67 protein-coding genes and 1 other annotated feature (1 of these 68 cut by a window edge) are annotated in these 56,293 nt (G+C 43.4%); of the genes, 62 read left to right on the top strand and 5 right to left on the bottom strand.

All coding sequences use genetic code 11. The features are described 5' to 3' along the window. The 4 genes from BM377_RS09570 to BM377_RS09555 form a co-directional block, all read left to right on the top strand. Positions 1–173 carry the 3' portion of a hypothetical protein gene (locus tag BM377_RS09570; protein WP_092247290.1) on the top strand. 1,891 nt of this gene lie to the left of the window's left edge, so the window shows 173 of its 2,064 coding nt (coding positions 1,892–2,064); its start codon lies beyond the left edge, outside the window; it ends in the stop codon at positions 171–173. A gap of 75 nt (positions 174–248) precedes the next feature. Continuing rightward, positions 249–1,601: a hypothetical protein gene (locus BM377_RS09565; RefSeq protein WP_092247287.1), complete on the top strand. Its 1,353-nt coding sequence runs from the start codon at positions 249–251 to the stop codon at positions 1,599–1,601. 47 nt (positions 1,602–1,648) lie between these two features. Beyond that, on the top strand, positions 1,649–2,389 hold the full coding sequence (locus tag BM377_RS09560; RefSeq protein WP_092247285.1) for a hypothetical protein: 741 nt from the start codon (positions 1,649–1,651) through the stop codon (positions 2,387–2,389). Positions 2,390–2,403: 14 nt separating this feature from the next. After that, the gene (locus BM377_RS09555) at positions 2,404–3,198 is read left to right on the top strand and encodes a biotin--[acetyl-CoA-carboxylase] ligase (RefSeq protein ID WP_092247361.1); all 795 of its coding nucleotides are present in this window, start codon (positions 2,404–2,406) and stop codon (positions 3,196–3,198) included. A gap of 42 nt (positions 3,199–3,240) precedes the next feature. Here BM377_RS09555 and bioB read toward each other — a convergent pair whose 3' ends face one another. Then, positions 3,241–4,197: a biotin synthase BioB gene (gene bioB, locus BM377_RS09550; RefSeq protein ID WP_092247282.1), complete on the bottom strand. Its 957-nt coding sequence runs from the start codon at positions 4,195–4,197 to the stop codon at positions 3,241–3,243. 160 nt (positions 4,198–4,357) lie between these two features. On the opposite strand from bioB, the gene BM377_RS09545 reads away from it, so the two are divergent. The 17 genes from BM377_RS09545 (at position 4,358) to BM377_RS09465 (ending at position 24,756) form a co-directional block, all read left to right on the top strand. Then, positions 4,358–4,879, top strand: a complete 522-nt coding sequence (locus BM377_RS09545) for a biotin transporter BioY (RefSeq protein WP_242948137.1) — start codon at positions 4,358–4,360, stop codon at positions 4,877–4,879. A 173-nt stretch (positions 4,880–5,052) separates the two neighbouring features. Next, on the top strand, positions 5,053–5,202 hold the full coding sequence (gene rpmG, locus BM377_RS09540) for a 50S ribosomal protein L33 (RefSeq protein WP_013281689.1): 150 nt from the start codon (positions 5,053–5,055) through the stop codon (positions 5,200–5,202). Between the two features lie 31 nt (positions 5,203–5,233). Further along, entirely contained in the window at positions 5,234–5,494 is a 261-nt protein-coding gene (secE, locus tag BM377_RS09535) for a preprotein translocase subunit SecE (protein ID WP_092247276.1), read from the top strand. A 12-nt stretch (positions 5,495–5,506) separates the two neighbouring features. After that, the gene (nusG, locus tag BM377_RS09530) at positions 5,507–6,139 is read left to right on the top strand and encodes a transcription termination/antitermination protein NusG (RefSeq protein ID WP_092247274.1); all 633 of its coding nucleotides are present in this window, start codon (positions 5,507–5,509) and stop codon (positions 6,137–6,139) included. Positions 6,140–6,282: 143 nt separating this feature from the next. After that, positions 6,283–6,708 carry a 50S ribosomal protein L11 gene (rplK, locus tag BM377_RS09525; RefSeq protein ID WP_022765113.1) on the top strand — a complete coding sequence of 142 codons (426 nt, stop codon included), beginning with the start codon at positions 6,283–6,285 and terminating at the stop codon, positions 6,706–6,708. A 13-nt stretch (positions 6,709–6,721) separates the two neighbouring features. Further along, positions 6,722–7,411, top strand: a complete 690-nt coding sequence (rplA, locus tag BM377_RS09520; RefSeq protein ID WP_092247271.1) for a 50S ribosomal protein L1 — start codon at positions 6,722–6,724, stop codon at positions 7,409–7,411. Between the two features lie 96 nt (positions 7,412–7,507). Beyond that, entirely contained in the window at positions 7,508–8,758 is a 1,251-nt protein-coding gene (locus BM377_RS09515; protein ID WP_092247268.1) for a CapA family protein, read from the top strand. Between the two features lie 42 nt (positions 8,759–8,800). Further along, positions 8,801–8,930 (top strand) — a sequence feature (ribosomal protein L10 leader region). A gap of 24 nt (positions 8,931–8,954) precedes the next feature. After that, a complete protein-coding gene (gene rplJ, locus BM377_RS09510) occupies positions 8,955–9,572 on the top strand; it encodes a 50S ribosomal protein L10 (RefSeq protein ID WP_092247265.1) in 618 nt (205 codons plus the stop codon). Positions 9,573–9,636: 64 nt separating this feature from the next. Next, positions 9,637–10,014: a 50S ribosomal protein L7/L12 gene (gene rplL, locus BM377_RS09505; protein WP_092247262.1), complete on the top strand. Its 378-nt coding sequence runs from the start codon at positions 9,637–9,639 to the stop codon at positions 10,012–10,014. A gap of 375 nt (positions 10,015–10,389) precedes the next feature. Continuing rightward, a complete protein-coding gene (rpoB, locus tag BM377_RS09500) occupies positions 10,390–14,262 on the top strand; it encodes a DNA-directed RNA polymerase subunit beta (RefSeq protein ID WP_092247358.1) in 3,873 nt (1,290 codons plus the stop codon). 53 nt (positions 14,263–14,315) lie between these two features. Beyond that, entirely contained in the window at positions 14,316–18,041 is a 3,726-nt protein-coding gene (rpoC, locus tag BM377_RS09495) for a DNA-directed RNA polymerase subunit beta' (RefSeq protein WP_092247355.1), read from the top strand. 215 nt (positions 18,042–18,256) lie between these two features. Beyond that, a complete protein-coding gene (gene rpsL, locus BM377_RS09490; protein WP_092247259.1) occupies positions 18,257–18,676 on the top strand; it encodes a 30S ribosomal protein S12 in 420 nt (139 codons plus the stop codon). 129 nt (positions 18,677–18,805) lie between these two features. After that, positions 18,806–19,276 (top strand): 30S ribosomal protein S7, encoded by a 471-nt coding sequence (gene rpsG / locus BM377_RS09485; RefSeq protein WP_026515646.1) that lies wholly within the window; start codon positions 18,806–18,808, stop codon positions 19,274–19,276. 36 nt (positions 19,277–19,312) lie between these two features. Then, on the top strand, positions 19,313–21,430 hold the full coding sequence (gene fusA, locus BM377_RS09480; RefSeq protein ID WP_092247256.1) for an elongation factor G: 2,118 nt from the start codon (positions 19,313–19,315) through the stop codon (positions 21,428–21,430). Positions 21,431–21,529: 99 nt separating this feature from the next. Beyond that, positions 21,530–22,720, top strand: coding sequence for an elongation factor Tu (gene tuf, locus BM377_RS09475; RefSeq protein ID WP_092247253.1), 1,191 nt, complete (start codon positions 21,530–21,532; stop codon positions 22,718–22,720). A gap of 163 nt (positions 22,721–22,883) precedes the next feature. After that, positions 22,884–23,924 (top strand): hypothetical protein, encoded by a 1,041-nt coding sequence (locus tag BM377_RS09470; protein WP_092247249.1) that lies wholly within the window; start codon positions 22,884–22,886, stop codon positions 23,922–23,924. 121 nt (positions 23,925–24,045) lie between these two features. After that, positions 24,046–24,756, top strand: coding sequence for a GTP pyrophosphokinase (locus BM377_RS09465; RefSeq protein ID WP_092247244.1), 711 nt, complete (start codon positions 24,046–24,048; stop codon positions 24,754–24,756). Here BM377_RS09465 and BM377_RS09460 read toward each other — a convergent pair whose 3' ends face one another. Further along, the gene (locus BM377_RS09460) at positions 24,757–25,620 is read right to left on the bottom strand and encodes a class I SAM-dependent methyltransferase (RefSeq protein ID WP_092247241.1); all 864 of its coding nucleotides are present in this window, start codon (positions 25,618–25,620) and stop codon (positions 24,757–24,759) included. A gap of 510 nt (positions 25,621–26,130) precedes the next feature. Between BM377_RS09460 and rpsJ the strand changes: the two genes are divergently transcribed. From rpsJ to BM377_RS09290, 34 genes are all read left to right on the top strand, one after another. Beyond that, positions 26,131–26,442 (top strand): 30S ribosomal protein S10, encoded by a 312-nt coding sequence (rpsJ, locus tag BM377_RS09455; RefSeq protein ID WP_013279995.1) that lies wholly within the window; start codon positions 26,131–26,133, stop codon positions 26,440–26,442. A gap of 181 nt (positions 26,443–26,623) precedes the next feature. Beyond that, positions 26,624–27,307, top strand: a complete 684-nt coding sequence (gene rplC / locus BM377_RS09450) for a 50S ribosomal protein L3 (RefSeq protein WP_092247238.1) — start codon at positions 26,624–26,626, stop codon at positions 27,305–27,307. 26 nt (positions 27,308–27,333) lie between these two features. Next, positions 27,334–27,957 carry a 50S ribosomal protein L4 gene (gene rplD / locus BM377_RS09445; RefSeq protein ID WP_092247235.1) on the top strand — a complete coding sequence of 208 codons (624 nt, stop codon included), beginning with the start codon at positions 27,334–27,336 and terminating at the stop codon, positions 27,955–27,957. Next, positions 27,957–28,256 (top strand): 50S ribosomal protein L23, encoded by a 300-nt coding sequence (gene rplW, locus BM377_RS09440; protein ID WP_092247233.1) that lies wholly within the window; start codon positions 27,957–27,959, stop codon positions 28,254–28,256. The genes rplD and rplW overlap by 1 nt, the downstream gene beginning before the upstream one ends. Before the next feature lie 185 nt (positions 28,257–28,441). Continuing rightward, positions 28,442–29,284: a 50S ribosomal protein L2 gene (gene rplB, locus BM377_RS09435; protein WP_092247230.1), complete on the top strand. Its 843-nt coding sequence runs from the start codon at positions 28,442–28,444 to the stop codon at positions 29,282–29,284. 11 nt (positions 29,285–29,295) lie between these two features. Further along, positions 29,296–29,586 carry a 30S ribosomal protein S19 gene (gene rpsS / locus BM377_RS09430; protein WP_092247228.1) on the top strand — a complete coding sequence of 97 codons (291 nt, stop codon included), beginning with the start codon at positions 29,296–29,298 and terminating at the stop codon, positions 29,584–29,586. 28 nt (positions 29,587–29,614) lie between these two features. Then, positions 29,615–30,010 (top strand): 50S ribosomal protein L22, encoded by a 396-nt coding sequence (gene rplV / locus BM377_RS09425; RefSeq protein WP_442857313.1) that lies wholly within the window; start codon positions 29,615–29,617, stop codon positions 30,008–30,010. A gap of 19 nt (positions 30,011–30,029) precedes the next feature. Beyond that, positions 30,030–30,701 (top strand): 30S ribosomal protein S3, encoded by a 672-nt coding sequence (gene rpsC / locus BM377_RS09420; protein ID WP_022778093.1) that lies wholly within the window; start codon positions 30,030–30,032, stop codon positions 30,699–30,701. Then, the gene (rplP, locus tag BM377_RS09415) at positions 30,701–31,132 is read left to right on the top strand and encodes a 50S ribosomal protein L16 (protein ID WP_092247225.1); all 432 of its coding nucleotides are present in this window, start codon (positions 30,701–30,703) and stop codon (positions 31,130–31,132) included. Before rpsC ends, rplP begins: the two co-directional genes overlap by 1 nt. After that, on the top strand, positions 31,129–31,338 hold the full coding sequence (gene rpmC, locus BM377_RS09410) for a 50S ribosomal protein L29 (RefSeq protein WP_092247222.1): 210 nt from the start codon (positions 31,129–31,131) through the stop codon (positions 31,336–31,338). Before rplP ends, rpmC begins: the two co-directional genes overlap by 4 nt. A gap of 31 nt (positions 31,339–31,369) precedes the next feature. After that, a complete protein-coding gene (rpsQ, locus tag BM377_RS09405; RefSeq protein WP_013280005.1) occupies positions 31,370–31,624 on the top strand; it encodes a 30S ribosomal protein S17 in 255 nt (84 codons plus the stop codon). Positions 31,625–31,645: 21 nt separating this feature from the next. Continuing rightward, the gene (rplN, locus tag BM377_RS09400; RefSeq protein ID WP_013280006.1) at positions 31,646–32,014 is read left to right on the top strand and encodes a 50S ribosomal protein L14; all 369 of its coding nucleotides are present in this window, start codon (positions 31,646–31,648) and stop codon (positions 32,012–32,014) included. A gap of 13 nt (positions 32,015–32,027) precedes the next feature. Continuing rightward, on the top strand, positions 32,028–32,357 hold the full coding sequence (gene rplX, locus BM377_RS09395; protein WP_092247219.1) for a 50S ribosomal protein L24: 330 nt from the start codon (positions 32,028–32,030) through the stop codon (positions 32,355–32,357). A 22-nt stretch (positions 32,358–32,379) separates the two neighbouring features. Continuing rightward, positions 32,380–32,919, top strand: a complete 540-nt coding sequence (gene rplE / locus BM377_RS09390) for a 50S ribosomal protein L5 (protein ID WP_092247217.1) — start codon at positions 32,380–32,382, stop codon at positions 32,917–32,919. A gap of 20 nt (positions 32,920–32,939) precedes the next feature. Further along, entirely contained in the window at positions 32,940–33,125 is a 186-nt protein-coding gene (locus tag BM377_RS09385; RefSeq protein WP_022764364.1) for a type Z 30S ribosomal protein S14, read from the top strand. 179 nt (positions 33,126–33,304) lie between these two features. After that, a complete protein-coding gene (gene rpsH, locus BM377_RS09380) occupies positions 33,305–33,706 on the top strand; it encodes a 30S ribosomal protein S8 (RefSeq protein WP_092247214.1) in 402 nt (133 codons plus the stop codon). A 15-nt stretch (positions 33,707–33,721) separates the two neighbouring features. Further along, positions 33,722–34,261, top strand: a complete 540-nt coding sequence (rplF, locus tag BM377_RS09375) for a 50S ribosomal protein L6 (RefSeq protein WP_092247211.1) — start codon at positions 33,722–33,724, stop codon at positions 34,259–34,261. A 21-nt stretch (positions 34,262–34,282) separates the two neighbouring features. After that, on the top strand, positions 34,283–34,651 hold the full coding sequence (gene rplR / locus BM377_RS09370) for a 50S ribosomal protein L18 (RefSeq protein WP_092247208.1): 369 nt from the start codon (positions 34,283–34,285) through the stop codon (positions 34,649–34,651). Between the two features lie 18 nt (positions 34,652–34,669). Continuing rightward, positions 34,670–35,179: a 30S ribosomal protein S5 gene (gene rpsE, locus BM377_RS09365; protein ID WP_092247205.1), complete on the top strand. Its 510-nt coding sequence runs from the start codon at positions 34,670–34,672 to the stop codon at positions 35,177–35,179. Between the two features lie 15 nt (positions 35,180–35,194). Further along, positions 35,195–35,389: a 50S ribosomal protein L30 gene (rpmD, locus tag BM377_RS09360; protein WP_092247202.1), complete on the top strand. Its 195-nt coding sequence runs from the start codon at positions 35,195–35,197 to the stop codon at positions 35,387–35,389. A 127-nt stretch (positions 35,390–35,516) separates the two neighbouring features. After that, the gene (gene rplO / locus BM377_RS09355; RefSeq protein WP_026655616.1) at positions 35,517–35,957 is read left to right on the top strand and encodes a 50S ribosomal protein L15; all 441 of its coding nucleotides are present in this window, start codon (positions 35,517–35,519) and stop codon (positions 35,955–35,957) included. Beyond that, positions 35,957–37,276 (top strand): preprotein translocase subunit SecY, encoded by a 1,320-nt coding sequence (gene secY, locus BM377_RS09350; protein WP_092247199.1) that lies wholly within the window; start codon positions 35,957–35,959, stop codon positions 37,274–37,276. The genes rplO and secY overlap by 1 nt, the downstream gene beginning before the upstream one ends. 85 nt (positions 37,277–37,361) lie before the next feature. Then, positions 37,362–38,006: an adenylate kinase gene (locus BM377_RS09345; protein ID WP_092247196.1), complete on the top strand. Its 645-nt coding sequence runs from the start codon at positions 37,362–37,364 to the stop codon at positions 38,004–38,006. A 17-nt stretch (positions 38,007–38,023) separates the two neighbouring features. After that, positions 38,024–38,776, top strand: coding sequence for a type I methionyl aminopeptidase (gene map / locus BM377_RS09340; protein WP_092247193.1), 753 nt, complete (start codon positions 38,024–38,026; stop codon positions 38,774–38,776). Between the two features lie 31 nt (positions 38,777–38,807). Further along, a complete protein-coding gene (gene infA, locus BM377_RS09335; protein ID WP_013280019.1) occupies positions 38,808–39,026 on the top strand; it encodes a translation initiation factor IF-1 in 219 nt (72 codons plus the stop codon). 74 nt (positions 39,027–39,100) lie between these two features. Next, positions 39,101–40,192: a GGDEF domain-containing protein gene (locus BM377_RS09330; RefSeq protein ID WP_092247190.1), complete on the top strand. Its 1,092-nt coding sequence runs from the start codon at positions 39,101–39,103 to the stop codon at positions 40,190–40,192. 108 nt (positions 40,193–40,300) lie between these two features. Beyond that, positions 40,301–41,386, top strand: a complete 1,086-nt coding sequence (locus BM377_RS09325) for a GGDEF domain-containing protein (RefSeq protein ID WP_177223845.1) — start codon at positions 40,301–40,303, stop codon at positions 41,384–41,386. A 111-nt stretch (positions 41,387–41,497) separates the two neighbouring features. Beyond that, entirely contained in the window at positions 41,498–42,886 is a 1,389-nt protein-coding gene (locus tag BM377_RS09320; RefSeq protein ID WP_092247185.1) for a uracil-xanthine permease family protein, read from the top strand. A gap of 133 nt (positions 42,887–43,019) precedes the next feature. Then, the gene (gene rpmJ, locus BM377_RS09315) at positions 43,020–43,133 is read left to right on the top strand and encodes a 50S ribosomal protein L36 (protein WP_013280022.1); all 114 of its coding nucleotides are present in this window, start codon (positions 43,020–43,022) and stop codon (positions 43,131–43,133) included. 204 nt (positions 43,134–43,337) lie between these two features. Further along, positions 43,338–43,706 (top strand): 30S ribosomal protein S13, encoded by a 369-nt coding sequence (gene rpsM, locus BM377_RS09310; RefSeq protein ID WP_092247182.1) that lies wholly within the window; start codon positions 43,338–43,340, stop codon positions 43,704–43,706. 85 nt (positions 43,707–43,791) lie between these two features. Next, a complete protein-coding gene (rpsK, locus tag BM377_RS09305; protein WP_092247179.1) occupies positions 43,792–44,199 on the top strand; it encodes a 30S ribosomal protein S11 in 408 nt (135 codons plus the stop codon). A 150-nt stretch (positions 44,200–44,349) separates the two neighbouring features. Next, on the top strand, positions 44,350–44,940 hold the full coding sequence (gene rpsD / locus BM377_RS09300; RefSeq protein WP_092247176.1) for a 30S ribosomal protein S4: 591 nt from the start codon (positions 44,350–44,352) through the stop codon (positions 44,938–44,940). Positions 44,941–44,998: 58 nt separating this feature from the next. Continuing rightward, positions 44,999–45,958 (top strand): DNA-directed RNA polymerase subunit alpha, encoded by a 960-nt coding sequence (locus BM377_RS09295; protein WP_092247173.1) that lies wholly within the window; start codon positions 44,999–45,001, stop codon positions 45,956–45,958. A gap of 166 nt (positions 45,959–46,124) precedes the next feature. After that, positions 46,125–46,661 carry a bL17 family ribosomal protein gene (locus BM377_RS09290; protein WP_092247171.1) on the top strand — a complete coding sequence of 179 codons (537 nt, stop codon included), beginning with the start codon at positions 46,125–46,127 and terminating at the stop codon, positions 46,659–46,661. Between the two features lie 111 nt (positions 46,662–46,772). Here the strand turns inward: BM377_RS09290 and BM377_RS09285 are convergent, their stop codons facing one another. Continuing rightward, the gene (locus BM377_RS09285) at positions 46,773–47,771 is read right to left on the bottom strand and encodes a substrate-binding domain-containing protein (RefSeq protein ID WP_092247169.1); all 999 of its coding nucleotides are present in this window, start codon (positions 47,769–47,771) and stop codon (positions 46,773–46,775) included. Between the two features lie 14 nt (positions 47,772–47,785). Further along, entirely contained in the window at positions 47,786–49,777 is a 1,992-nt protein-coding gene (locus BM377_RS09280) for a methyl-accepting chemotaxis protein (protein WP_092247166.1), read from the bottom strand. A gap of 187 nt (positions 49,778–49,964) precedes the next feature. Here BM377_RS09280 and BM377_RS09275 point away from each other — a divergent pair, with 187 nt between their 5' ends. Next, entirely contained in the window at positions 49,965–50,342 is a 378-nt protein-coding gene (locus BM377_RS09275; RefSeq protein WP_092247163.1) for a DUF1622 domain-containing protein, read from the top strand. On the opposite strand, the gene BM377_RS09270 is transcribed toward BM377_RS09275, so the two are convergent. Next, positions 50,343–51,278 (bottom strand): M15 family metallopeptidase, encoded by a 936-nt coding sequence (locus BM377_RS09270; RefSeq protein WP_092247159.1) that lies wholly within the window; start codon positions 51,276–51,278, stop codon positions 50,343–50,345. A 265-nt stretch (positions 51,279–51,543) separates the two neighbouring features. Here BM377_RS09270 and BM377_RS09265 point away from each other — a divergent pair, with 265 nt between their 5' ends. From BM377_RS09265 to rpsI, 6 genes are all read left to right on the top strand, one after another. After that, entirely contained in the window at positions 51,544–52,404 is an 861-nt protein-coding gene (locus BM377_RS09265) for an energy-coupling factor transporter ATPase (protein WP_092247156.1), read from the top strand. Continuing rightward, positions 52,388–53,239 (top strand): energy-coupling factor transporter ATPase, encoded by an 852-nt coding sequence (locus BM377_RS09260; protein WP_092247153.1) that lies wholly within the window; start codon positions 52,388–52,390, stop codon positions 53,237–53,239. The genes BM377_RS09265 and BM377_RS09260 overlap by 17 nt, the downstream gene beginning before the upstream one ends. Continuing rightward, positions 53,233–54,039: an energy-coupling factor transporter transmembrane component T family protein gene (locus BM377_RS09255; protein ID WP_092247150.1), complete on the top strand. Its 807-nt coding sequence runs from the start codon at positions 53,233–53,235 to the stop codon at positions 54,037–54,039. Before BM377_RS09260 ends, BM377_RS09255 begins: the two co-directional genes overlap by 7 nt. A 5-nt stretch (positions 54,040–54,044) precedes the next feature. Further along, the gene (gene truA / locus BM377_RS09250) at positions 54,045–54,815 is read left to right on the top strand and encodes a tRNA pseudouridine(38-40) synthase TruA (protein WP_092247349.1); all 771 of its coding nucleotides are present in this window, start codon (positions 54,045–54,047) and stop codon (positions 54,813–54,815) included. A 239-nt stretch (positions 54,816–55,054) separates the two neighbouring features. After that, positions 55,055–55,483 carry a 50S ribosomal protein L13 gene (rplM, locus tag BM377_RS09245; RefSeq protein ID WP_026515581.1) on the top strand — a complete coding sequence of 143 codons (429 nt, stop codon included), beginning with the start codon at positions 55,055–55,057 and terminating at the stop codon, positions 55,481–55,483. Between the two features lie 21 nt (positions 55,484–55,504). Further along, positions 55,505–55,903, top strand: coding sequence for a 30S ribosomal protein S9 (gene rpsI / locus BM377_RS09240; protein ID WP_092247147.1), 399 nt, complete (start codon positions 55,505–55,507; stop codon positions 55,901–55,903). Positions 55,904–56,293: the final 390 nt, after the last annotated feature.

Raw genomic sequence — 56,293 nt, 5'->3', positions numbered from 1 at the left:
CGGATGTAATGGTGAGGAAGATTTCTGAAAGTCATGCTTCGTATTTATATATAGAAGATGATGAGATGCTTTCGAAAGATCTTTTTACTCCTTTATTAAAAGAGGGGGCAGAATTAGAGAGCAGGAAAGTGTATAGTATTATTTATGATAACGGCGGCGTCTTCCTGGAATGATCCGGTGCGCCGATGTTATATAAATGTCCTTGGTTTGCGAGGATAAAACGACTTATAAAGGAAAGGTAATAAAAAATGAGGAAGAGAATTTTTATCGGAGTTGCAAGTGCTGCAATGCTGCTTTTGTCGGCATGCGGCGAAACGAACATAGGGGAAAATGTAAGCGAAGCGAGGGCGCCTAAGGAAGCATCAAATACAGCTTCGGCGGAGATTTTGCAGGCTGCTTCGACGGAAGCTTCTGTAGAGCCTGTATCAAATGAAGCATCTACACAGGCCGGCACGGAGCTTTCCAATGATGCTACGGCCATGCCGGAAGATTTGATGGATGAGGCATCCAAGAAGCTATACCAAGATTTTTTTGACGGAAAAGAAAAGGCTGTATTCGATGCATCGGAAGAGTTCCACAAGTGTTTTCCGTATTATTATGATCTTTTGAAAGATAAAGAGTCCTATACGCTTGATGATCTTATTGATCTGGTTAAGGATAACGCTCATTTGGAGCGCGGCACCAAGAAATACATTGATTGTGCTCTTGATGGCAAATTGGAGCTTCTGGTATCTCTTGGGTTTGAAGACTCTAGAGGTTATGACTTTATCGTCAAAGATAAGGGTGGAGAATTAAAAATATGCTATCTTTCCGATTCCGCAGAAAGAGATTATTCTATTGTCAATTATTGCGGAGAGACGGAACGGTTTATGAATTCGGGAGATATGCATGGTTCTGAACATGGATTTATTGACGGCGAAGGTGATTATCATTTCTGGTATGTAGACTGCGAATCCGAAGCAGGTTACGGTAACGCTCGGATCGGCAATTTGCCTGAGCTTGACGGGGTAGCTTATGTTTCCGAAGAAATGCTTTCTTTTAAGAAGGAACATGAAAAGGCGGATGAATACTACTATTTCATTATGGATGACAAGGATTATAACACTATTGAAGAAGATCCTTCTTCCGACAACAATCCTTATGAAACTGTAAGGAAGGCGTATAAGGATGCGGGATACAATATTATCTCCAAGGATGAATTCGACAAAATGGTTGCGGATGTCCGCAAAAAGATCGGATATACCGATGAAGTCTACAACTTGAATTGTGAGGGATCAAGAGAGCTGTACGAGGCATTTCTTGATGATAAAGAAAAAGCCGAATTCGACGTAAGTTCCGATACCGGAGAACACGTGAAGTTTTCCGAGTTTTTGACTGACAAAGAATCATACACGCTTCGAGAAATTTTTGAGAAATTCGATGATTGGAATAAGAAGCACGATGATTGGGAACGTGAAGGCTATATAAAGAACTATACGGATGTCGGCCTTGACGGAAAAGCAGAGCTTATCATAACCATGAATGTTTATTGTGAGTATAAACCGTATATTGTTGTGAAGAATGTAGACGGTAAGCTTAAGATCTATGCTGTCGGAGATTGAGGATGCCGGAAATCCGGATAAATAATAATTAAAAGGATAGGTGAACAATGAAAAAAGTATTTGCAGTTATGGCAATCAGTTGTTTAATGCTGAGCGCATGTGGTAATTTCGGGGAGGAGCAGGTCGCAGGTGATACTTCATCGACTGAAGATGTTTCTGCACAGGCAAGTGCAGATATTAGCGATATAAACTTGATCTCAGATGAGGGATGGCGAGGCTGCTATTCCAGATTTCTAAAAGAACTTGACGGTGACGGGCAGTTTTCTCTTTTTGACCTGGATAACGATGGCATTCCCGAGCTCTTTTTGGATACTGATAAAAGCGGAACCAAAGAGATCTATGCGTATGACGAATCATCTAATACCGTTAAAACCACAGATGTTTACTGCGGATATTATACATCGGGATCTATCATGTTAAGGCAGATCAAGGATACAAATTATTTCATTACGGGACCTGCGTTTAGCGAGGATACGGTTCTGTATAAATTTGAAAACGGAGAAGCTAAGCAGATTATAGGCTGCGGAGTGGGAACTGATGATAAGCCGTACTATTATTCCGACAGCTTTGAAAAAGAAATTTCCAAAGAAGAGTTTGAAAAGACTTTTAAAGACAACACCGGAATCGAGTGGACGGCAGCTTTGCCCGGACTTAAAGGAGATCTTGGTTTGACGGGGGATCTTTCCGAGGATCTTTCTGAGGACAGTTTATATCATTCCTTTAGCGAAACAAGTGGAGTTTTTTCAGATGAGAATGTTGGTGAGATTCCTTATGATATCAGCGGATGAGATTGGAGTGCGCTATGACTTCAAAAGAAAAGGTGCTTGAATTTCTTGAATCAAATAAAGGAAAGTATATCTCGGGCGAAGCCGTTGCGGAGTCGCTTGAGCTTTCGAGGACAGCGGTCTGGAAAGCGGTAAACGAGCTTCGAAAGAGTGGCTACGAGATTGAGGCGGTGAGCAACAAGGGCTATATGCTTAAGGAGTCCAGCGACATTCTCTCGGCAGCAGGCATAATCTCTTTTCTTCCGCACGAGTATCAAAAGGCTTACAAGGATGAGGAGCTTATCTGCGTCTACGACACGGTCGGTTCTACGAACCGCTTGGCAAAAGAGCTTGCTATCGCAGGAGGCGACCATGGCTCCGTTATCATAGCGAACGTGCAGACGGATGGGCATGGAAGAAGTGACCACAGCTTCTTTTCTCCAAAGGGCGGTCTGTACATGAGCATTTTGCTAAGACCCGAATATATGGATATAGGCGAGCTTAAGCCGGATGCTGTCACAATGGCGGTCGGTAACAGTGTTATTGACGCTATTGAGGAACTGACCGGTATCACTCCTACGTTGAAACCTGTGAACGACCTTTATATAGGAGATAAGAAAGTCTGTGGAATCCTCACCGAAGCAGGTACCGAGTTTGAGACGGGGCTTGTTCAGTGGATAGTTGTCGGCATCGGCATTAACTTTGATTCCGACATAAGCTCTTTTCCCTCGGAGGTAAAAGATATTGCTACAAGCCTGTTCCTTCCGGGTAAAGCCGCGGTATCCAAAAATAAACTTGCGGCTGAGATAATAGGAAGAATTGCTGATCTGTAATATGTAAAACGCGTCGAATGTAAAATGATTCGACGCGTCTTTTTATGCGAGTTTATAACCGAGTGATTTGATGGTTTTTAGATCCTCTTCGACCGATATACCCTTTACCGTGAGCATGTTTCCTGTGATCGTAGAATTGGAACCACCCTTGAAACAGCAGATTCCCGTATCGTCAAGGATGTCTCGTCCTGCGGCAAACCTGATAGAGGACTTCGGAAGAATGAATTTGAATATAGCAACAATCCTTCTGACCTCGTCCTTTGTAAGGGTCTCTCTGTAATCCATGGGAGTTCCTTTTATGGGTTTCAGCATATTTATCGGGATCGATTCGGGCTTAATATCCGTAAGCGCAAATGCCATGTCTATGCGATCTTCCCAAGTCTCGCCAATTCCGAATATACCTCCGCTGCACAATTCAAGCCCAAGCTCATGAACGGTTTTCATGACTGCAAGTTTTTCGTCTGTCGTGTGTGTTGTGCAGATCTTTTTAAAATACTCCGGGCTTGTTTCTATATTATTATGAACTCTTTTTACACCGGCTTCTTTTAGCATCTTGAGATCTTCTTTATCCAGAAGTCCGAGTGATACGCATGGCGCGAAGCCTGTTTCTTCGACAATTCCCCTCACATTATCGCAGATCTTTTCGATTTCTTTTTTGCTTAGCTTTCTTCCCGATGAAACCTGACAGTAGTGAGTTATGCCGAGTCCGTCCAGTTTCTTGGCGTCGGCTACCACATAATCTCTGTCTCTTATTTCAAATGAAGGAATGTCTGCCTTTGAGAAGCTTGACTGCGCACAGAATTTGCAGTTTTCGCTGCAGCGACCGCCCTTTACGCTTAGGATGGCGCACATGTCGAATTTATTTCCGTTGTAGTGTTGTCTTATCTTATCCGCGGCCTCGCACAATTCTTCGAGGGGCGCGTCAACGAGGCGTAGGGCCTCTTCTTTCGTTATCTCTTTTCCGTTGATTATCTTGCCGGTAAGTTCATTAATAGTCATTTCCGTTCCTGCCTTAGTATGATAGTAAGCTGTATGATATGTGCGAAAAGCAGCTTCTGAAAAGTAGGATAGTATAGGATATGCAGATTGTCAACCAATTAATAATATAAGGTTGACAATCAGCGTTCATTCAATTACTATGTCTTTTGGAGGTGGAAACATGAAAACCAAAAGACTAGTTATTTGTGCACTGTTTGCAGCGCTTTTGTGCATATCTGCGTATTTGAGCATACCCACTATGCTGCCCATGGCGCCCAAGATTACAATGATGAATTTTGTAGTGTTTCTGATTGCGCTTCTTTTCCCGGTGAATGAATCTGTTCTTATTGGAATAGTTTGGTTCCTTCTGGGAACTGTAGGACTTCCGGTGTTTATCGGGGGCGGCGCGGGAGTCGGATATCTTGTAGCACCTTATGGCGCATATACCTGGGCATTTCTGATCGTGTTCCTTGTTCTTCCTATTATAAGAGGAAAAAAATACAACAGAATTTGGTACAGCGTATGTGGCATAATTGGAGTGCTTATAATTGATTTAGTCGGGATGCTGTGGCTTATGCATTCTATGGGCTACGATCTTAAAACGGGATTGCTTATGGGATTCGTCCCTTTTATCCCGCTTGATCTGTTAAAAGCCGTTGTGGCGGCGCAGGTAATTCCCGCATTCAGAAAGGTGCTTAATTAAGGTACCTGCGCGGAATCTGTAAGTTGTTTGGATATTTGGGAAAAAGACGCAAATTTTCGTTGACGAAGATAAAACAGTATGATATATTAGACAAGCGACATGAGATTTACGTCTTTTTTTTATGCAAAAAATTATTGTGGCGATTTAGAAGAGTACACGCCGGAGGTGAGATAATGCGTACAAGAATTACACTTGCTTGCACAGACTGCAAGAACCGTAACTATGACACAACCAAGGATAAGAAGACACATCCTGATCGTGTTGAGATGAAGAAGTATTGCCCTTTCTGCAAGAAGCACACTTTACATAAAGAAACAAAGTAATTTCATCCTTTATAGGAGGGAGACTACGGGTATGGAAGAGACCAAGGTAGTAGAAAACAAGTCCGCTACTTCTAAAAAGAAAAATTCAGGCGAAAAATTTGGCTCCGGAATTGCAGCTTTTTTCACAGGAGTTAAGGCTGAGTTTGGCAAGATCATTTGGCCGACCAAGAACGATATGATCAAGCAGACAACAGCGGTTATTGTTGTTTCTGTTATTTGCTGCGCTTTGATAGCTGTATTGGACTATGCGTTTAGTGAAGGTATTAGTTTCTTAATATCTATTGCTAAATAATAAGGAGATAATATGTCAGAAGAAATGGAAAAGTCTTTTGAATCTGATGAGGTATTATCAGATGTAGCCGTTCCCGCTGAAGGCGAAGTTGCGGCTGATACACAGAGCACTGATACAAATACAAACGAGAATGCGCACTGGTACGTTGTTCATACATATTCAGGTTATGAGAAGAAGGTTAAGGACAACCTTGAGAGCGCTATCATCAACAGACATCTTGAGGATCAGATCTTTGAAGTAAGAATTCCTCTTCAGGATGTGGTTGAGGTTAAGAACGGCGTTCGCAAGAATGTTCAGAGGAAGATGTTCCCCGGATACGTTCTTGTCAACATGGATATGAACGACGAGACTTGGTATGTTGTTCGTAATACACGTGGCGTAACAGGTTTCGTAGGACCCGGAAGCAAGCCGGTTCCGCTTACCGATGCAGAGATCAAGCCTCTCGGAATCAAAACGGATACAGTTTCCGTTGATTTCGGTGTCGGTGATGAGATCGCTGTTGTGGCAGGCGTTTGGAAAGATACTGCCGGAGTTGTTCAGAGAATGGATTTTGGTAAGCAGACTGCTACTATCAATGTAGATCTCTTTGGACGTGAGACACCGGTTGAGATCAGCTTTGCTGAGGTCAGAAAGATCGACCGCTGATAGTTTATATTTTATTTGATATTTAGGCGCATTTGTGCTTGAATATATATTGCTCGTTTTAATACGGGCATGTAACCGCTGGAGTGGGAGCATTGTCCCCCCGGGGATAATGCGCCGACCACATATTTTCAGGAGGTGCCATAATGGCAAAGAAAGTCGAAGGATATATTAAGTTACAGATCCAGGCTGGTAAAGCAACACCAGCACCACCGGTTGGACCCGCACTTGGTCAGCACGGTGTAAACATCGTTGAATTCACAAAGCAGTTCAACGCACAGACAGCAGATAAGGGTGACGTTATCATCCCTGTTGTTATCACAGTTTATGCAGACAGAAGTTTCACATTCATCACAAAGACTCCACCTGCTGCAGTTCTTCTTAAGAAGGCAGCTAAGATTCAGAAGGGTTCAGGAGTTCCTAACAAGACTAAGGTTGCAACCGTTTCTAAGGAAGATGTTAGAAAGATTGCAGAGACAAAGATGCCTGACCTTAATGCTGTAGACATCGAGGGTGCTATGAGCATGATCGCTGGAACAGCACGTAGCATGGGAATCGTAGTAGAAGACTGATGGAGGATGAGAGATGAAACACGGAAAGAAATACTTAGAAGCTGCTAAGCTTATTGATAAGACTCAGCAGTATGAAGCCGCTGATGCAATAGCTCTTGTTAAGAAGTCTGCTACTGCAAAGTTTGATGAGACTGTAGAGCTTCACATCAGAACAGGTTGTGACAGCCGTCACGCTGATCAGCAGATCAGAGGCGCTGTTGTTCTTCCTAACGGAACAGGTAAGACAGTTAAGGTTCTTGTATTCGCTAAGGGTACAAAGCTTGATGAGGCACAGGCTGCCGGCGCAGATTACGTTGGTGGTGAGGAGCTTATTCCTAAGATCCAGAATGATGGATGGCTTGATTTCGACGTTGTAGTTGCAACACCTGACATGATGGGTGTAGTTGGACGTCTTGGTAAGGTTCTCGGACCTAAGGGACTTATGCCCAACCCTAAGGCAGGCACAGTTACTATGGATGTAACTAAGGCTGTTAACGATATCAAGGCCGGTAAGATCGAGTACAGACTTGATAAGGCTAACATCATCCACGTTCCTGTTGGAAAGGCATCTTTCACAGAGGAGCAGCTTGAGCAGAACTTCAACGCTCTTATGGATGCTATCACAAAGGCTAAGCCTTCATCAGTTAAGGGTCAGTACCTCAAGAGCATTACTCTTGCAACAACAATGGGCCCCGGCGTTAAGGTTGTAGCTAACAAGTATTGATTACTTGCATAAGAATTTTTAAAGAGACGCAGAAATGCGTCTCTTTTTTGTGGTTGTAACAGACAAAACCACAAAATATGGTATAATAACCACGATATGAGCAGATATTATGACGACAAAAGACGGAGCATCAAGGTTTCTCCGGCTATAAAGATTTTTTTGGCAACACTTGCGATCATGCTAGTGGTGGGACTTCCGACTCTTTTTATCATGAAGAATATAAAGAACAACCACGCATCGAATCATGGTTTTCTGACTGATGCCTGGGAGGATATTCCTGAGGCGGGCTATGCAATGAACGCTGCGGTAACGGATGAAGAATCCGCCAAGAAGGCGATGGAAGTTGCTGAAGAAGATAAGGACTATACGCATAAGATCGGAACGTACGATGATGAGTGCGTTACTATCGGCTTTGCGGGAGATATTCTTTTTGACGAAAACTATGCCGTGGGAGATAAGTTTAAAAGGAACGGTGACACTGCGGAAGGCATCGTCGGAAGTAGTCTTTTAGAGAAAATGCGCGGCGTTGATATCATGATGATCAACAACGAGTTTCCTTATTCGGACAGAGGAACTCCGACGGAAGGCAAGACCTACACGTTCAGGGCGCGTCCCGAGACTGCCGGAATACTTAAGACCATGGGCGCTGATATCGTATCTCTTGCCAATAACCATGCTTATGATTACGGAGAAGATGCACTCGTAGATTCTTTTGACCATATAAGAGATCAGGACATTGTTTATGCCGGCGCGGGCCATAATATAGAAGAAGCGTCTCACCCTGTTTATTACATCACTGAAAGCGGCATGAAGATTGCTTTTATCTGCGCAACTCAGATCGAGAGGCTTGATCATCCCGATACGAAGGGCGCGACCGAGGATTCGCCGGGCGTCTTCAGATGCTTTAACGGTGAGCTTTTGGTTGATAAGATCAAGGAAGCCAGAGAGAAGAATGCGTATGTGATCGTGTTTGTTCATTGGGGAACCGAGAGTGCTACGGAGATCGATTATCTTCAGAGGGATCAGGCAAAAGAGATAGCGGATGCCGGAGCCAATCTTATAATAGGCGATCATCCTCATGTTCTTCAGAAGATTGATTATGTGGACGATGTTCCTGTTGTTTATAGTCTTGGTAATTTTATTTTTAACTCCAAGACACTTGATACGGGAATGGTTATCACGACACTTCATAAGAACGGAGCGGTAAACCTTCAGTTCGTGCCTGCGATTCAGAGTGGCTGCTGTGTCAATGAAGCAGAGGGCGAGGAAAAGAGCAGGATACTTAATTGGATGGCCGGTATTTCACCCGGAGTTCATATAGATGAAAAAGGATATATTAGTCCTTGACAACATATATTTATTATGATAAATTATCTAAGGTTGTCGTAAGAATAGATGACAACCGTGCCGAAGACAGCAGGTGTTCCGAGAGGAACGTAATGTGAAAACGCCTGCCGAGGAAAAGTTATGATTAGACTTTTAGCCTCTCGATGTCTTCGAGAGGTTTTTTTTCGGCGGTAAATTCTATAAGGAGGTAAAAAGAATGGCAAAGGTTGAACTTAAAAAGCCTGTAGTTGAAGAGATTTCTGAGAAGATTAAAGACGCACAGGCGCTCGTACTTGTAGATCACCGCGGACTTACTGTTGCACAGGATACTGAGCTTCGTAAGAAACTTCGTGAAGAAGGCGTTACATATAAGGTTTACAAGAATACGATGATGAACTTCGCATTCAAGGGAACAGATTTCGAGCAGCTTAAGGATCTTCTTAACGGACCCAGCGCAATGGCTGTATCTACTAACGATCCTGCAGCTCCCGCTCGTGTGCTTTATGACTTCGCTAAGAAGGCTAAGGCTCTTGAGATTAAGGGTGGTGTTATAGAAGGAAAGTTCTATGACGCTCAGGCAATGTCTGAGATCGCTGCTATCCCTTCAAAGGAAGTTCTTCTTTCCAAGTTGCTTGGCTCTATGCAGTCACCTATCGCAAACTTCGCTCGCGTTATCAATCAGATCGCAGAGAAAGGCGGTGCAGGTGAGGCAGAGGCACCCGCAGCTGAGGAGGCAGCTCCTGCAGCAGAAGAGGCACCTGTTGAGACAGCAGAAGCTCCCGCTGAGACAGCTGAGGCTCCCGCAGCAGAGGCAGAAGCACCTGCAGCAGAGTAATCTGTGCGTTGCTTCATAATTTTAACAACACTAATTTATTGATTATTATACGGAGGTATATAAAATGGCAAAGTTATCTACAGCAGAAATCATTGATGCTATCAAAGAGTTAACAGTTCTTGAGTTAAACGAGCTTGTAAAGGCTTGTGAGGAAGAGTTCGGCGTATCTGCAGCAGCAGGCGTTGTAGTTGCAGCAGCTGGTGCTGGCGCAGGTGCAGGCGGAGAAGAGAAGTCTGAGTTCAACGTTGAGCTTACAGAGGTTGGACCTAACAAGGTTAAGGTTATCAAGGTTGTTCGTGAGATCACAGGTCTTGGACTTAAGGAAGCAAAGGATCTCGTAGACGGAGCTCCTAAGATGATCAAGGAGAACGCTTCTAAGGCTGAGGCTGATGATATCAAGGCTAAGGTTGAGGCTGAGGGCGCTAAGGTTACTCTTAAGTAATTGATATTCGTGTCAAAAGCAAAAGGTCTATCGCATGCTTGCGTGCGATAGACCTTTTATTTTTGACCGTAACAGTTATGAGGAAGAAGCATGTTAATGCGTATTCCGAATATCTGTAGAATTGCGAGAGCACTATGTGCGGAGCAATTCGTATATCAATTACAGCACAAGTACGAAGCAATCCGTATATCGCTTAGTTGTGATATTTATTTTTTTGTAAAAAAACTCATAAATTTCTTATTGACATGAAGATTTTTTAGAAGTACAATGGAAAATGCACTATTGTGGTGTAATGGGTCTTTTTGCGCGCTTTTTTAAAGTGCCCGGACAGACTCTGCAATATATATCAATACTAAAAGAACGGGGTGAATGTCAATGGAAAAAAACAGATTACATCCTACCGGCTCTGGTAAGAACATACGAATGAGCTTCCAGCGCCAGAAGGAAGTCCTGGAGATGCCGAACCTGATTGAAGTTCAGAAGAATTCATATCAGTGGTTTCTTGACGAAGGCTTGAAGGAAGTCTTTGACGATATCTCTCCTATTGAGGACTACAGTGGCAAACTCAGTCTGGAATTTGTTGATTTCAAGCTTTGCGAGGATGAGATCGACAAGAATAAGAATACGATTGAGAAGTGCAAGGAGAGAGATGCAACATTTGCTGCACCTTTAAAGGTAAAGGTTCGTCTTCATAATAAGGAGAAGAACGAGTTTACCGAGCATGAGATCTTTATGGGTGACCTCCCTCTCATGACTGCAACAGGTACCTTTGTAATCAACGGAGCTGAGCGTGTTATCGTCAGCCAGTTGGTACGTTCACCCGGTATCTATTACGATATTACATACGATAAGATCGGTAAGGAGCTTATTGCATGTACCGTTATTCCTAACAGAGGTGCATGGCTTGAGTACGAGACCGATTCTAATGACGTATTCTACGCAAGAGTAGACAGAACGAGAAAGGTTCCCGTTACTGTTCTTATTAGAGCGCTCGGAATCGGAACAAATGAAGAGATTCTTGAACTCTTCGGCGATGAGCCCAAGATTCAGGGAAGTTTTTCTAAAGACCCTTCTACAGATTATCAGAGTGGTCTTCTTGAGCTGTACAGAAAAATACGTCCCGGTGAGCCTCTTTCTGTTGAGAGTGCAGAGAGCCTTATCAACGCTATGTTCTTTGATGCAAGAAGATATGATCTTGCCAAGGTTGGTAGATATAAGTTCAATAAGAAGCTTCACTTCAAGAACCGTATCAACGGACACGTTCTCGCTGAGGATGTAGTTGATGAGTTCACAGGTGAGATGATCGCTTCAGCAGGAACCAAGGTTGATCGTGCACTTGCTACAGAGATCCAGAACTGTGCTATTCCTTATGTATTCCTTCAGGAGGAAGAGCGCAACGTTAAGGTTCTTTCCAATATGATGGTAGACATCACACACTTCATTGACTGTGATCCTGCCGAGCTTGGAATCAACGAGGATGTTTACTATCCCGTACTTAAAGAGATCCTTGATGAGTACACAGCCAAGAACGACCCCGAAGGACTTGCTGAGACCATCAAGAAGCGTGTACATGATCTTATTCCAAAGCACATTACAAGAGAAGATATCATTGCTTCTATTAACTATAATATTCATCTTGAGTACGGCATCGGTAACGATGATGATATCGACCACCTCGGAAACAGACGTATCCGTTGCGTAGGCGAGCTTCTTCAGAACCAGTACCGTATCGGACTTTCAAGACTTGAGAGAGTAGTTCGTGAGAGAATGACAACTCATGACACTGAGGAAGTTTCTCCTCAGATCCTTATCAACATCAAGCCTGTACAGGCTGCTGTTAAGGAGTTCTTCGGTTCATCACAGCTTTCACAGTTCATGGACCAGAACAACCCTCTCGGTGAGCTTACTCACAAGAGACGTCTTTCAGCACTTGGTCCCGGTGGTCTTTCAAGAGACAGAGCCGGATTCGAGGTTCGAGACGTTCACTATACACACTATGGTCGTATGTGTCCTATCGAGACACCTGAAGGACCTAACATCGGTCTTATCAACTCACTTGCAAGTTATGCAAGAGTTAACGACTATGGTTTCGTTGAGGCGCCTTATCGTAAGGTTGACCAGTCAGACCCTGAGAATCCAAGAGTAACTGACGAGGTTGAATACCTTACAGCCGACGAAGAAGATAATTACCATGTAGCTCAGGCTAATACTCCTCTTGATGAGAACGGTTTCTTCAAGAGAAATACAGTATCAGGCCGTTACAGAGAAGAGACATCAGCATATCCCAAGACAGCTTTTGAGTATATGGACGTGTCTCCCAGAATGGTATTCTCAGTTGCTACAGCACTTATTCCTTTCCTTGAGAACGACGATGCTAACCGTGCCCTCATGGGATCAAACATGCAGCGTCAGGCAGTGCCGCTTCTTACAACAGAAGCACCTGCAGTAGGAACAGGTATGGAGCGCAAGGCAGCCGTTGACTCAGGTGTCTGCGTTGTCGCAAGAAAAGCCGGAACTGTTGACTTTGTTGACAGCAAGCTTATCCAGATGACATACGATGACGGTGAGAAGGAAGAGTTCCACCTCATTAAGTTCCAGAGATCCAACCAGAGTAACTGCTACAACCAGAGACCCATTGTATTCAAGGGCGACCACGTTGAGGCAGGACAGGTTATCGCAGACGGTCCTTCAACTTCACAGGGAGAACTCGGTCTTGGTAAGAACCCTCTTATCGGTTTCATGACATGGGAAGGTTACAACTACGAGGACGCTGTTCTTCTTTCAGAAAGACTTGTTCGTGATGATGTATTTACATCTGTACATATAGAAGAGTACGAGGCAGAGGCTCGTGAGACCAAGCTCGGACCCGAAGAGATTACACGTGACGTTCCCGGTGTCGGTGACGATGCACTCAAGGATCTCGACGATCGCGGAATTATCCGTATCGGTGCAGAGGTTCGTGCGGGTGATATCCTTGTAGGTAAGGTTACTCCTAAGGGAGAGACAGAGCTTACAGCTGAGGAGAGACTCCTTCGTGCTATCTTCGGTGAGAAGGCAAGAGAAGTCAGAGATACATCTCTTAAGGTTCCTCACGGAGAATACGGTATCGTTGTTGATGCCAAAGTATTTACAAGAGAAAACGGTGATGAGCTTTCACCCGGTGTTAACCAGGCTGTTCGAATCTACATCGCTCAGAAGAGAAAGATCTCTGTAGGTGATAAGATGGCCGGACGTCACGGTAACAAGGGTGTCGTTTCAAGAGTACTTCCTATAGAAGATATGCCTTATCTTCCTAACGGCAGACCTCTTGATATCGTGCTTAACCCCCTCGGCGTTCCTTCCCGTATGAATATCGGACAGGTTCTCGAGATTCACCTTTCACTTGCTGCAAAAGCACTTGGATTTAATATCGCAACACCTATCTTTGACGGTGCTAACGAGATAGACATTCAGGATACTCTTGAGATGGCTAACGATTACGTTAACGACTCATGGGAAGATTTCGAAAAGAAATATAAGGATCTTGTACATCCCGAGATAATGGATTATCTCTATGAGAACAGAGATCACAGAGAGCTCTGGAAGGGCGTTCCGATCAGATCAGACGGAAAGGTACAGCTCCGTGACGGTAGAACAGGACAGAAGTTTGACAGCCCGACAACTATCGGACACATGCATTACCTCAAGCTCCATCACCTTGTAGACGATAAGATCCACGCACGTTCAACCGGCCCTTACTCACTTGTTACACAGCAGCCTCTCGGCGGTAAGGCACAGTTCGGTGGACAGCGTTTCGGAGAGATGGAGGTTTGGGCTCTCGAGGCTTATGGTGCTGCATATACTCTTCAGGAGATTCTTACAGTTAAGTCTGATGACGTTGTAGGACGTGTTAAGACATACGAGGCTATCATTAAGGGCGATAACATCCCTGAACCCGGTGTACCTGAGTCATTCAAGGTCCTTTTGAAAGAGCTTCAGTCACTCGGTCTTGATATCAAGGTTCTCCGTGAGGACAACACAGAAGTTGAAATCAAAGAGAGCGTAGATTATACGGATTCTGATTATCGCTATGAGATCGAAGGTGATACTTCGGGACGTGATTACGGCCAGGAATCATTTGAGGCAAACGGATATACTCAGCAGCGCTTTGATGAGAGCGGCGAGCTTGTATCAGAGGTTGAGAATTCCGGAAGCTTCGATTCAGATGAAGATTTCGATGATTTTGGCGATGCATCTGATGACGAGTAATTTGCAGTAACTAATAAAGCAAAGAAAAGAGGTTACGAATGTCTGATTCAACTATGAATAAAGCAATAAATGAAGCTTCCAGCGGCAGATCAACACAGCAGCAGACTTATCAGCCGATGACTTTCGACTCCATCAAGATCGGTCTTGCTTCTCCTGAGAAGATCAGAAGCTGGGTACACAGAATAGATAACGATCCACTCAGTGGACAGGTTACCAAGCCTGAGACAATCAACTACAGAACACTTAAGCCTGAAAGAGACGGTTTGTTCTGCGAAAGAATTTTTGGACCTACCAAGGACTGGGAATGTCACTGCGGTAAGTACAAGAAGATCAGATATAAGGGTGTTGTCTGCGACCGTTGCGGCGTAGAGATCACCAAATCAAGCGTACGTCGTGAGAGAATGGGATACATCGAGCTTGCAGCTCCCGTATCACATATCTGGTACTTCAAGGGTATCCCCAGCAGAATGGGACTTATCCTTGACCTTTCACCCCGTGTTCTTGAAAAAGTATTGTATTTTGCTTCTTATATAGTACTTGATCCCGGTGAGACAACACTTGAGTACAAGCAGGTTCTCTCCGAGAAAGAATATCAGGACGCAAGAGAAGAGTGGGGCGGCAAGTTCCGCGCAGGAATGGGTGCTGAGTCCATAAAAGAGCTCCTTCTCGATATCGATCTTGAGAAAGAGTATCAGGAGTTAAAAGAGGGTCTTGATACTTCAAGCGGACAGAAGAGAGCAAGAATTATCAAGAGACTTGAGGTTGTAGAGGCATTCAGAGAGTCAGGAAACCTTCCTGCATGGATGATCATGGACTGCATCCCGGTTATTCCTCCGGATCTTCGTCCTATGGTTCAGCTTGATGGCGGACGTTTCGCTACATCTGACCTTAACGATCTTTACAGAAGAATCATTAACAGAAACAACAGACTTAAGAGACTTATGGATCTCGGAGCTCCCGACATCATCGTTCGTAACGAGAAGAGAATGCTCCAGGAGGCTGTTGATGCACTTATCGATAACGGTAGAAGAGGAAGACCTGTAACAGGACCCGGTAACAGAGCACTTAAGTCACTTTCAGACATGCTTAAGGGTAAGTCGGGACGTTTCCGTCAGAACCTTCTCGGTAAGCGTGTAGACTATTCAGGACGTTCGGTTATCGTCGTTGGACCCGAACTTAAGATTTATCAGTGCGGACTTCCTAAGGAAATGGCCATCGAGCTCTTCAAGCCTTTCGTTATGAAAGAGCTTGTTTCCAGAGGAATCTCACAGAACATAAAGAACGCCAAGAAGCTCGTTGAGAGACTTGATGAGCAGGTTTGGGACGTTCTTGAGGATGTAATCAAAGAGCACCCTGTTATGCTTAACCGTGCTCCCACACTTCACAGACTTGGTATTCAGGCATTTGAGCCTATCCTTGTAGAAGGTAAAGCTATTAAGCTTCATCCTCTTGTATGTACACCCTTCAACGCCGACTTCGACGGTGACCAGATGGCTGTACACCTTCCATTGTCAGTAGAGGCACAGGCTGAGTGCAGATTCCTTATGCTCTCACCCAACAACCTTCTTAAGCCTTCTGACGGTGGCCCTGTAAACGTTCCTACACAGGATATGGTACTTGGTATTTACTACCTCACACAGGAAAGACCCGGAGCCCTTGGCGAAGGAAAAGTCTTCAAGAGCGTAGACGAGGCTATTCTTGCATACGAGAACGGTTACATTACACTTCAGTCAAGAATTAAGATCAGAATTGAAAAGAAGAATGCCGAAGGTGAGGTTTCTACAGGATTTGCAGAATCAACACTCGGAAGATTCCTCTTCAACGAGATCATCCCTCAGGATCTTGGTTTTGTAGACAGAACCAATCCCGAGAATACATTCAAGCTTGAAGTTGACTTCATGGTTGGTAAGAAACAGCTTAAGCAGATCGTTACCGCTATGATCAACACACACGGAACATTCGCAACTGCAGAGGTTCTTGATAATATCAAGGCAACAGGTTACCACTACTCAACAAGAGCAGCTATGACCGTTTCCATCGCCGATATGACAGTGCCTCCTCAGAAGCAGCAGATGCTTGATGAAGCTCAGGCAACTGTTGATAAGATTGCAGCTAACTATCGTCGTGGTCTCATCACAGACGAAGAGCGTTATCGTGCGGTAGTTGATACTTGGATGGAGACCGATAAAGAGCTCACAGAAGTGCTTCTTGCAGGTCTTGATAAGTACAACAACATCTACATGATGGCTGACTCAGGTGCCCGTGGTAGTAACCAGCAGATCAAACAGCTTGCAGGTATGCGTGGACTTATGGCCGATACAACAGGTCGTACCATCGAGCTTCCTATCAAGTCTAACTTCCGTGAAGGACTTGACGTTCTGGAATACTTCATGTCAGCACACGGTGCTCGTAAGGGACTTTCAGATACGGCTCTTCGTACAGCCGATTCCGGATACCTTACACGTCGAATGGTAGACGTATCTCAGGAGCTTATCATTCGTGACATCGATTGCTGCGAAGGCAAGGAAGTTATCCCCGGAATGACCGTTAAGGCATTCATGGACGGAAAAGAGACAATCGAGCCTCTTAAGGACAGAATCACAGGAAGATATTCCTGCGAGACTATAAAAGATAAGGACGGCAACGTTCTTGTTAAGAAGAATCACATGATCACTCCTTCAAGAGCTGAGAAGATTCTTACAATAGGTGTCAATGCTAAGGGACAGCCTGTTGATGCAGTTAAGATCCGTACAATCCTTACTTGCCGTTCACACAACGGAATCTGTGCTAAGTGCTACGGCGCTAACATGGCAACAGGTGAGGCAGTTCAGGTCGGTGAGGCAGTTGGTATCATCGCTGCACAGTCAATCGGTGAGCCCGGTACACAGCTTACCATGAGAACATTCCACACAGGTGGTGTTGCCGGTGGCGATATCACACAGGGTCTTCCCCGTGTCGAGGAGTTGTTCGAGGCAAGAAAGCCTAAGGGACTTGCGATCATCTCAGAGCTTGACGGTCAGGTTGAGATCAGAGACACCAAGAAGAAACGTGAAGTTATCGTAACCAACGATGAGACAGGCGAGTCAAAAGCTTATCTTATCCCTTACGGATCACGTATCAAGGTTCAGGACGGAACAACAATCGAAGCCGGTGACGAGCTTACAGAAGGTTCAGTTAACCCTCACGATCTTCTTAAGATCAAGGGAATCCGTGCAGTACAGGATTACCTCTTAAGAGAAGTTCAGAGAGTTTACCGCTTACAGGGTGTTGATATCTGCGATAAGCACATCGAGGTTATCGTTCGCCAGATGCTTAAGAAAGTAAGAATCGACGAGAGCGGAGATACAGATTTCCTTCCCGGAACACTTGTTGATGTTCTTGATTTCGAGGATAAGAACGAGGCACTCATCTCTGAGGAGAAGAGACCTGCGGAAGGTAAGCAGGTAATCCTTGGTATCACCAAGGCAGCACTTGCAACCAACTCATTCCTTTCAGCAGCATCATTCCAGGAGACAACCAAGGTTCTTACTGATGCAGCTATCAAGGGTAAGGTTGATCCTCTTATCGGACTTAAAGAGAACGTTATTATCGGTAAGCTTATCCCTGCCGGAACAGGTATGAAGAGATACAGAAACACAGCTCTTAATACCGACGCCAACTTCGAAGATGCAGAGAAGCTTATCCTTAAGAAGAAAAAGAAGGACATCGAAAAAGAAGAGATCATCGAAGATGAGATCGAGATTGACGATGAAGTTTCTGTTTCTGACGACGAAGAGTAATCATAAATGTAATATCGTTCCTGCGAATCTTAACCGGTTCGCAGGAACTTCCATGAAAAATATTTGTTGACAATGAAAAAAATTGTCTATATAATTCATAATTGCGTGTATAGACAAGAGGGTGAAACTATGCCCTTTTGTTTTATGCTATAAATCGCGGGTTATGAATCCGCTTTTTATATTAGTTTTTCTTATCAAAATAGGAGGTAAAAGGAATGCCAACATTTAACCAGTTAGTTAGAAAGGGTCGTCAGACATCTGTAAAGAAGTCTACAGCACCTGCGTTGCAGAAGGGTTTTAACTCTCTTCACAAGAAGGCAACTGCAACAGCTTCTCCTCAGAAGCGTGGTGTTTGCACAGCTGTTAAGACAGCAACCCCTAAGAAGCCTAACTCTGCTCTGAGAAAAATCGCCAGAGTACGTCTTTCTAACGGTATTGAGGTAACAAGCTACATTCCCGGAGAAGGTCACAACCTTCAGGAGCATAGCGTTGTTCTTATCCGTGGCGGAAGAGTTAAGGATCTCCCTGGTACAAGGTATCACATTATCAGAGGTACTCTTGATACTGCAGGTGTAGCCGACAGAAAACAGGCTCGTTCTAAGTATGGCGCTAAGAAGCCTAAGGCTGCCAAGTAATTTATTTTAAGTAACAGATCTAATTTTAAAAGTGTTGGTGTTCTATTCTATATAAGTAGTAAAGAAACCGCACGTACACTAAATTAGTGAGTACCGTTGATTTTAGCAATTCTAAAGGAGGGAAGAACCGTGCCGCGTAAAGGACATATTGTAAAACGTGACGTATTAGCAGATCCTTTATACGATAACAAGGTTGTAACCAAGCTTGTTAATCAGGTAATGCTCGATGGTAAGAAGGGCGTTGCTCAGAAGATCGTATATGGTGCATTTGCACAGGTAGAAGAGAAGGGTGGAAAGCCCGCTCTTGAAATTTTCGAGGGAGCTATGAATAACATCATGCCCGCTCTCGAAGTAAAAGCAAGACGTATTGGTGGTGCTACATACCAGGTTCCTATTGAGGTTAGACCAGACAGACGTCAGGCTCTTGCACTTCGTTGGCTTGTAACTTTCTCACGTGCAAGAGGCGAGAAGACTATGGTAGACAGACTCGCTTCAGAGATTATGGATGCATACAATAACACTGGTGCAGCTGTAAAGAGAAAAGAAGACATGCACAAGATGGCAGAAGCAAACAAGGCATTCTCACACTACAGATTCTAATCTGGTGAGATTTCAGATTTTTAGGAGGAAGAACCTTTGGCTGATAGACAATACCCATTGGAGAGAACCAGGAACATCGGTATCATGGCTCATATCGACGCAGGTAAGACTACTCTTACAGAGCGTATTCTTTACTATACCGGTGTAAACTATAAGATTGGTGAGACCTATGAAGGTACTGCTACCATGGACTGGATGGAACAGGAGCAGGAAAGAGGTATCACAATCACATCCGCAGCTACAACATGCCACTGGACACTTCAGGAAAACGGTAAGACTAAGCCCGGCGCTCTTGAGCACCGTATCAACATCATTGATACACCCGGCCACGTAGACTTCACCGTTGAGGTTGAGCGTTCACTTAGAGTACTTGATGGCGCCGTAGGCGTATTCAGTGCTAAGGAAGGTGTTGAGCCTCAGTCTGAGAACGTTTGGCGTCAGGCTGACGGATTTAATGTTCCTCGTATGGCATTCATCAACAAGATGGATATCATCGGAGCAAACTACTACGGAGCAGTTGAGCAGATCCGTAACAGACTTAAGAAAAATGCTATTATGATCGAGATCCCTATCGGAGCTGAGGATCAGTTCCAGGGTGTTATCGACCTTTTCGAGATGCAGGCATACATCTACAACGATGATAAGGGTGAGGATGTTACTATTGGTGAGATCCCCGCTGACCTTAAGGATGACGCTGAGCTTTATCATGGCGAACTCGTTGAGAAGATCTGCGATCTTGATGAAGATCTTATGATGGAGTACCTTGAGGGTAATGAGCCTTCTAAGGAAGAGCTCAAGGCAGCACTTCGTAAGGCTACTTGCGAGTGTAGAGCATTCCCTGTTTGCTGTGGATCTGCCCACAAGAACAGAGGTATCCAGAAACTTATCGACGCAGTTATTGAATTCATGCCTTCACCTGTTGATATCCCTGCATGTAAGGGTACTGACATGGATGGTAATGAGATCGAGATTGAGTCAACAGATGATGGCCCGTTTGCAGCACTTGCATTCAAGATTGTCAGCGATCCTTTCGTTGGAAAGCTTGCATTCTTCCGTGTATATCGTGGTACAGCAAACTCAGGTTCATACGTACTTAACAGCTCAAAAGATAATAAGGAACGTCTTGGACGTATTCTTCAGATGCACGCTAACAAGAGATCAGACCTTGATAAGGTTTACTCAGGTGATATCGCTGCTGCAGTTGGACTTAAGAACACTGTAACAGGTGACACACTTTGCGATGAGAAGAATCCTGTTATCCTTGAGTCTATGGAATTCCCTGATCCTGTTATCGAGCTTGCTATCGAGCCTAAGACTAAGGCCGGTCAGCAGAAGCTTGACGAGGCTCTTCAGAAGCTTGCTGAAGAAGATCCTACATTCAGAGCTCACACTAACTCTGAGACAGGTCAGACAATCATTGCCGGAATGGGTGAGCTTCACCTTGACATTATCGTAGACAGACTTCTTCGTGAGTACAAGGTTGAGGCTAACGTTGGTGCTCCTCAGGTTGCATATAGAGAGGCACTTACAAAGGCAGTTGATATTGAGTCTAAATATGCTAAGCAGTCCGGTGGACGTGGACAGTACGGACATTGTAAAGTTCGTTTCGAGCCCATGGATGCCAACGGAGACAATCTTTACCAGTTCGATAGCGAAGTTGTCGGCGGTGCTATTCCTAAGGAATTCATCCAGCCTATCAGCGAAGGTATCGAAGAGGCTATGAAGGCCGGAACACTTGGTGGATATCCTGTTGTAGGTGTACACGCTACTGTATACGACGGATCATATCATGAAGTCGACTCTTCAGAAATGGCATTCCACATCGCAGGATCTATGGCGTTCAAGGATGCTATGCAGAAGGGTGCACCTGTTCTTCTTGAGCCTATCATGAAGGTTGAGGTAACAATGCCCGAGGAATACATGGGTGATGTTATCGGTGATGTAAACTCACGTCGTGGACGTGTAGAAGGTATGGACGATCTCGGCGGCGGTAAGATCGTAAGAGCTTATGTTCCTCTTGCTGAGATGTTCGGATACGCTACAGACCTTCGTTCAAGAACTCAGGGTCGTGGTAACTACTCAATGTTCTTTGAGAAGTATGAGCCCGTTCCTAAGAACGTTCAGGAGAAAGTTCTTACAAATAAGGCGAAATAATTATTGATAAAACGCCGAAGTTTTAATATAATCGATGTAGTCGGTTAAATTATGTATGTAAATGTTGATTAACATTTAACCTAAGGAGGATATTTAGAAATGGCAAAAGCTAAGTTTGACAGAAGCAAACCACACGTTAACATTGGTACAATCGGACACGTTGACCATGGTAAAACAACTCTTACAGCAGCTATCACAACTGTTCTTGCAGACAGAGGATTTTCACCTGCTGTTGCATTCGATCAGATCGATAAGGCTCCCGAAGAGAAAGAGCGTGGAATCACAATTAACTCTGCTCACATCGAGTATGAGACAGCTAGCAGACACTACGCACACGTTGACTGCCCTGGCCACGCTGACTATGTAAAGAACATGATCACTGGTGCAGCTCAGATGGATGGTTCTATCCTCGTTGTTGCTGCTACAGACGGTGTTATGGCACAGACTAAGGAGCACGTTCTTCTTGCTCGTCAGGTTGGTGTTCCTTACATCATCGTATTCATGAACAAGTGTGATATGGTTGATGATCCTGAGCTTCTCGACCTCGTTGAGATGGAGATCAGAGACCTTCTTACAGAGTATGAGTTCCCTGGAGATGACACACCTATCATCCGTGGTTCAGCTCTTAAGGCTCTTGAGGATCCTAAGTCTGAGTGGGGCGATAAGGTTATGGAGCTTATGGACACAGTTGATTCTTACATCCCTGAGCCTACTCGTGAGACAGATAAGCCTTTCCTTATGCCTGTTGAGGACGTATTCACAATCACAGGACGTGGAACAGTTGCTACTGGTAGAGTAGAGAGAGGTTCACTTAACCTCAACGACGAAATCGAAATCGTTGGTATCAAGGAAGAGACATCTAAGTCTGTTGTAACAGGTATCGAGATGTTCCGTAAGACAATGGATTACTGCGAGGCTGGTGACAACGTAGGTCTTCTTCTTCGTGGTGTTGACCGTGAAGGTATCCAGAGAGGTCAGGTTATCACAAAGCCCGGCACAGTAACTTGCCATACAAAGTTCACTGCTGAGGTTTACGTTCTTACTAAGGACGAGGGTGGCCGTCATACACCTTTCTTCACAAACTACAGACCTCAGTTCTACTTCAGAACAACTGACGTTACAGGTGTCTGCAACCTTCCCGATGGTGTTGAGATGTGCATGCCTGGTGACCACGTAACAATGTCTATCGAGCTTATTCACCCCATCGCTATGGAGCAGGGTCTTAAGTTCGCTATCCGTGAGGGTGGACGTACAGTTGGATCAGGTAAGGTTGCTACAATCGTAGAGTGATCTACCTTCTAGCTTTTAGCTAAATGCAAATATAAAGAGCTTCGAGCCTTGTGCTCGGAGCTCTTTTTTATTTGCTTTTTCTATAAACATTCACCGAGTTTAAACCGATATATACGATATAAGGATAACTATACATATTTATCACTAACACAGGAGGAGCCTTATGCGTATACAAGAGAACATGGATGTTCAGAATAATCTTTATCCCACACAGGAGCCGATCGATCCCGATAAAGTCAAAACAAGTGACAAAGGAAAGAATGTTTCTGTGTCAGGAGCCAATCTCAAAATTCAGAGCTTGCTTGAGCAGCGTCAGGACTTTGCTAAGAAGAATGCGCTTAAGATCGTAGCGGATGCATTTGGCGGAGAGAAGAAGCTTGATGCTCAAATGCAGTCAATAAAGGATCAGATAAAATCCCTTTCTGAAGAATTAAATGAAATGAAAGAGCAGAACAAAGCGGACAATGCCATGCTAAAAGAGCTCATGTCTGAATATGGGGTTGAACCTACAAGTAGAGAGTATATTGAACTTGAGGGGTACGCCGAGAGAGCACGGAGTACTGATCCCGATACTCAGCTTTCTTTAGATGAATATAACAATCTAACTGAGTTTCAGAAGAAAGCGTTGTACTATGTCTCTTCGGACCAAGATAAAACAAAAGAAATGAGGGATATAGAGAATAAGATGGCATCACTCGTATGCGGCTATGCGGACATCAAGAGGGAACGCCTTAAATCCAACGATATGCTCGATGCACAAAAGGAAGCTGATAATATTATGGACGCATCCACTAAGGAGGCGATAGCTCTTTTGACAAGCGACGCAGTCGAGAATATCGATGAAGAGCAGAAAGAGCGCGAAGAGGAAGCCAAGGAAGCTGCAGAAGAGAAGAAAGAGGAAAAGAAGAAAGAAGCCAAGAAGCTGGAAAAAGAGGCTCAGTTGCAGGAACTTATCGAGAATATAAAAGATAGAACAGAACTCGGACATGCAACCGGCGCAGATGCTAAGAGAGCAATAGCCAGAAGAGAACGTGCGGAGGCAGAGGAGAATAATCCCGATAATTATAAGAAGGTGGTTATCACAGAGGAAAGGTCGCTTGAAGACGTGCAGGAAGATGTCAACATTGAGATAACCAACATCCTCAATAAGCTAAGTCTTTTATCAAATGATGTAAAAGGAGCTTCCATAGATAATCAAGTGTAAAATGTGTTCAAACGCCTAAAAATACGCAAGATTAGCAGTATTTTTATAATTAGTTCATAGAATGTTTAAGCCTTGCTGTTATACTGAACTTACGAGAACTACAAGAAAAGGAGTGAAGTCTATGGCAGTAAAACACGTCGACTATTCCGAGATAGATTTTGCTAAGCAGGGGGGAGATGGGAGTATCACACACAGTGATCTTGAGAACCTTCTTAAAATGAAAGATCAGTATAAAGATTTTCAGCTTCTGATGATGAAGTATGATTGTGCGTTGTCGGAAGTCAGGACCAAGCTGGATGTACTCAACAAAGAGCTTTCGCTTCGAAACAACAGAAATCCTTTTGAGGCGATCAAGATGAGAATAAAGACTCCAATGAGTATCTACAACAAGTTGGAGGCAAAAGGACTTGATTTTTCACTGGATAATATAAAAAAGAACATATCGGACATCGCAGGTATAAGAGTCATTTGCTCGTTTGTCGATGACATTTACATGCTCGCCGATTGCCTTGCCAAGCAGGATGACATTGAGGTAATACAGAAAAAAGATTACATTGAAAAGCCCAAGAAGAGCGGTTACAGGAGCTTACACCTTATTATCGAGGTTCCTATATTCTTAACTCAGGAAAAAGAGTTTATGAAGGTGGAAGTTCAGTTCAGAACGATCGCGATGGACTTCTGGGCAAGTCTTGAACACAAGATGAAATATAAAAAGAACATCGAAAACCAGGATGTGATTTCCGATGATCTTAAGTTTAGCGCAGATCTTATAAATCAGCTCGATCTTAGAATGCAGCAGATACGGGAAAAGATCGATGCAAGCGAAGAATAATTATTTGGCTGTCCATCTTCCGCTGGCGCCGCAGGGAAGAACGAGACCGTTGTTTTTAACCGGAAGACCGATCTCATTTGCTTCAATTGTTCCGGGATGAATAGGATCAAGAACAGTATGAAGCATGTATGAAAGAACTGCGGGCTGTAAACCGGTTGTATACGAATTTATAAGGAAGAAAAGAGGATTATCCGAAAGGAGCTTACTCGTAAGCTGAATAAAAGGAAAAACAGATTCCTCAATCTTCCAGATCTCACCTTTGGGTCCTCTTCCGTAAGAAGGAGGATCCATTATTACGCCGTCGTATTTATTTCCTCTTCTTATTTCTCTTTCTACGAATTTAACGCAGTCATCTACGAGATATCTGATGGGTGCATCGGCAAGCCCTGAGGAAGCCGCATTTTCTTTTGCCCAAGCTACCATGCCTTTGGCGGCGTCAACGTGTGTGACACTGGCACCTGCCTTAGCGGCCGAGACAGTGGCACCTCCCGTATATGCAAAGAGGTTGAGAACCTTGATCTGGCGATCGGCCTTCTTTATTAAAGAAGAAAACCAATCCCAGTTGGCAGCCTGCTCGGGGAAAAGACCCGTATGCTTGAAGCTGAAGGGCTTAAGATTAAAAGTGAGTTCCTTATAATTAATAGTCCATTCCTCCGGAAGCTTGTGGAACTCCCACTCGCCGCCGCCTTTATTGCTTCTGTGATAATGTCCGTTGGGCTTCTTCCATCCGAAGTGTTTCTTTTCAGTGTTCCATATTACCTGAGGATCCGGTCTTACAAGCAGGTAGTCGCCCCATCTTTCGAGCTTCTCGCCGCTCGAGGTATCGATGACCTCATAATCTTTCCATCCGTCTGCAATCCACATATCTAAGTGCCTTTCTGTTTATATTATGAACAATGTCTTTTTTCTTATATAATATGATTCTAACTCATGTCCATCGTGAATGATATCACGATAATTACCGTCATTCCAATGAAATGGTAAAAGAGATTAAAATAGATCAAGCAAAATGGGCAAAAAACATTGATTTTGCGATTAAAGTGATTAATTTATAAAAAGAGGTTGCATATATCGGAAAAATGTTTTATAGTATAAGACGCTGTGACATGATAGCTATGAAGCGTGAGGTTGCTGCTTTATCCAGTTAAGCAGGTTTTCCGTGGAGCGAATGTCTAGAGGCTGCCGAGCAGCCAAACAAACTGACGACAAGTCACTGTACAGTAATTTAAGTCTGCCGACTAACCCAAGGCAGAAACGACGTGTAGAAGTTTTACAGCTTTAATTTGGTTTATTGCTTAGGACACACACGGGAGAGTGTACAGTCACCGCTTGTCGTACTTAATTCAAAAGTGCGAAAAGGAGGCGACTTTTTTTATGGCAAATCAGGTAATGAGAATTACACTTAAGGCATATGATCATCAGCTTGTTGATGCATCTGCCAAGAAGATCATCGAGACAGTCAAGAAGAACGGTTCTCAGGTAAGCGGACCTGTTCCCCTTCCTACAAAGAAGGAAGTTGTTACTATCTTAAGAGCTGTTCATAAGTATAAGGATTCAAGAGAGCAGTTCGAGCAGAGAACACACAAGAGACTTATCGATATCATTACACCTACTTCCAAGACAGTAGAGGCTCTTCAGAGACTCGAGATGCCTGCAGGTGTAAACATTAACATCAAGATGAAGTAATACATATAAGAAGTATTACATTATCTAATAAAGTAACTATTTATTTTAAACCTCTACTAGTATGATGCGAGACGCATGATGCCGTGATAACTGGAGAATTGTTCAAAACGTTGCGGAACAATTGAAGCGACATTGCGAATGAAGTAAGCATCCGCTGTAGACGTAATAAGGAGGTAAAAACATGAAGAAGGCTATTTTAGCTACTAAAGTCGGAATGACTCAGATCTTCAAAGAGGACGGTTCACTCGTTCCTGTAACTGTTCTTCAGGCAGGACCTTGTGTTGTTACACAGATCAAGACTGTTGAGAACGACGGTTACAGCGCTGTCCAGGTTGGCTTTGTTGACAAGAAGGAAAAGGTTGTTAACAAGGACAAGAACGGAAACAAGACAATTTATCATCGCCACGGTGCAACCAAGGCTGAGCAGGGTCACTTCAAGAAGGCCGGAGTTTCTTGCAAGAGATATGTAAGAGAGTTCAAGCTTGAGAACGCTGCAGAGTATGAGCTTGGTGCAGAGATCAAGGCTGATGTATTTGCTGAGGGCGACAAGATCGACGCTACAGCAATTTCAAAGGGAAAAGGATTCCAGGGCGCCATCAAGAAGAATGGTCAGCACAGAGGACCCATGGCTCACGGTTCCAAATTCCACCGTCATCAGGGTTCTAATGGTTCATCTTCAGATCCCAGCCGCGTATTTAAGGGTAAGGGAATGCCCGGTCACATGGGTAGTGTGAAAGTAACAGTTCAGAATCTTGAGGTTGTTAGAGTAGACGCAGACAAGAACCTTATTCTTGTAAAGGGCGCTATTCCCGGACCTAAGAAGGGACTTGTTACCATCAAGGAAACCGTTAAGGTTATCGGATAATAGAACACGAAAGGAGGACCATACAGATGGCTAATGTATCTGTTTACAATATGGAAGGCAAAGAAGTTGGTAAGCTTGATTTAAGCGATGCTATCTTCGGAGTTGAAGTAAATGAACATCTCGTACACATGGCAGTTCTTCAGCAGCTCGCTGACAAGCGCCAGGGTACACAGAAAGCAAAGACACGTTCTGAAGTTTCAGGAGGCGGAAGAAAGCCTTGGAGACAGAAGGGAACAGGTCATGCTAGACAGGGATCTATCAGAGCTCCTCAGTGGAAGGGCGGCGGAGTTGTATTTGCTCCCGTTCCGAGAGATTACTCTTTCAAGATGAACAAGAAAGAGAAGAGAGCTGCTCTTAAGTCTGCTCTTACAGACAAGGCTCAGAACAACAACATCATCGTAGTTGACGAGCTTAAGTTCGATGAGATCAAGACTAAGAAGTTCGCAGAGGTTATGAATAACCTCAAGGCTACACGTAAGGCTCTTGTAGTTCTTGCAGACAATGACAAGAACGTAGTTCTTTCAGCAAGAAACCTTGCAGAGGCTAACACAACACTTACAAACACACTTAATGTGTATGATATCGTAAACGCTAGGACACTCGTTCTTACAAAGGACGCAGTTGCTAAGATAGAGGAGGTGTATTGCTAATGGCAGCATTACAGTATTATGACGTAATCCTTAAGCCTGTAATTACTGAGAAGAGCATGGCAGGCATGAGCGAGAAGAAGTACACTTTCCTTGTAAATCCTGAAGCAAACAAGACACAGATCAAGGAAGCTGTAGAGAAGATGTTCGAAGGAACAAAGGTTGCTAAGGTTAACACACTCAATGCCAACGGCAAGAAGAAGAGACGTGGAATGACAATCGGCTTCACAGCTAAGACTAAGAAAGCTATTGTTCAGTTAACTGAGGACAGCAAGGACATCGAAATCTTCCAGGGACTTTGAGTAGAGCACTTAGCGAGGTAATATCGAGCTTAGTGCGAACCATGCAAGTTCACTTAACGAGGTTCTATCGAGTTTAGTGAAGCTTGCGATACCGCAAACTAACTATACGTGCGAATCCAACTTAAGTCCGGGATTCAAGTGCTACAAGCACCATGCACGTGATAAACAAAAAAGGAGAAAATATCATGGGAATTAAGAAATACGGCCCATATACCCCATCCAGAAGAAATATGACCGGTTCAGATTTCTCAGAGATCACAAAGAAGACTCCCGAGAGATCACTCGTTGTTTCTAAGAACAGCAAGGCCGGACGTAACAACCAGGGTAAGATCACTGTTAGACATCGTGGATGCGGCGGCAGAGTTAAGTACAGAATTATAGATTTCAAGAGAAATAAGGACGATATGACTGCAACAGTTATCGGTATCGAGTACGATCCTAACAGATCTGCTAATATCGCACTTATTCAGTACGAGGATGGAATAAAAGCATACATCCTTGCACCTAACGGTCTTACAGACGGAATGAAAGTTATGAACGGCGCTAACGCTGAGATCAGAGTTGGTAACTGCCTTCCTCTTTCAGCAATTCCTGTCGGTGAAAACGTACACAACATTGAGCTTTATCCCGGAAAGGGCGGCCAGATGGTTCGTTCAGCCGGAAACGCTGCACAGCTCATGGCTAAAGAAGGTAAGTACGCAACACTTCGTCTTCCTTCAGGCGAGATGAGAATGGTTCCTATCGAGTGCAGAGCAACAATCGGTGTTGTAGGAAACGGTGATCACAACCTTATTAACTATGGTAAAGCCGGAAGAATCCGTCACATGGGTATCAGACCTACAGTTCGTGGTTCTGTTATGAACCCTAACGACCATCCTCACGGAGGTGGTGAAGGTAGAGCACCTATTGGACGTTCTGGCCCTTGCACACCTTGGGGCAAGCCTGCTCTTGGTTACAAGACACGTAAGGCTAAGAAGGCTTCAAACAAGCTGATCGTAAGAAGAAGAAACGGTAAAGCCATCAAATAAGGAGGAATAAAATGTCTAGATCACTTAAAAAGGGACCTTTTGCAGACGCAAGCCTGCTCAAGAAGATAGATGCTATGAACGCAGAGGGCCAGAAGCAGATAGTTAAGACTTGGTCACGTCGTTCTACAATTTTCCCGTCTTTTGTTGGACACACAATAGCTGTTCATGACGGAAGAAAGCATATTCCTGTATATGTTACTGAAGATATGGTTGGACACAAGCTTGGTGAGTTTGTTCCCACAAGAACATTCAGAGGACATGCCGGAAGTTCTCCCGTTGAGAGAAAGAGCAGCATTAACTAAGAAGTGTCAATGAAAGGAGGTCAAATCCATGGAAATGGAAATCAAGCATAGATCTAAAATTAAAAGAGAAAGAAATCGTGACAATAAAGAGACAAGACCTTTTGCAAAGTTATCTTACGCAAGAATACCTGTTCAGAAGGCATGCTTTGTCATGGATGCTATCAGAGGTAAGGATGTTGAGACTGCACTTGCAATCCTTCAGTACAACCCCAGATATGCTTCAAGCGTAATCTACAAGCTCCTTAACAGCGCTGTAGCTAACGCAGAGAACAATAAGGGAATGAACAGAGCAAACCTCTTTGTTGCTGAGTGCACTGCAAGCAACGGCCCTATCATGAAGAGAATTCAGCCTAGAGCTCAGGGCAGAGCATACAGAATCAACAAGAGAATGAGCCATCTGACTGTTATTTTGGACGAGAGATAATTGAAAGGAGAAGCGAAAAATGGGACAGAAAGTTAATCCTCATGGCCTCAGAGTCGGTGTTATCGCTGACTGGGATTCCAAGTGGTATGCTGAATCTGGCGATTTCGCCAATAATCTTGTAGAAGATTACAATATCAGAAAATTTCTGAAGAAGAAGTTATATGCAGCTGGTGTTTCTAAGATCGAGATCGAGAGAGCATCAGATAGAGTTAAGGTTATCGTTTACACAGCTAAGCCCGGTGTTGTTATCGGTAAGGGCGGTGCTGAGATCGAAGTAACCAAGAAAGAGCTTTCAAAGCTCACAGACAAGAAGGTTCTTGTTGATATCAAAGAGATCAAGAAGCCCGATAAGGATGCACAGCTTGTTGCAGAGAACATCGCTCAGCAGCTTGAGAACCGTGTATCATTCAGAAGAGCAATGAAGTCTTGCATGAGCAGAACAATGAAGACAGATGCACTTGGTATCAAGGCATGCTGCTCAGGCCGTCTCGGCGGTGCAGATATCGCTCGTTCAGAGTTCTACAGCGAGGGAACTATTCCTCTTCAGACACTCAGAGCAGATATCGATTATGGTTTTGCTGAAGCAGATACAACTTACGGCAAGGTTGGTGTTAAGGTATGGATCTACAAGGGTGAAGTACTTCCGACCAAGGCTGGTGAGAATTCAGATAAGGAAGGGAGCGATAAATAATGTTAATGCCTAAGAGAGTTAAGCACCGCAAGCAGTTCCGCGGTTCAATGGCTCATAAAATTACTCGTGGTACTACAATCACTTATGGTGAGTACGGAATTGTTGCGCTTGAGCCTTGCTGGATCAATTCAAACCAGATTGAGGCAGCTCGTATAGCTATGACACGTTTCATCAAGCGTGGTGGTAATGTTTGGATCAAGATTTTCCCTGACAAACCTATCACATTAAAGCCTCTTGGAACACGTATGGGTTCCGGTAAAGGTGCAGTAGATAGATGGGTAGCTGTTGTTAAGCCCGGTCGTGTAATGTTCGAAATCGGTGGAGTTGCCGAGGCCGATGCTAGAGAAGCTCTTCGTCTTGCGACACATAAGCTTCCTTGCAAATGCAAGATCGTTTCAAAGGCTGATTTGGAAGGCGGTGTATCTAAATGAAAATAAATAAGTATGTAGACGAGCTTAAGGCTAAGTCTGTTGATGAGCTTCAGACAGAGCTTGTATCAGCTAAGAAGGAACTTTTTAATTTAAAATTCCAGAACGCTACAAACCAGTTGGATAATACAGCAAGAATCAAAGAAGTAAGAAGAAATATTGCAAGAATCCAGACTGTAATCACACAGAATGCTAAGGCTGCTAACTAAGCCTTTTGCCTAATCTAAAAGGAGAATAATCGTGGAAAGAAATTTAAGAAAAACGCGTGTTGGAAAAGTAACAAGCGATAAGATGGACAAGACCATCACAGTTTCCATTGAGGACCATGTTAAGCATCCTCTTTACAAGAAAATCGTGAAGAGAACATATAAGCTTAAGGCTCATGACGAGAACAATGAGTGCCGTATCGGTGACACAGTTAAAGTCATGGAAACAAAGCCTATCTCCAAAGATAAGAGATGGAGACTTGTATCCATTATTGAACGTGCAAAGTAATACGAAAAAAGGAGAAATATCATGATTCAGCAGGAAAGTAGACTGAAGGTCGCTGATAACACCGGTGCGAAAGAGCTTCTCACTATCCGTGTTATGGGTGGATCTACAAGAAGATATGCGAGAATCGGCGACACTATCGTTGCTTCCGTTAAAGAAGCAACACCCGGCGGAGTTGTAAAGAAGGGTGATGTTGTAAAGGCTGTTGTCGTTCGTACTGTTAAAGAGACACGTCGTAAGGACGGTTCCTACATCAGATTTGATGAGAACGCTGCTGTTGTTATCAATGAAGATGGTACGCCTAAGGGAACACGTATTTTTGGACCCGTAGCCAGAGAGCTTCGTGAGAAGAAATTCATGAAGATCCTTTCTCTTGCTCCGGAAGTATTATAAGGAGGCGCCCATAATGTCAACATGTAAGATTAAGAAGGGCGATACAGTTAAGGTTATCGCCGGCAGAGAAATCGACAAGGAAGGCAAGGTTCTTTCTGTTGATGCTAAGAACGGTAAGGTTGTTGTAGAGGGTATCAATAAGGTTACAAAGCATGAGAAGCCTTCTGCTAAGAACCCTAACGGCGGAATTGTAGAGAGCGAAGCTGCTCTTGATATCTCAAACGTTGTGTATCTTCACAAGGGCAAGCCTACCAGAATCGGCTTCAAGGTTGAGAAGGACGAGAACGGTAAGGTTGTAAAGAAGAACCGCATCGCTAAAAAGACCGGTGAGGTTATTGACTAATTTTGGAAGGAGGTATTAAGCGTTGAGTAGATATAAAGATTTATACAAGAACGAGATCGTTGATGCTATGACCAAAAAGTTCGGTTATAAGAACGTTATGCAGGTACCTAAGCTCGACAAGATCGTTGTAAATATGGCAGTTGGAGAAGCTAAGGAGAATGCTAAGCTTCTTGAGAACGCTGCAAACGATATGGCTATCATCACAGGCCAGAAGCCTATCTATACAAAGGCTAAGAAGTCAATCGCTAACTTCAAGTTGAGAGAGGGCATGCCTATCGGATGTAAGGTTACACTCCGTGGCGAGAAGATGTACGATTTCCTTGATCGTCTCGTAAACCTTGCTCTTCCCAGAGTTCGTGACTTCAGAGGAGTTAATCCTAACTCTTTTGACGGAAGAGGAAACTATGCACTTGGACTTAAAGAGCAGCTCATCTTCCCTGAGATCGAGTACGATAAGATCGATAAGACAAGAGGTATGGATGTAATTTTCACAACAACAGCTAAGACAGACGAAGAGGCTCGTGAGCTTCTCAGACTGTTCAATATGCCTTTTGCAAAGTAATTATAGGAGGGAAATAACACATGGCTAAATTATCCATGAAGTTGAAACAGCAGATGAAACCTAAGTTCTCTACACGTGCATACAACCGTTGTAAGATCTGTGGTCGTCCTCATGCTTATCTTAGAAAGTACGGAATCTGCAGAATTTGCTTCCGTGAGCTTGCATATAAGGGCGAGATTCCTGGTGTTCGTAAGGCATCTTGGTAATTCTGTAGTTTTATAGTTAAGTTTTTACTTGTTAGGGTCATTAAAACAAAATGCATACACGCTTGCGTGTTAAGCATTTTGCGTATGACACCTAGATATTTAAACATTGCGGCTTCGTGTCTCTGCTCAATTCGGGGAGTAGTAAGGCGAAGCAAGAATAATTAAGGAGGCAATTTAAAATGGCAATGAACGATCCTATTGCAGATATGCTTACAAGAATTCGTAACGCAAATACTGCAAAGCATGACACTGTTGATGTTCCTTCTTCAAAGATGAAGCTTGCGATTGCAAACATTCTTCTTGATGAGGGTTATATTAAGAAGGTTGATGTTGTTGAAGATGGCGCTTTCAAGAATCTTCACATCACACTTAAGTACGGTGCAGACAGAAACGATAAGGTTATTACAGGCCTTAAGAGAATCTCAAAACCCGGTCTTCGTGTATACGCAGGCAAGGATGAGCTTCCCAGAGTATTAGGCGGTCTTGGTATTGCAATCATTTCAACAAACCAGGGCGTTGTAACTGATAAAAAAGCAAGAGAGCTCCAGGTTGGTGGCGAAGTTCTTGCATTCATTTGGTAAATTGGAGGTACGGGCATGTCACGAATCGGAAAAATGCCAATCGCAGTTCCTGCTGGAGTTACAGTAGAAGTTGCAGAAAATAATAAGGTGACTGTTAAGGGACCTAAGGGTACCCTTACAAGAGTATTCCCTGCTGAGATTTCTTTCTCACAGGCAGATGGTCAGATCGAAGTTAAGAGACCTGACGATCAGAAGAAGACAAGAGCTTTACACGGTCTTTCAAGAAGCCTTCTCAACAACATGGTTGTTGGTGTAACAGATGGTTTCGAGAAGAAGCTCGAGGTTAACGGTGTAGGTTACAGAGCTGCTAAGAATGGTAAGACACTCTCTCTTACACTTGGTTATTCACATCCCGTTGAACTTACTGATCCTGAAGGAGTTGAGACAGTAGTTGAGGGACAGATAATCACTGTTAAGGGAATCGACAAAGAGGCTGTTGGCCAGCACGCTGCTATCATCAGAGAGAAGAGAGCTCCCGAACCTTATAAGGGCAAAGGAATCAAGTACATTGATGAGGTTATCAAGCGTAAGGTTGGTAAGACAGGTAAGAAGTAATTAAGATAAGGAGAGTGCAAAATGGTTAGTAAAGAATCAAGACAGAAAGTTCGTGCTAAGAAGCACATGAAGATTCGTAATCGTTTCAGCGGAACAGCTGAGAGACCACGTTTAGCAGTATTTAGAAGCAATAATCATGTTTATGCACAGGTTATTGATGATGTTGCCGGCAAGACAATTGTTTCTGCTTCAACTCTTGAAAAAGATATCAAGGCAGAGCTCAAGAATACAGACGACATTGAGGCTGCTACAAAGATCGGTAATGTTGTAGCAAAGAGAGCATTAGATAAGGGCATCAAGGCCGTTGTATTTGACAGAGGTGGATATATCTACCACGGAAAAGTAAAAGCTTTAGCTGATGCTGCCAGAGAAGCTGGCCTTGAATTCTAAGAAGGGAGAAAACACAATATGAAGCGTACAATAGTTGATGCTAGTCAGCTTGAATTGACAGATAAAGTTGTAACCATCAAGCGTGTTACTAAGGTTGTTAAAGGTGGACGTAACATGAAGTTCACTGCTCTTGTTGTTGTAGGTGATAACAACGGACACGTTGGTGTTGGTCTGGGCAAATCTACTGAAGTCCCGGACGCTATCCGTAAGGGTAAGGAAGATGCTACAAAGAATCTCATCACAGTTCCTCTTGATGAGAACAACAGTATCACACATGATTTCGTAGGTAAGTTCGGCTCTGCTGAAGTATTACTTAAGAGATCACCCGAAGGTACCGGTATCATCGCCGGAGGTCCCGCTCGTTCAGTATGTGAGCTTGCAGGAATCAGAAACATCAGAACAAAGTCACTTGGTTCTAACAATAAGCAGAATGTTGTTTATGCTACAATCAATGGCCTTGCTCAGCTTAAGACACCTGAAGAAGTAGCAGCTAAGCGCGGTAAATCCGTAGCAGATGTAACTGCTTGATAGGAGGAAAAATCAATGGCAAAGAGTAGTGATAAGAAGCTTAAGATCACATTGGTTAAGTCCACAATAGGTGCTATTCCCAAGCAGGTGGCAACAGTTAAATCAATGGGATTTAAGAAGCTTAACAGTTCTGTTGAACTTCCCGATAACTCAGCTACAAGAGGACAGATTCAGCAGATCAGACATCTTGTAAAAGTTGAAGAAATCTAATTTTTAGATTATTCTATATTACATGTAAATAGTATCCGGGGCTGCTTTACGTATACGCGAGTGGAAGATAGCGATATCGGCTGCGTTGAGCGGTATAAGCCTCGGAGTTAAATGAAGGAGGAATATCATGGAATTATCAAACTTAAGACCTGCTGAAGGTTCTGTACAGAGTGATAATTTTAGAAGAGGCCGTGGTCATGCTTCAGGAAACGGTAAGACAGCCGGTAAGGGTCACAAGGGTCAGAAGGCTCGTTCAGGAGCTCCCAGACTTGGCTTTGAAGGTGGTCAGATGCCCCTTTTCAGAAGACTTCCCAAGAGAGGCTTCAAGAATATCAATCATAAGAATATCGTAGGCATCAACGTAAGTGCACTTGAAGTATTTGATAACGGAGCAGTTGTTGATGTTCAGGCACTCAAGGATCAGGGTATCATCAAGAAAGAGCTTGATGGTGTTAAGATTCTTGGCAACGGAGAATTTACTAAGAAGCTTACGGTTAAGGCTAACGCTTTCAGCGCAGCTGCTAAAGAAAAAATCGAGGCACTTGGTGGAACAACAGAGGTGATCTAATGTTTAAGTCCCTAATGAATGCATTAAAGGTCAAAGAGATAAGAATGAAAATTCTTTTCACACTCTTTATGCTTGCTGTAATCAGATTTGGTTCTGCTATCGCGGTACCCGGTATGAATATTGAGGAGTTTAAAGCATGGCTGGCAAGCATCAAAGAAGGTGACACATTTGGCTTCTTGGATAGATTCACAGGTGGTTCATTTGAGAGTATGTCAATTCTTGCTCTCAACATCACACCTTACATCACATCATCCATTATAGTTCAGCTTCTTACCATCGCTATTCCCAAGTTTGAGGAGTGGCAGAGAGACGGAGAAGACGGAAGAAAGAAGCTTACAAAGCTTACAAGGTTCTTTACCATTGCCTTGGCACTTGTTGAATCTATTGCTATGACAATCGCATTTAGCAGAGCAGATTATCTTGCAGAAGGCAATAAGGTATTCCTTGCAATTCAGATTATAGCCGCCTTTACAGCCGGTAGTGCATTCCTAATGTGGATTGGCGAAAGAATCACAGACAATGGGGTTGGAAACGGTATTTCAATAGTTCTGACCATAAACATTCTTTCCAGAATGCCCAATGATATCGCGGCATTGTTTGGACAGTTTGTGATCGGTAAGCCTATTGCAAGGGGAGTGGTTTCTGCAATAATTATTTTTGCGGTAATTATTGCCATGGTTGTATTGGTAGTTATTTTTAATGGCGCTGAGCGCAGGATTCCTGTTCAGTATGCCAAGAAGATACAGGGCAGAAAGACATACGGTGGTAACCGCATGGAAATGCCCCTTAAAGTTAATACAGCAGGCGTTATGCCTATTATCTTTGCAATGTCACTTTTCCAGTTCCCTGTTCTTATAACTCAGTTAACGGGTTATAAATCAGACGGAATTTGGGCTGAGATCTCAAAGTATCTCAGTCAGGGTGAGTGGTGTAATCCCAATCACTGGAATTATTCGATTGGATTACTTGTATATATCCTTTTGCTTATCTTCTTTGCGTATTTCTATACGTCAATTTCTTTCAATCCTATTGAGATTGCAGAGAATATGAAGAAGCAGGGCGGATTTATACCCGGAATAAGACCCGGAAAGCCTACAAGTGAATATCTTACAAGCATCCTGAACTATATCATCTTTATCGGAGCTTGCGGACTCATCATTATCGGTGTGCTACCCATCTTCTTTAACGGTATGTTCGGAGCTAAGGTTTCATTCGGTGGAACCAGCCTTATCATCGTGGTAAGTGTTATCCTTGAGACTATCAAGCAGATTGAGTCTCAGATGCTTGTTCGTAATTACAAAGGTTTTTTGGAAGACTGATTTTGTAACTTAAAAAGAGGTACAAGGCTCGTATTATGCGAGTCTTGCAACCTCTTATTCTACTTTTAGAGAAGGATAGTGATTTATGAAAATTATTATGTTAGGCGCACCCGGCGCGGGTAAAGGAACACAGGCTCAGATGATCGCGGAGAAGTACAATGTTCCCCACATCTCAACAGGAGACATCTTCAGAGCCAATATCAAGAACGGAACAGAGCTTGGCAAGAAGGCTAAGGAATATATGGATAAGGGACAGCTTGTTCCCGATGAACTTACAGTACAGCTTTTGCTCGACAGAGTAGCAAACAAGGATTGTGAGAACGGTTATGTTCTTGATGGATTCCCTCGTACCATACCTCAGGCAGACGTTCTTGACGCAGAGCTTACAAAGCTCGGTGACAAGGTTGATTTTGCTATCAACGTTGACGTTCCCGATGAGAATATCGTTCGCAGAATGTCAGGAAGAAGAGCATGCCTTAAGTGTGGTGCTACCTATCATATTGAGCATATTAAGCCTCAGAAGGACGGAATCTGCGATAAGTGCGGAAGTGAGCTTGTTCAGAGAGATGATGACAAGCCTGAGACAGTACAGAACAGACTCAGCGTTTATCATGAGCAGACTCAGCCTCTTATCGAATATTATGAGAATAAAGGTATCTTAAAGACTGTAGACGGAACAAAAGATATGCAGGTTGTATTTAACGGTATCGTTGATATTTTGAACGCGTAAGGTCTTGGTGTTATTATATGGCTATAAGTATTAAAACAGAGCAAGAGATCGACCTTATGAGACAGTCAGGGCATCTTTTGGCTAAGGTTCATGAAGAACTACATGCCGCTCTTCGCCCCGGGATCTCGACATATGAACTTGATGAGATTGGGGAAAAGACTATCCGTGCTCTTGGCGGAATACCTAATTGTAAGAACTATGAAGGTTTTCCGGCATCTGTGTGCATATCTGTAAACGACGAAGTCGTTCATGGAATACCAAGCAGAGACAGAATCCTTATGGAAGGAGATATAGTCTCTTTCGATACGGGACTTATATATAAAGGGTATCATTCTGATGCGGCAAGAACCTGGGGTGTCGGCAAGATAAGCGATGAGGCGCAGAAACTTATTGATGTTACCAGAGAGAGCTTTTTTGAAGGAATAAAAAAGGCTAAGGCGGGAAACAGACTTTATGATATATCTGCGGCAATAGATGCTTATATCAAACCTCACGGTTACGGTATAGTAAGGGAACTTACGGGCCACGGCATCGGAACAAGTCTTCACGAGGAGCCTACGGTTCCGAATTATAAGCAGTGGAGACGAGGAATCAAGCTTAAGAAGGGTATGACGATATGTGTAGAGCCCATGATCACAATGGGTGAGCGTTATGTCGGATGGCTTGATGATGAGTGGACGGTTGTTACCGTAGACGGTTCATATGCAGCGCATTATGAAAATACCATCGCCATCACGGATGGTGAACCGGAGATATTAACCATTATTTAAATTTGATCTTAAAGTAATAAGGAGATAAAAGATGTCAAAGGCTGATGTTATTGAAATCGAAGGAAAAGTAATCGAGAAGCTTCCCAATACCATGTTTCAGGTAGAGCTTGAGAACGGACACGTTGTACTTGCTCATATCAGTGGTAAGCTCCGCCAGAACTTCATCAGAATTCTTCCCGGAGATAAGGTTACTCTTGAGCTTTCACCTTATGATCTCACAAAAGGTAGAATTATCTGGAGAGATAAATAATTTTTTATCCGAATAAAATAGTATAATAAAAATATAGTTGTATAATATGACGCCTGTTCTTGTGTGAGGAATTCATGATACAGAAAATTTTCGACAGATATTTTGACAGCGTTTCGTTCATACATCATAGCAAGAAAAGGATAGCGGAGGACAACATTAGAAATACGGGTGATCTTATAATATTTCTCACTTGCGTATGCCTTTTGCTTCTTTGTTTATCGTTCTTGTTTTCAGGGAACTATCCGGTTTATGCTGCGCAGATAGTGCTTTGTCTTATCGCGGCAGGCATAGCCTTTTTTCAGAGAGTATTCTTGAGCAATATTACCGAGAGCTTTGTACTCACCAGGATTTATTGCTTTATATTCTATGCTTGGATCATACTAAGCTATTCTTATGTCGATATTCTTCACAACACTGAATCCAGATGTATTTTCTTTCCGTTTGCTATGGTTGCATTTACGGCTGTCTACATAGATAACTTTGTGGAGACAACTTGGTTCAAGATCGTACTCACGGCAATCTATGGTGCAATGGATTACGTCATAAGACCGTATTATGATGTTCGAAAGGATATCATGATCGCTGTGACTGCAGTTCTTATCTCATGCTTTTGCTATTATGAGATCATAGATCTTGCAGCGGATAAGGGCGAAGACAGGAAGAAACTGGTTCAGAGAAGTACGACGGATCTTCTCACAGGCGTACTCAACAAGCTTTCTTTTGAGGAGCGTTGCAACGAATATCTCACCAACAGGATAGCCGGTGCGAAATGTGTTCTTTTCATATTTGATCTGGATGATTTTAAATACGTCAACGATCATTACGGACACCAGACCGGTGATAAGGTTATAAAGACCTTTTCGCAGATCCTGCAAGGCTACTTTCATCCCAACGATGTTATAGGCAGGATCGGAGGCGATGAATTCATGGTACTTGTAATGGGCGAGATGCCTGAAGGATTTACCGAACGCAGATGTCGAAGTGTCCTGCATGAATTTAAGACAACCACGATCGACGAGGCGTCGGGACTTACATGCAGTATAGGAATCGTTGAGGATACTTGGGGACGTAATTTTACCCAGTTATATCACGCAGCAGATGAAGCTTTGTATAAGGCCAAAAAGAGCGGAAAAGCTAAATTTTGCATATCAGAAAGTGCTTTATGAGCTTTTTTTCATAACTTAATAAATGTTTTATTGTACAAAATCAAGCCATGTCTTATAATTTTAAGTATAGACATGGCTTTTTCTTTGTGTGTACAAGAGGATATCCAAATGTTAGAGAGATTTTATCGAGTATACGAAGGAAGCAATTTTTTTATTGCTTATAATGAGAAAAAGATAGCAGCGGACAATATTAAAGCGGTTGAGCAATCGCCGGTCTTTATTACGCTTAGCATACTCATTTATTTTGTAGTATCCTGGTGCTGTAATCTGACAATACGGTTTGATGTAATTCTGTTTGTTCCCGTGATCGTGGTCGGATTGTGTTATCTTGCATACAGACAGTCTGTTCCGTACATACGAATAAGCTTTAACAGAGTAAGAGTCTTTTCACTCGCTTTTTACTCTGTTATCTTTCTTGCGTTCGGGCTTACGGAAGCTTATATTAAGCCTTCCAGAATGTCCGTAATACTGCCGATCGGAATATTCATAATCACTTCCGTATATCTTGATTATTTTGTGCGAATGCTTATATATAAGGTGGTACTTTCCCTTGTCTTTCTTACAGCTGATTACTGGATAAAAAGAAATCCCGTGATCCGCGAGGATATTATTTTGATCGCACTTTCCATAATGGTCACGAGCCTTTGCTATTACGTGCTCATGAATAACATAACGGACAGAAGCGAAGTGACGCATGATATGGAGAAAAAGAGTAAGACGGATATACTCACAGGTCTTTTGAACAAAAAATCTTTTGAAGAGCGAAGCAAGGAATATATCACGGAGAGAAATCCCGGAGCAAAAGCAACGTTGTTTGTTTTTGACTTTGATGACTTTAAGTATATTAACGAAGACTATGGCCACCAGATAGGAGATGAGCTTCTAAAGCACTTCGGCGCAATACTTCGAGAGTATTTTCACCCAAGCGATGTTGTGGGACGTGTCGGCGGTGATAAGTTCATGGTGCTCGTAATGGGCGAGATGCCTGAGACATTTATAGAAAAGAGATGTAAGAACATCGAGCAGGACCTGGCGAAACTAAAGATTGAGGACGCCAAGGGATTCTCGTGCAGTATAGGTATATGCGAAGACAAGAATTCGCATTCCTTCGATGAGATCAAAAACATAGCGGGAAGGGCTTTGTTTGAGGCAAAAGAGAGAGGAAAAGGCCTCCATGTCGTGAAACACGGCTGACAAAAATAGATACGAAATATTGGCGTTAAGTATGATATAATCTTGAATGACGGGCAATCTACCGTCGTTCAAGATTTCTTTTTTATTTCTTTATTTTTATGGAGGATTGTTATGGGTGAAAAGAGACAGGCTATTTATGATGCAACAACGTTGGGGAAGCCGAAGATGGCTATTTTGGGACTGCAGCACATGTTCGCCATGTTCGGAGCAACTATTTTGGTTCCGATCCTTGTAAACGGATATTTCCGGGGTGAAGGACTTTCGGTACAGGTTACACTTCTTTTTGCGGGATTGGGAACGCTCCTTTTCCACGTATTTTCCAAATTTAAGGTTCCGGCTTTTCTGGGATCGTCATTCGCCTTTTTGGGCGGCTTTTCAACAGTGGCAAATTTAAATACAGGCAAATATGCAAATATGACTTTCGGAGAGAAGTTACCGTATGCCTGCGGCGGAATCGTTATTGCGGGACTTTTGTACCTCGTACTTGCGGTTATCATTAAGCTTGTGGGTGTTAAGAAGGTTATGCACTTCCTTCCGCCTGTCGTTACAGGACCCATCATTATGTGTATCGGACTTTCCCTTGTGCCTTCTGCGATTCAGAATGCTTCAGCCAATGTATTCCTTGCATTTGTGGCACTTGCGGTAGTTGTTATATTCAATATCTGGGGAAAAGGAATGTTTAGGATCATCCCCATACTTATGGGCGTTGTTATAGCTTATGTCGTTGCTCTTATCATGCAGGCTATGGGCTTTACCAATGCTGACGGAAGCGCGATCATCAACTTTGAGCCTATCGCGCAGGCAAGCTGGGTGGGACTTCCTCCTTTCATTATTGCTAAATTTGACGTTACATCCATTCTTGTTATGGCTCCTATAGCGATCGCTACAATGATGGAGCATGTCGGAGATATTTCAGCCATTTCCGCAACAACAGGTAAAAACTTTATCGAAGATCCCGGTCTTCACAGAACTCTTTTCGGTGACGGCCTTGCAACAGCGGTGGCAGGACTTTTCGGAGGCCCCGCAAATACAACATACGGCGAAAATACCGGTGTTCTTGAGCTTTCTAAGGTTTACGATCCCAAGGTTGTGCGTATCGCCGCTTGCTATGCGATCGTAGTCAGCTTTATTCCCAAGATTGCCGATGTTATCGGAACTATGCCCACAGCGATCATCGGAGGAATAAGCTTCATATTATACGGAATGATCTCAGCCATCGGTGTAAGAAACGTTGTAGAGAACAAGGTAGACTTTACCAAGTCAAGAAACCTTATTATCGCTGCTATTATTCTTGTATCGGGACTTGGCTTTACAAACGGTATAACGTTTGAGGTAAAAGGCGTATCTATTACACTTACATCACTTGCGATAGCAGCTATACTCGGTATTCTTCTCAACATCATTCTTCCCGGAAACGACTACAATTTCGGCGAGAATTACAAGGGAGACATCAACCGAGGAGTCAGCTTCAACAATAATGCTCAGGATGAAGAAAACTAATATCGAAATATTGTAAAAAATCTATTGCCTATTGACTTTGATTATGTTACTATGTTAAATGGTCTTTTTATTTAGAGGGGATATTATGCCCTTCTTTAAGCATTATGCTGTACCATGCAGGAAAGGAGTAACAATGAAAGTTAGGTCTTCTGTTAAGCCTATGTGCGAGAAGTGCAAGGTTATTAAGAGAAAGGGCGTTATCAGAGTTATCTGCGATAACCCTAAGCACAAACAGAGACAGGGATAATTCGAGCCGTTTTCGGATTACTTTTTGATACCAATATAGAACATGCTGATCTATAGCGTATTGGAAAGATCGGATGATCCTGTCCGGTTGGGCATGTCATTTGCCCCAATCAAACAAGTAACCGCTCCGGGGTATTTTGATCGGAGCAAGAGAAGCTAAGCTTCTCACAACTATTATTTATATTTATTCAATGGAGGAATTAAAATGGCTCGTATTGCAGGTGTAGATTTACCCAGAGATAAGCGAGTAGAGATCGGTTTGACATATATCTACGGAATCGGTAGAACAAGCTCAAACAAGATTCTTGAAGCAGCAAAAGTAAATCCGGACACACGTGTTCGTGATCTTACAGATGAAGAAGTTAAGAGAATTGCCGAGATTATCGGTAGCGACTACGATGTAGAAGGTGACCTCAGAAGAGAGATCGCTATGAACATCAAGAGACTTTCAGAGATCGGATGTTTCAGAGGAATCCGTCACAGAAGAGGACTTCCTTGCCGTGGTCAGAGAACTAAGACAAACGCAAGAACAAGAAAAGGACCGAAGAGAACAATCGCAAACAAGAAGAAATAATTTTTCTTTATTGTATCTGAGCATGGCAGATGAGCGAAGTAACATTATAACTAGTATTTATAGGAAGAAAGTAGGTTAGTTTAAAATGGCAAATCAGAAAGCAACTGCAGCTAAGAAATCAGCTGCAAAGAAACGTGTCAAGAAAAACGTTGAACACGGACAGGCACACATTCAGTCATCTTTCAATAACACTATCGTTACATTGACAGATGCTGCAGGAAACGCTCTTAGCTGGGCAAGTGCCGGCGGTCTGGGATTTAAGGGTTCAAGGAAATCTACTCCTTATGCTGCACAGGTAGCTGCAGAGACAGCGACTAAGGCTGCGCTTGTACATGGCCTTAAGACTGTTGATGTATTCGTTAAGGGACCCGGATCAGGAAGAGAGGCTGCAATCAGAGCCCTCGCTGCAAGTGGTCTTACAGTTACATCTATCACAGACGTAACACCTGTACCTCATAACGGATGCCGCCCGCCTAAGCGTCGTAGAGTATAATCGCATTTTTATCGCGATTACACACAATGTAGTTACATGTGCATATATAGATTTATAGATGTATATTAAAACTCGTTGGACGAAGGTGCGCAAACACTGTAAACAACATCAGACGACCGAGGTTGTCTGAGAAAAAGAAAGGAGCCAAACATGGCAGTAAACAGAGTTCCCGTATTAAAGAGATGCAGATCTCTCGATCTGGATCCTACATTCCTTGGATATGACAAGAAGTCCAAGAGAACATCTTCAAGAACAGGTAAGAAGAGTGAGTACGCACTTCAGCTTCGTGAGAAGCAGAAGGCTAAGTTCATCTATGGCGTTCTTGAGAAGCCTTTCAGAAACTACTATGACAGAGCAGATAGAATGAAGGGTCAGACAGGTTCAAACCTTATGACAATTCTTGAGACAAGACTTGATAACGTAGTATTCAGAATGGGATTCGCCAGAACAAGAAGAGAGGCTAGACAGGTTGTTCTTCACAAGTTCATCACTGTTAACGGCAAGGTAGTTAATGTACCTTCATACCTTATCAAGGCCGGTGATGTTATCGAAGTTAAGGACGTAGCTAAGAATATCCAGAGATTCAAGGATATCGCAGAAATCACTGCAGCAAGACTCGTTCCTGAGTGGCTTGATGTTAACAAGGAGAGCCTCAAGGGTACAATCAAAGAGCTTCCTTCAAGGGATGTTATCGACGTTCCCGTTGACGAGATGCTTATCGTCGAGTTGTACTCTAAGTAATTCGTAGGGCACATTTAATAAATAACTTGTTGACTAAGCACATAAGGAGGGTATATCAGTGTTTGATTTTGAAAGACCAAATATTGAAGTTGCTGAGATCTCAGATGATAAGAAATATGGTAAATTCGTAGTAGAGCCTCTTGAGAGAGGTTACGGTATTACACTGGGCAATTCCCTTCGTAGGATTATGCTCTCATCACTTCCCGGAGCAGCAGTAAGCCAGGTTAAGATCGAAGGTGTTCTTCATGAGTTCAGTTCTATTCCCGGAGTTAAGGAAGACGTAACTGAGATCATTATGAATATCAAGAATCTTTCCATTAAGAATTCTTCAGATACCAATGAGCCTAAGACTGCATACATTGAGTTCAGCGGCGAAGGTGTTGTAAAGGCTTCTGATATTCAGGTTGACCAGGATATTGAGATCATGAATCCCGATCAGGTTATCGCTACACTTTCCGGAAAAGATGCTAAGCTCTACATGGAGCTTACAATCACAAAGGGAAGAGGTTATGTAAGTTCTGACAAGAATAAGTCAGGAGATCTTCCTATCGGAGTGATCGCAATCGATTCTATCTACACACCTGTAGAGAGAGTTAACGTAACTGTAGAGAATACTCGTGTAGGTCAGGTAACTGATTTTGATAAGCTTACACTTGATGTTCACACAGACGGTACACTTGCTCCCGACGAGGCAGTAAGCCTTGCGGCTAAGGTACTCAGTGAGCATTTAAGCCTGTTCATCGATCTTTCCGAGAATGCTAAGACCGCAGAGGTTATGGTAGAGAAGGAAGATGACGAGAAGGGCAAGGTTCTCGAGATGTCAATTGATGAGCTTGAACTTTCGGTTCGTTCATTCAACTGCCTCAAGAGAGCAGGCATCAATACCGTTCAGGAACTTGCAAACAAGACTCCTGATGATATGATGAAGGTTCGTAATCTTGGACGTAAGTCACTTGAGGAAGTTCTTGCTAAGCTTGATGAGCTCGGACTTTCACTCAGAATTGATAGCGAACAGTAATATCTACATGAATTGATATGATATCCGCGGAGGGTAAATCCGATGCGTACCAATGTGGATTCTCATAATGGACAATGCAACAACATCATAAAAGTAAGACCGATGCGCATTTTGTGATGTACCACTGCAAGGGGAACCTTGCGAATGAGAAAGGATGTAAATAGACATGGCAATGTACAGAAAGCTTGGAAAAGCAACAAAGCCCAGAAGAGCACTTCTTCGTAACCAGGTAACAGCACTTCTTTACAACGGAAAGATCGTTACCACAGAGGCAAGAGCAAAGGAAATCAAGAAGATCGTAGAGCCTATGATCACTCTTGCAGCTAAGGAAAAGGACAACTTCGAGACACTTACAGTTGATTGCAAAGTTCCTGAGAAGGACAAGGACGGTAAGAGAGTAAAGGAAGTTGTTGACGGTAAGAAGGTTACTAAGTACACAACCGTTAAGAAGGAAATCAAGAAAGATATGCCTTCACGTATGCACGCAAGAAGACAGCTTCTTAAGACTCTTTATCCTGTACTTGATGTTCCTCAGGAGAACAAGGGAAGAAAGAGAAACACTAAGGAAGTTGACCTTGTAGCAAAGCTTTTCGATGAGTACGGACCTAAGTACGCAGATCGTAAGGGTGGTTACACAAGAATCATCAAGATCGGTCAGAGAAAAGGCGACGCAGCTATGATGGTTGTTCTTGAGCTTGTTTAATACTTGCTTGTAGATTTAATACGAATTAAAAAGAGATTTCAGAGCATATGCCCTGAAATCTCTTTTATTTTGCTTATATTCGATTTTTCTTTTAATTCTTAGTCTTCTCGATTATTTATACTGATCGATGTTCTGGGGCGTTATGGCAACAAATGGAACCCATACATACTTAAGGTCTTCGGTAGCTCCGGATAATGATGATACGGAGCCTCCTTTTGCCAATGTGATGGCGCTGTTAACAGCCATTGTGCCCTGACCGACTGTATCCTGGAGAACTGTCATATATAAGTCTCCGCTTCTGATAGCTTCGCAGCCGCTGTCCGTTGCATCAATTCCGGCTACAAGCTTTTTATGAGTATCATAGCCGTTGTCCTTTAGCCATTTGATAGCTCCGATAGCCATCGGGTCGTTATTACATATGATGCAGTCAAAATCCTGCTTTGTTTTCTTGAAGATCTCCAGCTGATCGTATGCAACGGTATCAGACCAGTCACCGTGATCTACAAATACATAATTGGCATTTACGCCGTTATCAAGGAAGAAGTATTTAACCGCATTGGTACGCTGGGGAACAGCAGCATGCCCTTTCATTCCTTCCATGATGATAACATTTAAGGATTGAGGCTTTCCGAGACCGTTCCAAATGTATTCAGCCTGAAATCTGCCGGCGTCTTGTTCAAATGATCCTACATAGATGAATTTGTCACCCTTAAGATAATCTGCATCAGGTTCATTATTAATAAATACGATTGGGAGAGAACCTGCTGCATTTTCCATCTGAAGAATTGTTGTGGCATCGGCAAGTCTGCATATGATCGCATTATAGCCCTGGCCTTCCGCATCTGCAATCTGCTTCATCTGGATCTCGGGATCGCTCTGACAGTATACGGTATCAATCGTAGCCCCGGTATCTTTAGCCATTTGATCTATTGTTTCGCACAAGGTGTTAAGGAAAGTATCGGTTTCGTCATGCAACGTCATCAGTATTTTTACACCACTTCCGTTTACCACGCCGGCGCTTGCTGATTTAGCTCCGCAACCCGTAACGGTTATAGCCAGCAGCACGGAACATAGCAGAAAAGCTATTGATTTTTTAATTAGATTCTTCATAATTGGTCTCCTTATTAAATCTTGAACTGCTGAACATAGGATGTAAGTGTCTCGGAAGTGCTTGCCAATTTGTGCGAGTTATCCGCAACATCCTGACTGTGCTGGGTTATGCTGTTAGCCTGCTCAACCATTCTGCGGCTGGTCTCAAGAATCTCATCGGTACTTGCGGCCTGCTCTTCGGAAATGGCTGCTACGTTGCTGGCAACATCATCAACCTTCTGTACATCCTGTATCATAAGGTCAATAAGTTCATTGGATTTTTCAATATTCTGATAAATCTGATCAAAAGTATCTACGGCAGTGTTGATAAGCTCGCTGTTAGCCTCGATATTCTTGGCACTGGTCTGAGCCTGTTCTACAACGCTGTCGATAGCTTTTCTTACGTCATCAATAAGTTTTGCGATGTTTTCGGCACTTGCTGCAGAGTTCTGAGCAAGCTTACCGATCTCGGTAGCAACAACCGCAAAGCCTTTACCTGTTTCTCCCGCACGTGCAGCTTCGATTGAAGCATTGAGTGAAAGAAGATTGGTCTGCTCGGCGATCTCGGCAATAAGGCCGACAATGTTGGTAATCTCTTCGGAAGCCTTTCCGACTTCGTTGATGGAATCAACAAGTTCATCGTTGCTGGCTTTAATGTCTTGCATTGCATCGGCGAGCTGTTCCATATCATCACGGCCTTTTTTACTGATCTCAACAGTTTCTTTCATACTGTCATTGGCCTGATTTGAATTATCTCGTGTATCGGAAACAACCATAGCAAGCGTTGTTGCGTTCTGAGCAATCTCATTAACCGCAACGGCAAGCTGGTCAACAGTGTTATTAAGATTTTGCATAGCTTCCGACTGTGACTGGGAAGCTTCGAACATGCTCTTTGATACGATATCCGAATTATCCGATTGCTCTTTAAGCACTTTTGATTCGTCGTTGATGGTACTGAGCATCTTTCTCATGGACTGAACGAATTCGCTAACCTTGCTGCCCATGACACCGATCTCATCATTGCTTTCCTGTTTAACATCAATGGTAAAGTCGCCGGCGGACATATCGGTGATATTCTTGGTAATTCCGCCAAGAGGAGCAATAACTTTTGATACCATGAAGTTGATAAGAAGAACAATGAGTATGATCGCGATTATTCCGATAATGGCAAGCGTTGTGACGAGCTTGGTCACGTCTTTCATTATGGTATCTTTATGAACATATGAAACAAGAACCCAGTCGGTTCCGGCTATCTGTTTGAAAGCGACTACGTTATTTTGAAGAGTTACAGTTGTATAGTTTCTTTTGGCTACTTTTTCTGCAATTGCAGCCATAAGCTTATCAGAATCACCTGTTGTGAGCTTGGTTGATACTCTGCTCTTGTCACGATGTGCAAGGATCGTGCTGTCTGTAAGGTCAACAAGGAAAGATGCAGCCTGATCCATTTTTACTCGTGAATTAACGATGATACTGATCTGATCAAGTGAAAGATCGGCAGCGATTACCTTAAGGTCATCCGATCCATCGTTAATAATACCTGTAGCACTTATAACATTGACGCCGCTGGCATCCTTGTAGGTGTTACCGTAGACCATATTAACGTGGCTAAGACCCTGTTTAAACCAGATCTGCTGAGTAGGATTGTCAGTGTTTTTGGTGGATTCGGACGCTTTAAATACTTTACCGCTCTGGGTCGCAATGTATGGACCGTTTTTGCAGTAAGAGTTAAAACCGTATAATTCGTCCATCATTTTAGACAATTCTTCTTCAGGAAGATGGGCGCTTTCAACCATGTGTTTAACTGTGGTGAAATTTTGGAGATTATCATTCAGCCAAGCTTCGATATTATCAGCCTGGTTGGAAATGGATGAATTGAGCTGTGATGTTGCCATCGCAGTCATGCTTCTGCTGGATAGGAACCCTGAAATGAACACCAAAATAAGAATGGTAGCAACTACGGCAGGAACTAAGAACAACAGAAGTTTGTTTTTAATCTTTGCATGTCGCTTTTCTTTAACTTTTCCCATTTGTAAGTCTCCTTAAATTTTGAGATAATTACAGAAGTTAATTGTATTTTATCTCTTTATTTGGTATTTTTGAACGAAATATCATAAAAATTTATGAAAATATCATAAAATTCAATTTTGAAATAAACTGTATAGCGTATATAATAAAATTAGACCAATATAAGCTTTCGTAGTGAAAGGGGACAACATGGAAACAATTTACAGCAATGCCGAATACATCTTAAGATATGTCGTTGAATACTCAACGCTGCTACTCGAATTCTTCGGAATCTGCATACTGGTTTTCACTGCGGTAAAATGCTTTATTTTCTGGCTTAAAAAGGATGAATCAATAAGACTTCAGCTTGCGCAGGGAATAGCGCTCGCGCTTGAATTTAAGCTTGGCGGAGAGGTCCTTAGGACCGTTGTTGTAAGAGAATGGGCAGAGCTTGGAATCTTGGGCGCAATAATCCTACTGAGAGCAACACTTACATTCCTTATACATTGGGAGATAAAGAATGAGAAAGAGGCTCTTGAGCCGGGAGAAAAGAAAGAAGCTCTTGAACCCGGGGAAAAGAAAAAGTGATCAGCGATTCTTCTTTTCGAAGTGCTGATAATCTTTGGAAGAATTCCAGTTTCCTCCCCAAGAAAAACCATGGCTTGTAAAGAGTTTGTAAGCCAGGTCGTTTTCATCAATTTTATATGGAAAATCTGCGGTTCTGTCGGCATACTTTTCACTTGTTGAAGGTGCTATGCTCATGGAACCGTTTTTATATTTGATCTGCGGATTGTATAAGGGATTGATATCTACAGCCAGTCCCTGTGCGTGCTTGGAAAGCTTGGTTCCGTTTCCTATAGTACGATAGTTGAAGCAGGAAGTGTTATTTGCTTCCATCGATGCTTCGTCATCCGCATCAAAATCATCTATGAGCTTAATGCTTTCTATCTGATAATTGTTATCATACAGCTCATGAAAAATTTCCATAATATCGTCGGCGATATCTTTATTACAGATCATTTCGCCTGTCTTGGTCTCTCCTTCGAAGTCAACATACAGCATAACACAATATCTGAGATTATCCAACGAAATTTCACAGTCTTTCGGATATGACACATTTGTTATCTTGGATACAATTGAATTCGGTAAAGCCTCGTAGTAGAAACCGTCAGAGTAGGTGACTCTCGTGTCGGAAACGTCTTCGTCGGAAGGAATTGCTGATGCATTTGTGACACTTGAATTGACTTCTTCAGTCGAATTCTCGGAGGCACTTTTTCCCAGAGAAGAGGATTCCGTAGAGGAATCTTTTGCCGAGGATAATTCCGTGGAATTTTCGGATGAAGTCGATGAGCTGTTTGATGAGCTTGAAGAATCTGCAGCATCTGTGCTTGCGTTTTCCGTAGCAGGTTTTTTCTTGGCGTATTCGTCAAGAGTTTCGTGACCGGCAAGACTTCTTGCCATAATTGCGCAGACTACTATAAGTGCTATCAGAAAAAAGATATCTCTTTTGGATTTGTTGTTCATGATAAGTCTCCGTGAGGTTAATACGTATGTTTATGTTTGTATATGATATACGAATTGCTTCATGACTAACGTCATTTCGCAATTCTACAAATATTCGGAAACCGCTAATTTACTGCGTAAATTGCTATTTCCTCATATTTGTTTGGGTCATAAAAGCAAAACTCTCACCATGCAAGCATGTTCGAGTTTTTCTTTTAGACACCTATATCATTATAAATAGTACCACATTTATGCTATAATATTTCGATATGGTAGGTAAAAAGAGATGATACGTACGGATAATCTTGTATTTGAATATATCAGAAGAGACGAAGAGGGCAATGTTGAGGGCATAACAAGAGCCGTTGATGACGTTAATCTTGACGTCAAGCCGGGGCAGTTTATTGCAATTCTTGGCCACAACGGATCCGGTAAGTCCACTCTTGCCAAACATTTCAACGCTCTTTTGTATCCGACGGAAGGAAAAGTCATTGTTGACGGAATGGATACTTCCGACGGAGAGTGCCTTTGGAATATCAGACAGGAAGCGGGAATGATCTTCCAGAATCCCGACAACCAGATAATCGGACAGGTTGTTGAAGAGGATGTAGGCTTCGGCCCTGAGAACATGGGAGTTCCCACGGATGAGATCTGGGAGAGAGTCGATGAGAGCCTTAGAGCTGTCGGAATGCTTGATTTCAGAAAATCATCGCCCAACCATTTATCGGGCGGACAAAAGCAGCGTGTATCGATCGCGGGCGTTATCGCCATGCACCCCAAGTGCATCATAATGGATGAGCCGACTGCGATGCTCGATCCCAACGGTCGTAAGGACGTAATAAGAGCCGCGAGAGCGCTTAATTCGGTTGAGGGTATCACGGTTATTCTTATCACTCATTATATGGAAGAAGTTATTTACGCCGACAAGGTTTTTGTAATGGACAAGGGCCGCGTCACAATGGAAGGCACACCGCGCGAGATCTTTTCACAGGTCGACAGACTAAAAGAACTCAGACTCGGAGTTCCGCAGGTAACACTTCTTGCACACGAGCTTAAAAAGAACGGATTACCGCTTCCCGATGGAATTCTCACAGGAGAAGAACTGGTTGAGGAGCTTAAAAGGATAAAAAATGTCGCTAATACTTGATCATGTCAATTACATATACGATGAAGATACCGCAATGGCGCATCCTGCGCTTATCGATGTGAGTCTTCGGATTCCGGATGGCCAGTTTATCGGGCTTATTGGACACACGGGTTCAGGTAAGTCGACGCTCATCCAGCATCTTAACGGACTCGAGACACCGACGAGCGGAGCTGTGTTTTTTAACGGAAAGGATATAAGCAATCCCGATTTTGATAAAAAAGAGCTTAGATCCAAGGTCGGACTTGTTTTCCAATATCCGGAGCATCAGCTTTTCGAGACGGATTGTTTTAAGGATGTATGCTTTGGCCCCAAGAATCTCGGGCTTCCGCAGAAGGAAGTAGAGCTGCGGGCGTATGAAGCCCTCAAGATGGTTGGCTTTGACGATGAGTATTTTTACCAGTCACCGTTTGAGCTTTCGGGCGGACAAAAGAGAAGAGTGGCTATCGCGGGAGTTATCGCGATGAAGCCCGACGTACTTATCCTTGACGAGCCCACGGCAGGTCTTGATCCCAAGGGACGAGAAGATATTCTTGGACTTATAAAAAGACTCCACGAGGAAATGGGCATTACGGTCATACTTGTAAGCCACAGTATGGACGACGTTGCCGATTATGTGGAGAGGATCATAGTTATGAACAAAGGCCGCGTTGCCTTTGATGATGTTCCCGTCAATGTTTTTGCGCATTACAAGGAGCTTGAGGAGATCGGACTTGCGGCGCCTCAGGTTACATATGTAATGCAGGAGCTTGCCAAGGCGGGCTTTAATGTTGATGCCAAGGCAACAACGATGGAACAGGCAAAAAAACAGATATTGAAGGCGTTTGGAAGATGCTAAGAGACATTACACTCGGACAATATTATAGAACAGACTCTGTCATTCACAGGCTTGACCCAAGAGTGAAGCTTGTTGCGACATTTATTTTTATCATTTCCCTTTTTGTGGTAAAGAATTTTTGGGGCTATCTTATAGCGGGAGTATTTCTTGCAGTGTGCATCAAGCTCTCCAATGTTCCGCCCAAATTTATTTTTAGGGGAATGAAGACCATCTTTTTCCTATTGCTGCTGACCATGGTGTTTAATCTTTTCCTGACACCCGGAACGGCGCTTGTAAGCTTCTGGAAGTTTACGATCACATATGAAGGACTTAAGATGGCGTCAATGATGGCGATTAGGCTGGTGTTCCTTATTACAGGTTCATCCATCATGACACTTACTACAACGCCCAATAACCTTACAGACGGCATGGAGAGCGTGCTCGGGCCGCTTAAGAAGATCCGCGTTCCCGTTCATGAGATATCGATGATGATGTCGATCGCGCTCAGGTTTATTCCTATATTATTGGAAGAGACCGACAAGATCATGAAGGCGCAGATGGCCAGAGGTGCGGATTTTGAGAGCGGATCGTTGATCAAAAGGGCCAAGAGCCTTGTTCCTTTGCTGGTACCTCTTTTTATCTCGGCGTTCAGAAGGGCAATGGACCTTGCAATGGCTATGGAAGCCAGATGCTACAGGGGCGGAGAAGGCAGGACCAAGATGAAGCCTCTTATTTATAAAAAGAGAGACAGGATAGCCTACGGTGTCCTGTACTCATATCTGATCGTTGCTATAGTTGTCGGAAGGATATTGTTTAGATGAGCGAAATGCACAGAATAATGCTGACAGTTTCATATGACGGCACTTCTTACAACGGCTGGGCGCTTCAAAAGAGTACCCACAATACTATAGAAGAGATGCTTAACCGCGCTATTGCGGGGCTGACAGGAGAGACCGTTGAGGTTATCGGCGCAAGCCGCACCGACTCCGGGGTTCATGCTTACGGCAATATCGCTGTTTTTGATACCGCGTCGACCATTCCGGGAGACAGGTTTTCTTTTTGCTTAAATCATATCTTGCCTAAAGACATCAGGGTTGTGGCTTCTGCGGAGGTTGCGCCCGATTTTCATCCGAGGCACTGTAATACGGAAAAGACCTATGAATACCGTATCTTAAATACCAAGATGCCCGTTCCTACCAAGAGATTCTATACTTATCATTTCAGTATGCCGCTTGATGAGGCGCTTATGCAGGAAGCGGCGCAGTATCTTGTAGGAGAGCACGATTTTACAAGTTTTTGCAATGTTGAATCCACCGCTGCCACGCACGTGAGGACTATCAAGGATATCCGGGTCTTCAGGCACGGGGATGAGGTTATTATCCGCGTTACGGGCAACGGCTTCTTATATAATATGGTAAGGATCATCGCGGGAACTCTTTTGATGGTCGGAAGGGGCAAGAACAAGCCCATTGACGTAAAAGAGATGCTTGAGAAAAAAGACAGGAAGGCAGCAGGACCCACAGCGCCTCCGGAAGGTCTTTTCCTTATAAAATATGAGTTCCTTGACGGGGTGCCGTACATAAACGGCGAAGAGTGAGAAAACATGCGCCTTTGCGGTGTGTTTTTTTGGGGCGGAAATAGTAAGAAAATGTATTGACAATCGAGCAAATTGGGTTATATAATATCTTACTGTGTGACGCCATGTCCACTTTTATTTGAAAATGTCATATTGTTGTCCCGGTAAGCTACAATATGTACATCATATAATGTGAGAATCAGGTGAAGGGTTTTCGCATAGGTAACCAATTAAGTAATTGTTTTACTGGAGGAAATTCAATGAAAACTTATATGCCTAGTGCAACTACAGTTGAGAAGAAGTGGTATGTAGTTGATGCTACAGATATGACACTCGGACGTCTTGCTTCTAACGTTGCAAACGTACTTAGAGGAAAGAATAAGCCCATCTACACTCCCAACATTGATACAGGTGATTATGTGATCGTTATCAATGCTGAGAAGATCAAAGTTTCAGGTAAGAAGCTTGATCAGAAGATGTATTGGCACCATACAGAGTATGTTGGTCATCACAAGGAGTTCTCACTCCGTCAGATGCTCCAGGATAAGCCTGAGAGAGTTATCGAGCATGCCGTTAAGGGAATGCTTCCCAAGGGATCTCTTGGAAGAGAGATGTACACTAAACTCCACGTTTACGCAGGAGCTGAGCATCCACATGCAGCTCAGAAGCCTGAAGTATTGACATTTTAATCGGAGAGGAGAATATAAGAAATGGCAAAGTCATCTAATTACTACGGAACAGGTAGAAGAAAGAAGTCAATCGCAAGAGTTTACCTCGTATCCGGAAATGGAAATATAACAATCAACAAGAGACCTATCGATGAGTATTTCGGACTTGAGACACTCAAGGTTATCGTTAGACAGCCCCTCGTTGCTACAGAGACAACAGAGAAGTTTGACGTTGTAGTAACAGTTAGAGGCGGCGGCACAACAGGCCAGGCCGGTGCTATCAGACACGGTATCTCAAGAGCACTTCTTCAGGCTGATTCAGATGAGTACAGACCTGTTCTTAAGAAGGCCGGATACCTCACAAGAGACCCTCGTATGAAGGAGAGAAAGAAGTACGGTTTGAAGAAAGCTCGTCGTGCTCCTCAGTTCTCAAAGAGATAATCACTGCTTCGGCAGATTTCAAAAGACTCGGTACAATGTACCGGGTCTTTTTTGTAGTGCGCCTAGCGGCGCACGTTTCCAACGGGTTAAAGTCCCGAATTCGCCCGGTAGTGGGAAGGATATAGCCGAAGGCAAGGGTGTCCATCGCGAGGTGGAATCTGAAGGAAGCTGGATGTGAGGAACATACTAACTCACGGGCAAATCTCTGGTCTGACGAACAGAAATCTCATATGAGGTCATGCATGAGGGTAAGGCTACTGCACAAGTCGAAACCCCATAACTACACGGAATCATGCATGATAGATGAGGCAGATGGATGGAGAGGAAGAAACGTGTGGTACCTAGGGAGGTCTGCGTGAAATGCTCTGAAAGGAGTAACCACCGTACAAG

This window comes from Butyrivibrio sp. INlla21 (genome assembly GCF_900116875.1).
Classification (GTDB): domain Bacteria; phylum Bacillota; class Clostridia; order Lachnospirales; family Lachnospiraceae; genus Butyrivibrio.
The sequence above is the reverse complement of the archived record's forward strand: the minus strand, read 5'-3'. Positions and strand labels throughout refer to the sequence as shown.

What these genes read in the sequence shown, in the direction of transcription:
- BM377_RS09565 (WP_092247287.1), top strand. Translation starts at nt 249, where the DNA reads ATGAGGAAGAGAATTTTTATCGGAGTTGCAAGTGCTGCAATGCTGCTT.
- BM377_RS09560 (WP_092247285.1), top strand. Translation starts at nt 1,649, where the DNA reads ATGAAAAAAGTATTTGCAGTTATGGCAATCAGTTGTTTAATGCTGAGC.
- BM377_RS09555 (WP_092247361.1), top strand. Translation starts at nt 2,404, where the DNA reads ATGACTTCAAAAGAAAAGGTGCTTGAATTTCTTGAATCAAATAAAGGA.
- bioB (WP_092247282.1), bottom strand. Translation starts at nt 4,197, where the DNA reads ATGACTATTAATGAACTTACCGGCAAGATAATCAACGGAAAAGAGATA.
- BM377_RS09545 (WP_242948137.1), top strand. Translation starts at nt 4,358, where the DNA reads ATGAAAACCAAAAGACTAGTTATTTGTGCACTGTTTGCAGCGCTTTTG.
- rpmG (WP_013281689.1), top strand. Translation starts at nt 5,053, where the DNA reads ATGCGTACAAGAATTACACTTGCTTGCACAGACTGCAAGAACCGTAAC.
- secE (WP_092247276.1), top strand. Translation starts at nt 5,234, where the DNA reads ATGGAAGAGACCAAGGTAGTAGAAAACAAGTCCGCTACTTCTAAAAAG.
- nusG (WP_092247274.1), top strand. Translation starts at nt 5,507, where the DNA reads ATGTCAGAAGAAATGGAAAAGTCTTTTGAATCTGATGAGGTATTATCA.
- rplK (WP_022765113.1), top strand. Translation starts at nt 6,283, where the DNA reads ATGGCAAAGAAAGTCGAAGGATATATTAAGTTACAGATCCAGGCTGGT.
- rplA (WP_092247271.1), top strand. Translation starts at nt 6,722, where the DNA reads ATGAAACACGGAAAGAAATACTTAGAAGCTGCTAAGCTTATTGATAAG.
- BM377_RS09515 (WP_092247268.1), top strand. Translation starts at nt 7,508, where the DNA reads ATGAGCAGATATTATGACGACAAAAGACGGAGCATCAAGGTTTCTCCG.
- rplJ (WP_092247265.1), top strand. Translation starts at nt 8,955, where the DNA reads ATGGCAAAGGTTGAACTTAAAAAGCCTGTAGTTGAAGAGATTTCTGAG.
- rplL (WP_092247262.1), top strand. Translation starts at nt 9,637, where the DNA reads ATGGCAAAGTTATCTACAGCAGAAATCATTGATGCTATCAAAGAGTTA.
- rpoB (WP_092247358.1), top strand. Translation starts at nt 10,390, where the DNA reads ATGGAAAAAAACAGATTACATCCTACCGGCTCTGGTAAGAACATACGA.
- rpoC (WP_092247355.1), top strand. Translation starts at nt 14,316, where the DNA reads ATGAATAAAGCAATAAATGAAGCTTCCAGCGGCAGATCAACACAGCAG.
- rpsL (WP_092247259.1), top strand. Translation starts at nt 18,257, where the DNA reads ATGCCAACATTTAACCAGTTAGTTAGAAAGGGTCGTCAGACATCTGTA.
- tuf (WP_092247253.1), top strand. Translation starts at nt 21,530, where the DNA reads ATGGCAAAAGCTAAGTTTGACAGAAGCAAACCACACGTTAACATTGGT.
- BM377_RS09470 (WP_092247249.1), top strand. Translation starts at nt 22,884, where the DNA reads ATGCGTATACAAGAGAACATGGATGTTCAGAATAATCTTTATCCCACA.
- BM377_RS09465 (WP_092247244.1), top strand. Translation starts at nt 24,046, where the DNA reads ATGGCAGTAAAACACGTCGACTATTCCGAGATAGATTTTGCTAAGCAG.
- BM377_RS09460 (WP_092247241.1), bottom strand. Translation starts at nt 25,620, where the DNA reads ATGTGGATTGCAGACGGATGGAAAGATTATGAGGTCATCGATACCTCG.
- rpsJ (WP_013279995.1), top strand. Translation starts at nt 26,131, where the DNA reads ATGGCAAATCAGGTAATGAGAATTACACTTAAGGCATATGATCATCAG.
- rplC (WP_092247238.1), top strand. Translation starts at nt 26,624, where the DNA reads ATGAAGAAGGCTATTTTAGCTACTAAAGTCGGAATGACTCAGATCTTC.
- rplD (WP_092247235.1), top strand. Translation starts at nt 27,334, where the DNA reads ATGGCTAATGTATCTGTTTACAATATGGAAGGCAAAGAAGTTGGTAAG.
- rplW (WP_092247233.1), top strand. Translation starts at nt 27,957, where the DNA reads ATGGCAGCATTACAGTATTATGACGTAATCCTTAAGCCTGTAATTACT.
- rplB (WP_092247230.1), top strand. Translation starts at nt 28,442, where the DNA reads ATGGGAATTAAGAAATACGGCCCATATACCCCATCCAGAAGAAATATG.
- rpsS (WP_092247228.1), top strand. Translation starts at nt 29,296, where the DNA reads ATGTCTAGATCACTTAAAAAGGGACCTTTTGCAGACGCAAGCCTGCTC.
- rplV (WP_442857313.1), top strand. Translation starts at nt 29,615, where the DNA reads ATGGAAATGGAAATCAAGCATAGATCTAAAATTAAAAGAGAAAGAAAT.
- rpsC (WP_022778093.1), top strand. Translation starts at nt 30,030, where the DNA reads ATGGGACAGAAAGTTAATCCTCATGGCCTCAGAGTCGGTGTTATCGCT.
- rplP (WP_092247225.1), top strand. Translation starts at nt 30,701, where the DNA reads ATGTTAATGCCTAAGAGAGTTAAGCACCGCAAGCAGTTCCGCGGTTCA.
- rpmC (WP_092247222.1), top strand. Translation starts at nt 31,129, where the DNA reads ATGAAAATAAATAAGTATGTAGACGAGCTTAAGGCTAAGTCTGTTGAT.
- rplN (WP_013280006.1), top strand. Translation starts at nt 31,646, where the DNA reads ATGATTCAGCAGGAAAGTAGACTGAAGGTCGCTGATAACACCGGTGCG.
- rplX (WP_092247219.1), top strand. Translation starts at nt 32,028, where the DNA reads ATGTCAACATGTAAGATTAAGAAGGGCGATACAGTTAAGGTTATCGCC.
- BM377_RS09385 (WP_022764364.1), top strand. Translation starts at nt 32,940, where the DNA reads ATGGCTAAATTATCCATGAAGTTGAAACAGCAGATGAAACCTAAGTTC.
- rpsH (WP_092247214.1), top strand. Translation starts at nt 33,305, where the DNA reads ATGGCAATGAACGATCCTATTGCAGATATGCTTACAAGAATTCGTAAC.
- rplF (WP_092247211.1), top strand. Translation starts at nt 33,722, where the DNA reads ATGTCACGAATCGGAAAAATGCCAATCGCAGTTCCTGCTGGAGTTACA.
- rplR (WP_092247208.1), top strand. Translation starts at nt 34,283, where the DNA reads ATGGTTAGTAAAGAATCAAGACAGAAAGTTCGTGCTAAGAAGCACATG.
- rpsE (WP_092247205.1), top strand. Translation starts at nt 34,670, where the DNA reads ATGAAGCGTACAATAGTTGATGCTAGTCAGCTTGAATTGACAGATAAA.
- rpmD (WP_092247202.1), top strand. Translation starts at nt 35,195, where the DNA reads ATGGCAAAGAGTAGTGATAAGAAGCTTAAGATCACATTGGTTAAGTCC.
- rplO (WP_026655616.1), top strand. Translation starts at nt 35,517, where the DNA reads ATGGAATTATCAAACTTAAGACCTGCTGAAGGTTCTGTACAGAGTGAT.
- secY (WP_092247199.1), top strand. Translation starts at nt 35,957, where the DNA reads ATGTTTAAGTCCCTAATGAATGCATTAAAGGTCAAAGAGATAAGAATG.
- BM377_RS09345 (WP_092247196.1), top strand. Translation starts at nt 37,362, where the DNA reads ATGAAAATTATTATGTTAGGCGCACCCGGCGCGGGTAAAGGAACACAG.
- map (WP_092247193.1), top strand. Translation starts at nt 38,024, where the DNA reads ATGGCTATAAGTATTAAAACAGAGCAAGAGATCGACCTTATGAGACAG.
- infA (WP_013280019.1), top strand. Translation starts at nt 38,808, where the DNA reads ATGTCAAAGGCTGATGTTATTGAAATCGAAGGAAAAGTAATCGAGAAG.
- BM377_RS09330 (WP_092247190.1), top strand. Translation starts at nt 39,101, where the DNA reads ATGATACAGAAAATTTTCGACAGATATTTTGACAGCGTTTCGTTCATA.
- BM377_RS09325 (WP_177223845.1), top strand. Translation starts at nt 40,301, where the DNA reads ATGTTAGAGAGATTTTATCGAGTATACGAAGGAAGCAATTTTTTTATT.
- BM377_RS09320 (WP_092247185.1), top strand. Translation starts at nt 41,498, where the DNA reads ATGGGTGAAAAGAGACAGGCTATTTATGATGCAACAACGTTGGGGAAG.
- rpmJ (WP_013280022.1), top strand. Translation starts at nt 43,020, where the DNA reads ATGAAAGTTAGGTCTTCTGTTAAGCCTATGTGCGAGAAGTGCAAGGTT.
- rpsM (WP_092247182.1), top strand. Translation starts at nt 43,338, where the DNA reads ATGGCTCGTATTGCAGGTGTAGATTTACCCAGAGATAAGCGAGTAGAG.
- rpsK (WP_092247179.1), top strand. Translation starts at nt 43,792, where the DNA reads ATGGCAAATCAGAAAGCAACTGCAGCTAAGAAATCAGCTGCAAAGAAA.
- rpsD (WP_092247176.1), top strand. Translation starts at nt 44,350, where the DNA reads ATGGCAGTAAACAGAGTTCCCGTATTAAAGAGATGCAGATCTCTCGAT.
- BM377_RS09290 (WP_092247171.1), top strand. Translation starts at nt 46,125, where the DNA reads ATGGCAATGTACAGAAAGCTTGGAAAAGCAACAAAGCCCAGAAGAGCA.
- BM377_RS09285 (WP_092247169.1), bottom strand. Translation starts at nt 47,771, where the DNA reads ATGAAGAATCTAATTAAAAAATCAATAGCTTTTCTGCTATGTTCCGTG.
- BM377_RS09280 (WP_092247166.1), bottom strand. Translation starts at nt 49,777, where the DNA reads ATGGGAAAAGTTAAAGAAAAGCGACATGCAAAGATTAAAAACAAACTT.
- BM377_RS09275 (WP_092247163.1), top strand. Translation starts at nt 49,965, where the DNA reads ATGGAAACAATTTACAGCAATGCCGAATACATCTTAAGATATGTCGTT.
- BM377_RS09270 (WP_092247159.1), bottom strand. Translation starts at nt 51,278, where the DNA reads ATGAACAACAAATCCAAAAGAGATATCTTTTTTCTGATAGCACTTATA.
- BM377_RS09265 (WP_092247156.1), top strand. Translation starts at nt 51,544, where the DNA reads ATGATACGTACGGATAATCTTGTATTTGAATATATCAGAAGAGACGAA.
- BM377_RS09260 (WP_092247153.1), top strand. Translation starts at nt 52,388, where the DNA reads ATGTCGCTAATACTTGATCATGTCAATTACATATACGATGAAGATACC.
- BM377_RS09255 (WP_092247150.1), top strand. Translation starts at nt 53,233, where the DNA reads ATGCTAAGAGACATTACACTCGGACAATATTATAGAACAGACTCTGTC.
- truA (WP_092247349.1), top strand. Translation starts at nt 54,045, where the DNA reads ATGCACAGAATAATGCTGACAGTTTCATATGACGGCACTTCTTACAAC.
- rplM (WP_026515581.1), top strand. Translation starts at nt 55,055, where the DNA reads ATGAAAACTTATATGCCTAGTGCAACTACAGTTGAGAAGAAGTGGTAT.
- rpsI (WP_092247147.1), top strand. Translation starts at nt 55,505, where the DNA reads ATGGCAAAGTCATCTAATTACTACGGAACAGGTAGAAGAAAGAAGTCA.